At 58.4% G+C, this 57,671-nt stretch carries 44 protein-coding genes (2 of these 44 only partly in view); 17 read left to right on the top strand and 27 right to left on the bottom strand.

The genetic code is table 11. The features are described from left to right. A protein-coding gene (gene alkB / locus KW839_RS08700; RefSeq protein WP_060542857.1) for a DNA oxidative demethylase AlkB crosses the window boundary here: on the top strand, positions 1-253 show its 3' end. Its footprint begins 428 nt before the window's first position; 253 of the gene's 681 nt are visible here — the last part of the coding sequence; the start codon falls outside the window, past its left edge; its stop codon occupies positions 251-253. 87 nt (positions 254-340) lie between these two features. After that, complete coding sequence (gene ada, locus KW839_RS08695) at positions 341-1,405, top strand: bifunctional DNA-binding transcriptional regulator/O6-methylguanine-DNA methyltransferase Ada (RefSeq protein WP_060542856.1); 1,065 nt, start codon at positions 341-343, stop codon at positions 1,403-1,405. 54 nt (positions 1,406-1,459) lie between these two features. On the opposite strand, the gene KW839_RS08690 is transcribed toward ada, so the two are convergent. Then, positions 1,460-2,827: a lytic polysaccharide monooxygenase gene (locus tag KW839_RS08690; RefSeq protein WP_218424073.1), complete on the bottom strand. Its 1,368-nt coding sequence runs from the start codon at positions 2,825-2,827 to the stop codon at positions 1,460-1,462. A 409-nt stretch (positions 2,828-3,236) separates the two neighbouring features. Here KW839_RS08690 and KW839_RS08685 point away from each other — a divergent pair, with 409 nt between their 5' ends. Genes KW839_RS08685 through KW839_RS08675 form a run of 3 tightly spaced genes read left to right on the top strand, consistent with a single transcriptional unit; the run spans position 3,237 to position 8,712 of the window. Then, positions 3,237-4,481, top strand: coding sequence for an exonuclease SbcCD subunit D C-terminal domain-containing protein (locus KW839_RS08685; protein ID WP_218424072.1), 1,245 nt, complete (start codon positions 3,237-3,239; stop codon positions 4,479-4,481). Continuing rightward, positions 4,478-8,119, top strand: a complete 3,642-nt coding sequence (locus tag KW839_RS08680; protein ID WP_218424071.1) for an AAA family ATPase — start codon at positions 4,478-4,480, stop codon at positions 8,117-8,119. Before KW839_RS08685 ends, KW839_RS08680 begins: the two co-directional genes overlap by 4 nt. Next, positions 8,116-8,712 (top strand): glutathione S-transferase, encoded by a 597-nt coding sequence (locus KW839_RS08675; protein ID WP_218424070.1) that lies wholly within the window; start codon positions 8,116-8,118, stop codon positions 8,710-8,712. Before KW839_RS08680 ends, KW839_RS08675 begins: the two co-directional genes overlap by 4 nt. Positions 8,713-9,078: 366 nt before the next feature. Here the strand turns inward: KW839_RS08675 and KW839_RS08670 are convergent, their stop codons facing one another. The 6 genes from KW839_RS08670 to KW839_RS08645 all read right to left on the bottom strand — a co-directional run bounded on the left by KW839_RS08670 (position 9,079) and on the right by KW839_RS08645 (position 15,121). Next, a complete protein-coding gene (locus KW839_RS08670) occupies positions 9,079-9,258 on the bottom strand; it encodes a hypothetical protein (RefSeq protein ID WP_060542851.1) in 180 nt (59 codons plus the stop codon). Positions 9,259-9,414: 156 nt separating this feature from the next. Next, complete coding sequence (locus tag KW839_RS08665) at positions 9,415-10,584, bottom strand: lactonase family protein (protein WP_218424069.1); 1,170 nt, start codon at positions 10,582-10,584, stop codon at positions 9,415-9,417. Further along, positions 10,577-10,876, bottom strand: a complete 300-nt coding sequence (locus KW839_RS08660; protein ID WP_060542849.1) for a DUF5629 family protein — start codon at positions 10,874-10,876, stop codon at positions 10,577-10,579. Before KW839_RS08660 ends, KW839_RS08665 begins: the two co-directional genes overlap by 8 nt. 178 nt (positions 10,877-11,054) lie before the next feature. After that, positions 11,055-12,635, bottom strand: a complete 1,581-nt coding sequence (locus tag KW839_RS08655; protein WP_218424068.1) for an aldehyde dehydrogenase (NADP(+)) — start codon at positions 12,633-12,635, stop codon at positions 11,055-11,057. A 10-nt stretch (positions 12,636-12,645) separates the two neighbouring features. Continuing rightward, positions 12,646-13,638 (bottom strand): AraD1 family protein, encoded by a 993-nt coding sequence (gene araD1 / locus KW839_RS08650; RefSeq protein ID WP_060542847.1) that lies wholly within the window; start codon positions 13,636-13,638, stop codon positions 12,646-12,648. A gap of 160 nt (positions 13,639-13,798) precedes the next feature. Next, positions 13,799-15,121: an MFS transporter gene (locus KW839_RS08645; RefSeq protein WP_218424067.1), complete on the bottom strand. Its 1,323-nt coding sequence runs from the start codon at positions 15,119-15,121 to the stop codon at positions 13,799-13,801. A 193-nt stretch (positions 15,122-15,314) separates the two neighbouring features. On the opposite strand from KW839_RS08645, the gene KW839_RS08640 reads away from it, so the two are divergent. The 3 genes from KW839_RS08640 to KW839_RS08630 all read left to right on the top strand — a co-directional run bounded on the left by KW839_RS08640 (position 15,315) and on the right by KW839_RS08630 (position 23,016). Next, positions 15,315-17,051, top strand: coding sequence for an IlvD/Edd family dehydratase (locus tag KW839_RS08640; protein ID WP_060542845.1), 1,737 nt, complete (start codon positions 15,315-15,317; stop codon positions 17,049-17,051). Between the two features lie 270 nt (positions 17,052-17,321). Beyond that, on the top strand, positions 17,322-18,041 hold the full coding sequence (locus KW839_RS08635; protein WP_060542844.1) for a FadR/GntR family transcriptional regulator: 720 nt from the start codon (positions 17,322-17,324) through the stop codon (positions 18,039-18,041). A gap of 166 nt (positions 18,042-18,207) precedes the next feature. Continuing rightward, positions 18,208-23,016, top strand: coding sequence for a dermonecrotic toxin domain-containing protein (locus tag KW839_RS08630; RefSeq protein WP_218424066.1), 4,809 nt, complete (start codon positions 18,208-18,210; stop codon positions 23,014-23,016). A gap of 57 nt (positions 23,017-23,073) precedes the next feature. Here the strand turns inward: KW839_RS08630 and KW839_RS08625 are convergent, their stop codons facing one another. The 8 genes from KW839_RS08625 to KW839_RS08590 form a co-directional block, all read right to left on the bottom strand. Next, the gene (locus tag KW839_RS08625; RefSeq protein ID WP_060542842.1) at positions 23,074-25,458 is read right to left on the bottom strand and encodes an RND family transporter; all 2,385 of its coding nucleotides are present in this window, start codon (positions 25,456-25,458) and stop codon (positions 23,074-23,076) included. A gap of 28 nt (positions 25,459-25,486) precedes the next feature. Further along, complete coding sequence (locus KW839_RS08620; protein WP_218424065.1) at positions 25,487-26,539, bottom strand: YCF48-related protein; 1,053 nt, start codon at positions 26,537-26,539, stop codon at positions 25,487-25,489. Positions 26,540-27,888: 1,349 nt separating this feature from the next. Then, positions 27,889-30,546, bottom strand: coding sequence for an aminopeptidase N (pepN, locus tag KW839_RS08615; protein WP_218424064.1), 2,658 nt, complete (start codon positions 30,544-30,546; stop codon positions 27,889-27,891). A gap of 10 nt (positions 30,547-30,556) precedes the next feature. Continuing rightward, positions 30,557-31,387, bottom strand: coding sequence for a DUF2797 domain-containing protein (locus KW839_RS08610; RefSeq protein WP_060540508.1), 831 nt, complete (start codon positions 31,385-31,387; stop codon positions 30,557-30,559). Further along, entirely contained in the window at positions 31,384-31,644 is a 261-nt protein-coding gene (locus KW839_RS08605; RefSeq protein ID WP_060540507.1) for a YeaC family protein, read from the bottom strand. Before KW839_RS08605 ends, KW839_RS08610 begins: the two co-directional genes overlap by 4 nt. A gap of 33 nt (positions 31,645-31,677) precedes the next feature. Next, positions 31,678-32,547, bottom strand: coding sequence for a rhomboid family intramembrane serine protease (locus KW839_RS08600; protein WP_218424063.1), 870 nt, complete (start codon positions 32,545-32,547; stop codon positions 31,678-31,680). Further along, positions 32,544-33,515, bottom strand: coding sequence for a metallophosphoesterase (locus tag KW839_RS08595; protein WP_218424062.1), 972 nt, complete (start codon positions 33,513-33,515; stop codon positions 32,544-32,546). The genes KW839_RS08600 and KW839_RS08595 overlap by 4 nt, the downstream gene beginning before the upstream one ends. Continuing rightward, positions 33,515-34,405 carry an NAD(+) kinase gene (locus KW839_RS08590; protein ID WP_060540504.1) on the bottom strand — a complete coding sequence of 297 codons (891 nt, stop codon included), beginning with the start codon at positions 34,403-34,405 and terminating at the stop codon, positions 33,515-33,517. The genes KW839_RS08595 and KW839_RS08590 overlap by 1 nt, the downstream gene beginning before the upstream one ends. A 111-nt stretch (positions 34,406-34,516) precedes the next feature. Here KW839_RS08590 and KW839_RS08585 point away from each other — a divergent pair, with 111 nt between their 5' ends. Next, positions 34,517-35,467, top strand: coding sequence for a DUF1853 family protein (locus tag KW839_RS08585; protein WP_060540503.1), 951 nt, complete (start codon positions 34,517-34,519; stop codon positions 35,465-35,467). A gap of 176 nt (positions 35,468-35,643) precedes the next feature. Here KW839_RS08585 and KW839_RS08580 read toward each other — a convergent pair whose 3' ends face one another. Then, positions 35,644-36,204 carry an NADPH-dependent FMN reductase gene (locus KW839_RS08580; protein WP_060540502.1) on the bottom strand — a complete coding sequence of 187 codons (561 nt, stop codon included), beginning with the start codon at positions 36,202-36,204 and terminating at the stop codon, positions 35,644-35,646. 176 nt (positions 36,205-36,380) lie between these two features. On the opposite strand from KW839_RS08580, the gene KW839_RS08575 reads away from it, so the two are divergent. Beyond that, complete coding sequence (locus tag KW839_RS08575) at positions 36,381-36,608, top strand: hypothetical protein (RefSeq protein WP_060540501.1); 228 nt, start codon at positions 36,381-36,383, stop codon at positions 36,606-36,608. Positions 36,609-36,697: 89 nt separating this feature from the next. Then, entirely contained in the window at positions 36,698-37,591 is an 894-nt protein-coding gene (locus tag KW839_RS08570) for a LysR substrate-binding domain-containing protein (RefSeq protein WP_218424061.1), read from the top strand. Here the strand turns inward: KW839_RS08570 and KW839_RS08565 are convergent. The 3 genes from KW839_RS08565 to dnaQ form a co-directional block, all read right to left on the bottom strand. Then, positions 37,557-38,171 (bottom strand): GNAT family N-acetyltransferase, encoded by a 615-nt coding sequence (locus KW839_RS08565; RefSeq protein ID WP_060540499.1) that lies wholly within the window; start codon positions 38,169-38,171, stop codon positions 37,557-37,559. The genes KW839_RS08570 and KW839_RS08565 overlap by 35 nt on opposite strands. Before the next feature lie 14 nt (positions 38,172-38,185). Then, on the bottom strand, positions 38,186-40,441 hold the full coding sequence (locus tag KW839_RS08560) for an Orn/Lys/Arg decarboxylase N-terminal domain-containing protein (protein WP_218424060.1): 2,256 nt from the start codon (positions 40,439-40,441) through the stop codon (positions 38,186-38,188). Between the two features lie 413 nt (positions 40,442-40,854). Then, complete coding sequence (dnaQ, locus tag KW839_RS08555; protein ID WP_371318053.1) at positions 40,855-41,631, bottom strand: DNA polymerase III subunit epsilon; 777 nt, start codon at positions 41,629-41,631, stop codon at positions 40,855-40,857. An 843-nt stretch (positions 41,632-42,474) separates the two neighbouring features. Here dnaQ and KW839_RS08550 point away from each other — a divergent pair. After that, a complete protein-coding gene (locus KW839_RS08550) occupies positions 42,475-43,443 on the top strand; it encodes an IS5 family transposase (protein WP_218424108.1) in 969 nt (322 codons plus the stop codon). Between the two features lie 227 nt (positions 43,444-43,670). Here the strand turns inward: KW839_RS08550 and KW839_RS08545 are convergent, their stop codons facing one another. Next, complete coding sequence (locus KW839_RS08545) at positions 43,671-44,531, bottom strand: hypothetical protein (RefSeq protein WP_218424058.1); 861 nt, start codon at positions 44,529-44,531, stop codon at positions 43,671-43,673. A gap of 500 nt (positions 44,532-45,031) precedes the next feature. On the opposite strand from KW839_RS08545, the gene KW839_RS08540 reads away from it, so the two are divergent. The 4 genes from KW839_RS08540 to KW839_RS08525 are packed head-to-tail and all read left to right on the top strand — an operon-like array spanning position 45,032 to position 50,384. Next, positions 45,032-46,243: a site-specific integrase gene (locus tag KW839_RS08540; RefSeq protein WP_218424057.1), complete on the top strand. Its 1,212-nt coding sequence runs from the start codon at positions 45,032-45,034 to the stop codon at positions 46,241-46,243. Then, positions 46,240-47,904, top strand: a complete 1,665-nt coding sequence (locus KW839_RS08535) for a site-specific integrase (RefSeq protein ID WP_218424056.1) — start codon at positions 46,240-46,242, stop codon at positions 47,902-47,904. Before KW839_RS08540 ends, KW839_RS08535 begins: the two co-directional genes overlap by 4 nt. Continuing rightward, positions 47,897-49,960 (top strand): integrase, encoded by a 2,064-nt coding sequence (locus KW839_RS08530; protein WP_218424055.1) that lies wholly within the window; start codon positions 47,897-47,899, stop codon positions 49,958-49,960. Before KW839_RS08535 ends, KW839_RS08530 begins: the two co-directional genes overlap by 8 nt. Continuing rightward, positions 49,953-50,384, top strand: coding sequence for a hypothetical protein (locus tag KW839_RS08525; RefSeq protein ID WP_218424054.1), 432 nt, complete (start codon positions 49,953-49,955; stop codon positions 50,382-50,384). The genes KW839_RS08530 and KW839_RS08525 overlap by 8 nt, the downstream gene beginning before the upstream one ends. Positions 50,385-50,858: 474 nt before the next feature. Here KW839_RS08525 and KW839_RS08520 read toward each other — a convergent pair whose 3' ends face one another. Together KW839_RS08520 and KW839_RS08515 are read right to left on the bottom strand one after the other, a co-directional pair. Beyond that, positions 50,859-52,244 carry a DEAD/DEAH box helicase gene (locus KW839_RS08520; protein WP_218424053.1) on the bottom strand — a complete coding sequence of 462 codons (1,386 nt, stop codon included), beginning with the start codon at positions 52,242-52,244 and terminating at the stop codon, positions 50,859-50,861. After that, entirely contained in the window at positions 52,241-52,822 is a 582-nt protein-coding gene (locus KW839_RS08515) for a hypothetical protein (RefSeq protein WP_218424052.1), read from the bottom strand. Before KW839_RS08515 ends, KW839_RS08520 begins: the two co-directional genes overlap by 4 nt. Before the next feature lie 111 nt (positions 52,823-52,933). Between KW839_RS08515 and KW839_RS08510 the strand changes: the two genes are divergently transcribed. Continuing rightward, the gene (locus KW839_RS08510; protein ID WP_218424051.1) at positions 52,934-53,188 is read left to right on the top strand and encodes a helix-turn-helix domain-containing protein; all 255 of its coding nucleotides are present in this window, start codon (positions 52,934-52,936) and stop codon (positions 53,186-53,188) included. An 831-nt stretch (positions 53,189-54,019) separates the two neighbouring features. Here KW839_RS08510 and KW839_RS08505 read toward each other — a convergent pair. The 5 genes in view from KW839_RS08505 to KW839_RS08485 are tightly spaced (at most 6 nt apart) and all read right to left on the bottom strand, a layout consistent with a single transcriptional unit that may run on beyond the window. Beyond that, on the bottom strand, positions 54,020-55,573 hold the full coding sequence (locus KW839_RS08505; RefSeq protein ID WP_218424050.1) for an SAVED domain-containing protein: 1,554 nt from the start codon (positions 55,571-55,573) through the stop codon (positions 54,020-54,022). 6 nt (positions 55,574-55,579) lie between these two features. Then, a complete protein-coding gene (locus KW839_RS08500) occupies positions 55,580-56,479 on the bottom strand; it encodes a CBASS oligonucleotide cyclase (RefSeq protein WP_218424049.1) in 900 nt (299 codons plus the stop codon). After that, positions 56,479-56,979, bottom strand: coding sequence for an HORMA domain containing protein (locus KW839_RS08495; RefSeq protein ID WP_218424048.1), 501 nt, complete (start codon positions 56,977-56,979; stop codon positions 56,479-56,481). Before KW839_RS08495 ends, KW839_RS08500 begins: the two co-directional genes overlap by 1 nt. Continuing rightward, positions 56,976-57,455 (bottom strand): hypothetical protein, encoded by a 480-nt coding sequence (locus tag KW839_RS08490; RefSeq protein ID WP_218424047.1) that lies wholly within the window; start codon positions 57,453-57,455, stop codon positions 56,976-56,978. Before KW839_RS08490 ends, KW839_RS08495 begins: the two co-directional genes overlap by 4 nt. After that, positions 57,452-57,671, bottom strand: partial view of an AAA family ATPase gene (locus KW839_RS08485; RefSeq protein WP_256352574.1) — the 3' portion only. It continues 827 nt past the right edge of the window; 220 of the gene's 1,047 nt are visible here — the last part of the coding sequence; its start codon lies beyond the right edge, outside the window; it ends in the stop codon at positions 57,452-57,454. Before KW839_RS08485 ends, KW839_RS08490 begins: the two co-directional genes overlap by 4 nt.

Below are 57,671 nucleotides of genomic sequence, written 5' to 3'. Positions count from 1 at the left end.
GCATCAGGATAAAAACGAAACCTGCCTGGCGGCCCCTATTGTTTCGGTGTCATTGGGCCTGCCGGCAATGTTCCTGTTCGGCGGTTTTGAACGCAGCGACAAAAGCCAGCGAATCCCCTTGCTGCACGGCGACATCGTGGTCTGGGGTGGCGGGGATCGCCTGCGCTATCACGGCGTGTTGCCGATCAAGGACGGCCTGCACCCGCGACTGGGTGAACAACGTATCAATTTCACCTTCCGCACCGCAGGTTGAAGCCCTGGAGTTTGACCGCAAGCGCCGGAGTGTGAAGACACTCAAGCTTGGTTAACCTGCACAGAACCACCCACCGGACAGGCCGCCATGACGACGCAAATGACCACGATCAGCATAGAAAACGATCCGCGCTGGGCCGCCGTCGTTGCCCGGGACCCCAAGGCCGACGGGCAATTTGTCTACGCGGTGAAAACCACCGGTATCTATTGCAACCCCAGCAGCCTGGCGCGCCTGCCCAAGCCTGAGAATGTCGAGTTCTTCGACACCGCCGAGCAGGCCCGGACTGCGGGCTACCGGCCCAGCAAGCGCGCAAGCAAGGACCAGAGCGCCGTTGCGGCACAACATGCCGCGACCGTGGCCGCCGCCTGCCGCCGCATCGAAAGCACAGAGACACCGCCGGCATTGGCCGAACTGGCTGAAGCCGCGGGCCTTAGCAGCTTCCATTTCCATCGCGTGTTCAAAGCCGTCACCGGCCTGACCCCCAGGGGTTACGCCGCCGCCCATCGCTCGCGCAGGGTTCGCGAACGCCTGGCGGACGGCGGCACGGTGACAGACGCCCTGTACGAGGCCGGCTTCAATTCCAATAGCCGTTTCTATGAAGCGGCCGACCACCTGCTGGGGATGAAGCCCGGCGATTACCGCGCGGGCGGCCAGAACAATGATATTCGTTTCGCCATCGGCCAGTGCTCACTCGGCGCGATTCTGGTGGCGCAGAGTGAGCGCGGAGTGTGCGCGATTCTGCTGGGCGATGATCCACAGCAACTGGTCTGCGATCTGCAGGACAAGTTCCGGCGCGCCAATCTGATTGGCGCCGATCAGCAATTCGAGCAGTTGGTTGCCCGGGTGGTCGGTTTTATCGAAGCGCCGGCGATCGGCCTGGACCTGCCTCTGGATGTGCAAGGCACCGCGTTTCAGGAGCGGGTCTGGCAAGCCCTGCGGGAAATCCCGGTCGGCAGCACCGCCAGCTATGCCGAGATCGCCCAACGAATCGGCGCGCCCAAAGCCGTCCGGGCCGTGGCACAAGCCTGCGGCGCCAACCGTCTGGCGGTGGCGATCCCTTGCCATCGCGTGGTGCGCAGCGATGGCAATCTGTCGGGTTATCGTTGGGGGGTTGAACGTAAGCGGCAGTTGCTGGACCGCGAAACGCTTTAATGAACCGGGGACAGGACGCCACGCCCCAACCAGTGGCGAGGCGTCCTGCTGGACCTATTTGCGTGCTGGCGTATGCGCAGCCCAAAGTACCTCGCTGGTGTCCAGGCCTGGCGCCCAATCAGGTGCATACGAGGTGTGTCTTTGCAAGCAACGCCAAATGCCGCCGCCATGACTCACAAGAGCGCCGGTTTCATAGAAGGTATCGAGCTTCCATGCCGGGTGGCCGCCACCTTCAGCCTTGGTTTTCTGACGCAAAAGATTGCTCGGTGGGGACAGTTTCCCATCCAGGTCGAGCGCTTTGACTTCATAGCGATACTCGGTGTCAGGTGTCAGCCCCGTGTCTTCATACTCGGTCTGGGTGGCACTGAGCGTTTTGACTACAACGCCATCCCGGTAGACCAGGTAGTTCACGATGGGTGCCGTGCCGGTGGAAGCCCCCCACATCAGCGTGATGCTCTGGGTTGTCTGCCCCATTGAGTGAAGATTGATCGGAGCGCTGGGGCCGCCACCTTCGGGCAGTGTCTGCACTTGAAGCGGCCGACTCGGATCGGAAACTTCGCCCGCTTCGTCATGCGCCGTAATGACGTAGCTGTAGTGGGTCTGAGGCAGAACGCCTTTGTCAGTCCAGGTCAACGCCGGTGCAGGCACATCCACGGACATGGTCCCGTTGCGCTTGATACGATAAAACGCAATCGGGGCTGGACCATCCGATTCTTTCCAAGCGAGTTCCACTTGCTTGTCGGTGATGCTCACCGCTTTCAGCCCGGTCGGTACGGAGGGGCGTTCACCCCCGCCATCCGGTGGCACAAAATCCAGATCCACCACCTGATAGAACGCATTTGGGGTATCAGCAACTTCCCAGACGGCCAGCAACACATGGTATCCACTGCGCTCGGGCAGCGGCAGCCCGTGAACGGTCGGTGTCGGTGGCTTCATCTGCTCCGAATGTTCCCAGAACGGTTGCAGATTAATTTGCACCGTATAAAACGGCTCTGGTTCAAATTGGTCTCGCGACAGAACCTTGCCGGGATCCCAATCTTTCTTGGTCAGGAAATAGACCCAGCGCCGGGACACGTGATTGGCGGTGAAATACCAGGAAATCTCCAGCACTTCACCAGGGCACACTGGGTGTTTTTGCCAATGCGAGCCTGGCTCATCCAGCATGGCCCCGGTGGCCTGGTTTGCACTGGCAATTTTACCATCAGGCGGCGGCGCGAAACTGGTCTGGTCTTGCGGTGCATAGGGGTCATGCAGATCGCCGACGGTCGCAGGGAAAAACTTGCCCGATTCTCGCTGGTTCAGCGCACCATAATCGAGCTTGCCTGCCTCCCAGGCAAAATAGGCTCTGGACTTAGGGGAAAAGACGTGTCCATGGCGCGGGTTGGGGCTTTTGCTGATGACATTTACACGACGCTGTGACATGGGACTCTCCATTGTTTGCCGGTTGCAACAGTCGATGCCGTGCAAATCACAGCGCTGCCATCACGACCTCAGCGGCTGGGGCAACCGTACGTTTGCTTCACGAAAAAATGCACGCTTGGTCCTTCACGTCCGGCTGGACACCACGTACGGAACAAATTAAGCGCTTTGTCCGAGATCATGCCTACTGTAAAAACTGACAGTTCGACGCCACCGCTCGTCAGTTTTCTCCGGCAAGCCCCCTACCCTGAAAGGGCATTTCAGAGCCTCCGGTGTTCATTCTCGAACCGCCCCTGCGCCCCCCATTCTCTTTCAAGGGATCCAGCAGCCTCGGTCTTTTGCCAGTAAACTCTCCTCCTTTCGCCGCATCCATTTCCTCGCGGCAGTGACCTTTATTCCTACGGAGTTCGCCTTGCGTCTGTTTCACACCTCCGACTGGCACCTTGGGCAATACCTGCATGGCCAGGATCGCGATTTCGAACACGGCTGCTTTCTCGACTGGCTGCTGCGCCAGCTGAAGCTGGATCAGCCGGATGTGCTGCTGATCGCCGGCGACATTTTTGACACGGTCAACCCGCCGGTCAAAGCCCAGGAACGTCTCTACGATTTCATCGTCAGTGCCCACGAGCAGCAGCCGCTGCTGACCATCGTGATGATCGCCGGCAACCACGACTCCGGCTCCCGGATCGAACTGCCTGCGCCCTTGATGCGCCGCTTGCGCACCCATGCGCTGGGTCGCGTGCTGTGGCTCGACGACGGACAACTGGACGCCGAACGCCTGCTGTTGCCGCTGCCGGATGCCAGCGGCGCCATCGCCGCCTGGTGCCTGGCGCTGCCGTTCCTGCGCCCGGCGGAAGTCACCGGCGCACACCTGGCTGACAACTACTTGCGCGGCATCGGCCAGGTGCATGAATGGCTGATCGAGGCGGCCAACGCCAGGCGCCAACCCGGCCAAGCGCTGATCGCCATCAGCCACGCGCACATGGCCGGTGGTTCGGTGTCGGAAGATTCCGAGCGCAGCCTCATCATCGGCAATGCCGAAGCCCTGCCGGCGAGCCTGTTCGGGCCGAGCATCAGCTATGTGGCGCTCGGTCACCTGCACAAGCCGCAGAAGGTCAATGGCGAAGAACGCATCCGCTACAGCGGCTCGCCGATTCCGCTGTCGTTCTCCGAAATCGGCTACCAGCACCAGATTCTCGACATCACCCTCGATGGCGAAACCCTGGTCAGCGTCGAACCGAAACTGATACCCCGCGCGGTCAACCTGCAACGCATCGGTCCTGCGCCGATGGCGGACGTACTGCTGCTCCTGGCTGATCTACCGAACATCGATCTGCTGGCCGACATCCAGCGCCAGCCCTGGCTGGAAGTACGGGTACGCCTCGACGAGCCGCAGCCCGACCTGCGCCAGCAAGTGGAAACCGCCCTGCAAGGCAAGGCCGTGCGCCTGGTGCGCATCGCCGCCGAATACGCAGGCTCAGGCAGCCGTGAAGGCAACGACGAGGGTGGTGCGCTGATCGAACTGGATCAACTCACCCCACAGGAGCTTTTCAGCCGCGCCTGGCAGGACAACTTCGGCAGCGAGGTCGACGAGCAAACCCTCAAGGACTTTGCCGAGCTGTTGCAAGACGTGCAGATGGAGAGCGAACAACCATGAAGATTCTCGCCATCCGCCTGAAGAACCTCGCCTCCCTGGCCGGGCCGTTCGACATCGACTTCACCGCCGAACCCTTGGCCAGCGCGGGACTGTTCGCGATCACCGGGCCGACCGGGGCCGGCAAAAGCACCCTGCTCGACGCCTTGTGCCTGGCGTTGTTTGGCGCCGTGCCGCGGCTGAGCAACGCCCAGGTGTCGGCCAAGGCGCCGGACGCCGACGGCGAAATCAGCACGGGCGATCCGCGCACCCTGCTGCGTCGCGGCACCGGTGAAGGTTATGCCGAAGTGGATTTTGTCGGCATCGATGGCCGCCGCTACCGCGCCCGCTGGGAAGCCAATCGCGCCCGGGAGAAGGCCGGCGGCAAGCTGCAGGCCAGTCGCCAGAGCCTGCGCGACATCGATCTGGATCAACTGTTGGCCAGCCAGAAAGTCGACTTCAAGGTCCAGCTCGAAACCGTGCTGGGTCTGAACTTCGAGCAGTTCACCCGCGCGGTGTTGCTCGCCCAGAGCGAATTCAGCGCCTTCCTCAAGGCTAACGACAACGAACGCAGCGAGTTGCTGGAAAAACTCACCGATACTGCGCTCTATACCCGGCTCGGCCGGCGCGCCTTCGACAAGGCCAAAGAAGCCCGTGAAACCCACAAGCTGCTGCAGGATCAGGCCAGCGGTGTGACACCCCTGGCTCCCGAGGCCCGGGCGCAGCTTGATGAACGCTTCAATGGCGCACAACAACAGCTGAAATTGCAGCAGGCGCAGCTCAAGCAGCTCGAATTGCAGCACACCTGGCTCAAGGAATTGCGCCAGTTGCAGGACGCGCAACACAGCGCCACTGAGCAACTGCAATCGGCACAGTCCCATTGGCAAAGCCTGGACGGCGAGCGCCTGCAGCTGACCCGCCTGGAGCAACTCGGCCCCCAGCGGCATCAGTTCGCCCGCAAAACCGAAATCGATGCATTACGGACCCCCTTGGCGGCGCAGATTGCCCTGCACACTCAGCAACACGGCGTACTCGGCGAGCGCCAGACGCAGCTGGAGCAGGAGCTGGGCGCGGTGCGGATCGCCCTGGCCGAAGCGCAACAGCGGCAAACCGACAGCGCGCCGCTTTTGCGCCAGGCCTTCGACGAACAAAGCACCCTCGCCCGCCTGGCCAAAGACACCGCCATTGGCGCTGAAGCGAAGCTCGTCGCCGAACAGGCGTGCACTCAGGGCCAAAGTGCGATTCAAACCCTGCACGACCGGCAAACCCAGGTCGCCGCGCACTTGCAGCGCATCGCCGCCGAACTTGAGCAAAGCAGCCATCTGGCCCCCTTGAGCAACGCCTGGACTGCCTACCGCGATCGCCTGCAACAGTTGATGCTGATCGGCAACCGGCTGAACCAGGGGCAGGCGGAACTGGCCACCCTGGAGCAGAACGCCACGCACAGTGCGCAAGCGTTCACCGCGCAGAAGCAACAGCTGGAAGTGCTGTACAAGGAGGCCGGCGCCGAACCCGATGCCGTCGCCGAGCAGATCGGCATTCTCGGCAGCCTGCTGCAGGACAACCGCAAACAGCTGCGCGCGATCGAAGAGCTGACCCGCTTGTGGGCCAGCCAACAGGAACTGGACAAGCGCGGCGCCGAGCTGCAACAACGCCAGCTCAGTGCGCAACAGGAGCGTGAGCGCCTGACCCAGGACGGGGTCAAAACCAAGGCTGAGCTGAGTGTCGCCGAGCAGACCCTCAGCGTCACCCGCGAGCTGCTGGAGCGTCAGCGCCTGGCCCGCAGCGCCAGTGTCGAGGAGCTGCGTGCACAATTGCAGGATGACCAGCCCTGCCCGGTCTGCGGCAGCCAAGAGCACCCCTATCATCAGCCCGAAGCGCTGCTGCAGAGCCTCGGCCGCTTTGATGAAGGCGAACAGGCCAACGCCCAGAAAGCCGTCGATCTGCTCAAGGAAAAGCTCACCGACCTGCGCGCCGAAGTCGGCGGACTGATCGCCCAGCAAAAGGAACTGCTGCAACAGCAGGAGCAACTGGCGATCCGCCAGCAAACCGTGACGCCCAGCCTGCAAGCGCACCCGCTGGCCAGTCAGTTGCTGAATCAGGACAGCGAGAAACGCGATACCTGGCTCGCCCAGCAAAACAGCCAGTTGAATCAGAGCATCGGTCAGGACGAGCAGCGCCAGAGCGCCCTGCTCACCCTGCAACAGGATGCCGCGCGCCTGACCCAACAACTGCGCCAGGCCGAAACCGCGCACCAGCAAGCGGCACGCCATCTGGACAATCAACAACGGGAATTGGGCAACGACCAGCAGCGTCTGGACGAAGAACTCAAAGCATTCGCCAGCCTTTTGCCGGCCGAGACACTGCAAGCGCTGCGCGTCGAGCCGGCCGCGACCTTCCTGCAGCTCGACCGACAGATTGCCGAGCGCCTGGCGCAACTCGAGCAACAAAAGGAGGAGCTGGCCGAACAGCAACAGCGCCAACAACACCTTGAGAAGGAACAGGATCGGCAGCAAACCCGCCTGCAGCAATTGCAAGCCGCCGAGCAGCAGTTCAAAGCACTGGCCACACAACAACAGGCGAGCCAGCAGACCCTCGGGCAGTTGCTCGGCGAACACGGCAGCGCCGAGCAGTGGCAGCAACAACTGGAACGGGACGTTGAAACGTCACGCAGCGCCGAAACCGCGACGACCCAGGAACTGCAAAACGTAGTCACTCAGCAAGTGCGAATCGCCGCCGAACTCAAGGCACAACAGGAACGCTTGCAAGCACTTGAATGCGAAGAGCGTGAACTCGCCGGTAAAATCGCCGACTGGCGCGCCCGCCATCCGCAACTGGATGACGCCGGCCTTGAAGAATTACTGCTGGTCGATGACGCCTGCGTCAGCGAGTTGCGTCAACGCTTGCAGGACAGCGAAAAAGCCATCGAACAGGCCAAGGTTCTGGTGCAGGAGCGCGACAAGGTCTTGCTCCAGCATCAGGCGCAGCACAACGGCAACATCGACGCCGAACAACTCGACAGCGCCCTCGGCGATTTGCAGGGCCAGTACGCCGTCAGCGAACAGCTGTGCGCGGAACTGCGTGCCGAACAGGTCGAAGATCAGCGCCGGCAAAATGCCAACCAGGCCCTGGGCCAGCAGATTGCCGACGCCTACACCGAGTACCAGCGCTGGGCACGCCTCAATGCCTTGATCGGTTCGGCCACCGGCGACACTTTCCGCAAGATCGCCCAGGCCTACAACCTCGACCTGCTGGTCCACCACGCCAACGTGCAACTGCGACAACTGGTGCGGCGCTACCGCCTCAAGCGTGGCGGCAGCATGTTGGGCCTGTTGGTGATGGATACCGAAATGGGCGACGAACTGCGTTCGGTGCATTCGTTGTCCGGCGGCGAGACCTTCCTGGTGTCACTGGCGCTGGCGCTGGGACTGGCGTCCATGGCGTCGAGCACGCTGAAGATCGAATCGCTGTTCATCGACGAAGGTTTCGGCAGCCTCGATCCGGAGTCCCTGCAACTGGCCATGGATGCCCTCGACGGTTTGCAGGCACAGGGGCGCAAGGTCGCGGTGATTTCTCACGTACAGGAAATGCATGAACGGATACCGGTGCAGATCCAGGTCCAGCGCCAGGGCAACGGCTTGAGCACCCTGGAGGTGAAATGACCACCCTGTATTCCTTCCGCCGCTGCCCCTATGCCATGCGGGCGCGCCTGGCCCTGCGTTACTCGGGGGTTGCCGTGGACATCGTCGAGGTCAGCCTGAAAGCCAAACCGGCCGAGATGCTCGCGCTGTCCGCCAAGGGCACGGTGCCGGTGTTGAGTGTTGACGGCCGGGTGATCGACGAGAGCCTGGACATCATGCGCTGGGCCCTGGCACAGAATGATCCGCAGGACTGGTTGCTCAAGGATGATCCAGTCGGAACCGAGCAAATCGCCAGGCTGATCGAAGAGAACGACACGCGGTTCAAGGTGCATTTGAATCGCTACAAATACGCCGAGCGTTATCCCGAGCAGCCCATGGAGTTTTATCGCACCGAGGGTGAAGTGTTCCTGCGCAGGCTTGATGAGCTGCTGGAGCGTCGCGATTACTTGCTGGCCGATCATCCGACCTTGGCCGACATGGCGTTGATGCCATTTGTACGACAGTTCGCCCATGTCGACCGCGAGTGGTTCGCCCAGACGCCGTATCGGCGTTTGCAGACGTGGTTGCAGCGGTTGCTGGAGTCGGAGTTGTTCACGGCGGTGATGAAGAAGTAAGCCCCACACCTGTGGCGAGGGGGACTTGCCTGTGGCGAGGGGGGCTTGCCTGTGATGAGAGGCTTGCCTGTGGCGAGGCTTGCCTGTGATGAGAGGCTTGCCTGTGGCGAGGCTTGCCTGTGGCGAGAGGCTTGCCTGTGGCGAGGCTTGCCTGTGGCGAGGGGGCTTGCCCCCGTTGGGTTGCGCAGCAACCCCAGCGTTCCTTGAGGCAATCGAGCTATTCGAAGTTAAGACCGCCACATAGCCGAACTGGACGATGGGGGTCGCTGCGCGACCCAACGGGGGCAAGCCCCCTCGCCACAGGCAAGCCCCCTCACCACAGGCAAGCCCCCTCGCCACAGCCCCCCCGTCGCAAAAGCTGGACTTTCAGTGCTGGGTTTTATGATCCAGCGCAGCGTAGAAATTCGCGCTCTGTTGCAGGTATTTCTGGGTGTAGCTTTGGGTGTGGGCTTTTCTGTCGCTGATTTCAACGTTGGCACTGGCTGGCAGGGCAACGGTAGCGGAGATGGCGGAAGCGGCGATTACAGAGAAGAGGTTGAAGTTCATGGCGCTAATCCTCGGAGTCAGTTGGCTTGCTTGCCCGGTGGGGCCGTGAAGCAAACTTAACCTTCGAGGGGCGACGCCTTGAAATGTTTTGTAGCATTACCAATTATCAGCGTCATCGATAAAAGCAGGCAGGCCCCATCAGCCGGGGCCTGCGGCCTATTGACGCACCAGGAACTTGAGGTCGCTCGGCGCATCCATCGGCAGTTTCTGCACGGTTTTACCCAGGAGCCCGCTTTGCGCATCGCGCTCGACAACGACAATCTGGTTGCTCTTCTGATTGGCGATCAGCAGGAATTTGCCACTGGGGTCGAGGCTGAATTCCCTTGGGTGATCGCCCTCCACGGCCCGGCGTTGCAATTCCTTGAGGTGACCGCTCGCCTGATCGATGGCGAACACCAGCAACTGATTGGCCGTGCCACGGTTGCTGACATAGAGGAACTTGCCGTCGGCCGAAGCATGCAGTGCAGCGGCTGCCTTGTCTGAAACCGCCTGACCGGCCGCCAGATCGATCATCTGCGTCTGCTCAAGCCGGCCATCGTGGTAGTCGAACACGGCGACCTGCGCACTCATTTCCATGGTCAGCCAGGCGTGTTTGCCATCGGCACTGAACAGCAAGTGGCGCGGCCCGCTACCGGGTGGCAACTGCACGAAGGCCGGGGTCGCCGGGGCCAATGGCAACTCAGGGTTGGCCTTGGGATCGAAGCGATAGACAAAGACCTTGTCTGCCCCCAGGTCATTGGAGAACACATACTTGCCGTCCGGTGACGGGACTGTCGAATGCACATGCGCCGACATCTGCCGCTCGGGATTGACCCGGCTCGATGGGTGACTGCTCATCTGCACAACAGGTTTGAGCGTGGCATCGGAAGCCACAGGCAACACCGCCAGGGTACCGCCCGGATCTTCGGCTACGCAGTAGTTACTGACAAACAAGTGGCCGGCATCCGCGCTGAGGCTCAAATGGGTCGGCTCGTTACCCAGGCTCTGCACCTGACTGGTCAGACGCAGCTCACCGGTCTTGGGGTCGATCGAATAACTGCTGACGCGCCCGACCGGATCAGCCTGCCCCGGGCCGTTTTCGTTGACCACGAACAGGTGTCGCTGGTCTTTGGACAGGGTCAGCCACGACGGGTTTTGGCTGTTGATCACTTGCAGCGGCCTGGCGTTGATCTGCCCCGTGGCGCTGTCGAAGCTCAGACGATAAATGCCCTGACTTTGGCCAGCGGTGTACGAACCCACGAGCAATTGATAGTCGTTGGCAGATGCTGACTCAAACCCCATCGCGCCGATGCCGCTGGCGATCAACAGTGGCCAGAGATTAAACATCCCCGGACGCTTCTTCACCGTCATCGTTGTCACCGCGAAAAGCGGTCATGCACACCAGCCGGTGCTCACCGGAATCACCTTTGATCAGCCAGCTTTGCAGGGTTGCATCGAACGTCGCCGCCTGAATCTGCGCCGGGGTGAACTCCCAGTGCTTGGCCGCGCGGCCATCCATGCATTCGATGTGCAGGTTGTCCAACTCATCGAGGGAGAATTCGAAAGCGTGCAGGCCGTCGATTTCCACCATATCGCAGTGTTCGAGGACGTTGAGCAAGGTATCGGTTACGGCGGTCATGGCAGTCAATCTTTGCAGGGAAAAACGCAATGATAGCGCATGCACCTGATGACTGTTCTACACATCCCTCTTGTGGGAGCGGGCTTGCTCGCGAATGCAGTGGATCAGTCGACAGATGCGTTGACTGACCCACTGCATTCGCGAGCAAGCCCGCTCCCACAAGTATTGTGTTCGGACCTTACAATGCGTCGCGCGATGGGTTGCCATCCACCAGACGCTGAATGCGCAGCGGATTGCCGTTCTTCAGCGCGTCCGGCAGCAAGCTGTCGGGGTAGTTCTGGAAGCACACCGGGCGCAGGAAACGGTCGATGGAGAGCGTCCCGACTGAGGTGCCACGCGCATCAGAGGTTGCCGGGTAGGGGCCGCCGTGGACCATCGAATCACAAACCTCGACGCCGGTTGGATAACCATTGAGCAGGATCCTGCCGACCTTCTGCTCCAGTAACGGTGTCAATTCACGGAACTGTTCGAAGTCTGCCTGCTCGCCGATGACGGTGGCCGTCAACTGACCGTGCAAACCGTTCAACGCCGCACTGAGTTGCGCCTGATCCGCCACTTCCACTAACACCGTGGTCGGCCCGAACACTTCCTCCTGCAGCGCTTCATCGCCATCGATGAGCAAGCTGACATCCGCCTTGAACAGCTGCGGCTGCGCCTGATTGCCCTGTTGCGCATTGCCGGCCAGGTGCTCGATCCCCGGATGATCCAGGAGCTTTTGCAAGCCTTTACCGTAACTGCTCAAGGTGCCAGCGTTGAGCATGGTTTGGGCCGGCTGATCGCCGATCAACCCGGCCACCTGCTGCACAAAGGCGCTGAACTGAGGGGAGCGAATACCGATCACCAGGCCTGGATTGGTGCAGAACTGGCCACAACCTTGCACCACCGAAGCGGTCAGGTCGCGGGCGACCGTATCGGCGCGTACCTGCAACGCCTGGGGCAGCACAATCACCGGGTTGATACTCGACATCTCGGCGAACACCGGAATCGGTTGCGCACGCGCTGCCGCCATGTCGCACAAGGCGCGACCACCCTTGAGCGAACCAGTGAAGCCGACCGCGAGGATCGCCGGATGCTTGACCAGTGCTTCACCGACTCCGCCACCGTAGATCATGTTGAACACGCCGACCGGCATACCGGTTCTTTCAGCGGCACGAATGATTGCGTCTGCCACCAGTTCGGCCGTGGCCATGTGACCGCCATGGGCCTTGAACACCACCGGGCATCCGGCCGCGAGGGCCGACGCGGTATCGCCGCCCGCGGTGGAAAACGCCAGCGGAAAGTTACTGGCACCGAACACCGCCACCGGTCCCAGGCCGATGCGGTACTGGCGCAAGTCCGGACGCGGCAAGGGTTGCCGTTCAGGCAGTGCGCGGTCGATCCGCGCGCCGTAGAAATCGCCACGGCGCAGCACTTTGGCGAACAGGCGCATCTGGCCGCTGGTCCGTGCGCGCTCGCCTTGAATCCGCCCCGCTGGCAATGCGCTCTCGCGGCAGACCACGGCGACGAATTCATCATCGAGCGCATCGAGTTCGTCGGCAATGCCATCGAGAAACTGCGCCCGTCGCTCGGCACTCAGGCTACGGTAGGCAGGATAGGCCGTCGCCGCCGCTTGCGCTGCCGCATCGACTTCTTCAGGGCTGGCCTGAAAAAAATCGTGGGGCAAGGCTTCGCCCGTGAACGCATCAATGCTCTGCAGTTTGACGGTGCCGAGCGCGCTGCGCTGGCCACCGATGTAGTTGTGACCAAGAATCCGGATCATGCAAATCTCCTCAAAGTGTGCCGACGCTGCCGGGCTCGAATGCCGCTGCGACCGGGGCAATACCATTGATCAAAGGCGCGCCGAATTCGGCCTGGCTGATTTCGAACACGTCACCGGGTCGGGTGCGGATGCCGTCGGCGAAGGACAAGGTCGCGGTGCCGAAGAAGTGAATGTGCACATCCCCCGGACGCAGGAACTGGCTGTACTTGAAATGGTGGAATTCAAGGTTGGCCAAGCTGTGGCACATGTTCGCTTCGCCACTGAGAAACTCGTTCTGCCACAGCACTTCACCATCGCGCAGGATGCGGCTGCTGCCGGCCAGGTGCTGGGGCAACTCGCCGACCCGCAGTTCCGGGCCGTAGCTGCAACTGCGCAGTTTCGAATGCGCCAGGTACAGGTAGTTTTTACGCTCCATGACGTGATCGGAGAATTCGTTGCCCACGGCAAAACCGAGGCGATACGGCTTGCCATCGTGACCGATGACGTACAGGCCAGCGATTTCCGGCTCTTCACCGGCATCTTCGGCGAACGGCGGCAGGGGAAACGGCTGGCCCGGCCTGACGACGATACTGCCATCGCCTTTGTAGAACCATTCCGGTTGCACACCGGCCTCATCCGCCGCCGGCTTACCGCCCTCCACACCCCATTTGAATATGCGCATGGTGTCGGTCATCGCGGTTTCGTCGCCACTTTGCTGGTGCATTTTGTCCCGGGCCGAGGCGCTGCCCAGATGGGTCAGGCCCGTGCCGCTGACCAGCATGTGGGCAGGGTCCTGATGATCCAGCGGCGGCAGGATGCGTAGCTTCGCCAGCAGGTCGGCGTAGTCGTGACTGATGCCCAGGCCCAGGCTTTGCACCTGTTGCTCAAGGCTTGCGCCCGCCTCGATCGCCGCCAATGCCAGATCACGAACGGTGCGCGCGTCCTGTACCTCACGCACCAGACCGTTGTCGACCACGCCAACGCGGCGTTCGCCGTTACTCAACTCGAATTGAACCAGACGCATGAAATTCTCTCCTGTATGCAAAAACTCGAAAACGCTGCAGGACCCATGTGGGAGCGGGCTTGCTCGCGAAGAGGCCGTCAAATCCAACATCACAGGTGACTGACACTGCGCCTTCGCGAGCAAGCCCGCTCCCACATTTGGCCGGTGTTAACCTTCAGATTCAGGTACGGGTCGCACCGCGCGCGCTGGCGGCAAACTGGTCAGCGGGCAACACGTGCTTGCGCTCCAGCAAGCGATACACCACACCGGTCAGCACCAGCCCGAACACCATCACCCCGGACAGGAAATACAGCCCCGAAGCCAGGTTGCCCGTGTACTCCTTGAGCGCGCCAATCACGAACGGACCGATGTAACCGCCGAGGTTGCCTACCGAGTTGATCAAGGCGATGCCCGCCGCCGCACTGGCACCGGCGAAGAAACGCCCCGGCAAGGTCCAGAACACCGCCGTGCAGGAGAACAGCGCGAACGCCACCAGGCACAACGCCGCCAGTTGCAGCACCGGCACCGACAGCCAGGCGCTGAGGAACAGGCCGATGGCGCCCAGTACATACAACACCGCCAGGTGGCCATAACGATCATTCAAGCGGTCGGAGCTGCGCGGGATGATCAGCAAGCCGACGATGCCGAAAATGTACGGCACCGCCGAGACAAATCCGGTCACCAGATCACTGCCGCCGAACTGTTTGATCAGCGTCGGCAGCCACAAGCCGAGGCCATAAATGCTCAGGGTCACCGGCAGGTAAAACAGCGCCAGCAACAGGACTCGCTTGTCTTTCAAGGCGTGCAATGGATTGCCATGGCGGGTCTGGCCGTAGGCTTGCAGGTCTTTTTGCAGTTCGCCGGTCAGCCAGTCCTTTTCGGCCTGGTCCATCCATTTCACCTGTTGCGGACCATCAGGCAGGTAACGCAACACCGGCCAGGTCAGCAGGATTGCCGGCATGCCAATGACGATAAACAGCCACTGCCAGCCGTGCAGCCCGAGTACGCCGTCCATGCCCAGCAAACCGCCGGAGACCGGCCCGGTGATCATCATGGCGATGGGTTGGGAGAGGATGAACAGACCGAGGATCTTGCCGCGGTGGCGCACCGGGAACCACTGGGTGATGTAGTACAGCACGCCCGGGAAGAACCCGGCCTCGGCGGCACCGAGCAGGAAGCGCATCACATAGAAGCTGTTGGGTCCCTGGACAAAGGCCATGCCGATGGTGATGGCGCCCCAGGTGACCATGATCCGCGCGAACCAGCGTCGAGCACCGAAACGGTCAAGCATCAGGTTGCTGGGGATTTCCAGCAGGAAGTAGCCAATGAAGAACAGCCCGGCGCCCAAGCCGTAGGCGGCATCACCGAGGCCGATATCGGCACCCATGTGCAACTTGGCGAAGCCCACGGCGGAGCGATCCACATAGGCGATCAGGTACAGCAGGATCAGGAAAGGAATCAGTTTCAGCGTGATGCGACGGATAAGCCGCAGTTCCTGGCTCATGAGATCGGTCTCCGATTGTTGTTGTTATAGAACCTCGGGGGACGCCTCTGGCGAAATCTCGTCTGGGCCATCCCTCCGTTGCAGCCGACTATATAGTATTACTATTTACCCAACAACACTTCCAAACCGGCGATTTTGCGCTTAAGGTAAGCCAAAGCTCGAACAATATAGTCATACAATAAGAGAATCGATTATGTCTGATAAGAAACCCACCCTGCGCTCCGCCCAATGGTTTGGCACCGCCGACAAGAACGGCTTCATGTACCGCAGCTGGATGAAGAATCAGGGCATCGCCGACCACCAGTTCCATGGCAAGCCAATCATCGGCATCTGCAACACCTGGTCGGAACTGACCCCGTGCAACGCGCATTTCCGCCAGATTGCCGAGCACGTCAAACGCGGGGTGATCGAGGCCGGGGGCTTTCCAGTGGAATTCCCGGTGTTCTCCAATGGCGAATCGAACCTGCGCCCCACCGCCATGCTCACCCGCAACCTGGCGAGCATGGACGTGGAAGAAGCCATTCGCGGCAACCCGATCGATGGCGTGGTGCTGCTGACCGGCTGCGATAAAACCACCCCGGCCCTGCTGATGGGCGCCGCCAGTTGCGACGTACCGGCCATCGTGGTCACCGGCGGGCCGATGCTCAACGGCAAGCACAAAGGCAAGGACATCGGTTCCGGCACCGTGGTCTGGCAGCTCAGCGAGCAGGTCAAGGCCGGCACCATCAGCATCGACGACTTCCTCGCCGCCGAGGGCGGCATGTCCCGCTCGGCGGGTACCTGCAACACCATGGGCACCGCCTCGACCATGGCCTGCATGGCCGAAGCACTGGGCACTTCCCTGCCCCACAACGCGGCAATTCCAGCGGTGGATGCACGCCGCTATGTGCTGGCGCACATGTCCGGCATGCGCGCGGTGGAGATGGTCCGCGAAGACCTGAAACTGTCGAAGATCCTGACCAAGGAAGCCTTCGAGAATGCCATTCGCGTCAACGCCGCCATCGGTGGCTCGACCAACGCGGTGATCCACTTGAAAGCCATCGCCGGGCGCATCGGCGTGGAGCTCGACCTCGACGACTGGACGCGCATGGGACGCGGTATGCCGACCATCGTCGACCTGCAGCCATCCGGGCGCTTCCTGATGGAGGAGTTCTACTACGCCGGTGGCTTGCCGGCGGTGTTGCGTCGCTTGGGTGAAGCCAACCTGATCCCGAACCCGAACGCCCTGACCGTCAATGGCAAATCCATCGGCGAGAACACCAAGGACGCGCCGATCTATGGCGAAGACGAAGTGATCCGCACCCTCGACAACCCGATCCGCGCCGACGGCGGCATCTGCGTGTTGCGCGGTAACCTGGCGCCGCTGGGTGCGGTGCTAAAGCCGTCCGCTGCCTCGGCAGAACTGATGCAGCATCGCGGTCGTGCGGTGGTGTTCGAGAACTTCGATATGTACAAGGCGCGCATCAACGATCCTGAACTGGATGTCGATGCCAACTCGATTCTGGTGATGAAGAACTGCGGGCCGAAAGGTTATCCGGGCATGGCCGAAGTCGGCAACATGGGCCTGCCGGCCAAGCTGCTGGCCCAGGGCGTGACCGACATGGTGCGTATTTCCGATGCACGCATGAGTGGCACGGCGTACGGCACCGTGGTGTTACACGTGGCTCCTGAAGCGGCTGCCGGTGGCCCGCTGGCGGCAGTGAAGGAAGGCGACTGGATCGAACTCGACTGTGCCAGCGGCCGTCTGCACCTGGACATTCCCGATGCCGAACTGGCTGCGCGCATGGCCGATCTGCAACCGCCGCAGAACCTGATCGTCGGCGGCTATCGCCAGCTGTACATCGACCATGTGCTGCAAGCGGACCAGGGCTGCGACTTCGACTTTCTGGTCGGCTGCCGCGGCGCCGAAGTCCCGCGCCATTCCCACTGATCAGTACCATCTCCTGTGGCGAGGGGGTTTGCTGTGGGAAGGAGCCTTACTGTGGCGAGGGGGCTTGCCCCCGTTGGGCTGCGTAGCGGCCCTGAAAAACAGCGGGACTACTGCGTAGTCCAACGGGGGCAAGCCCCCTCGCCACAGCAAGCCCCCTCGCCACAACAAGCACCCGTCTGTACAAGGTGCTCGTAGCTTTCGACTGATGCATCTCATTGTGCCTGCTATCATGCGCGGCACCCCCTCTCGCACAGGAACGCGCCGCTCCCCATGGATTACCGCAAACCCTCCGACCGCAAAAGCATGCACTCGCGCATTGTCCAGGAACTGGGTATGCAGATCGTCTCGGGACGTTTCCTGCCCGACGACAAACTGCCTGCCGAAGCCCTGTTGTGCGAGGAATATGCAGTCAGCCGGCCGGTCCTGCGCGAGGCCACCCGGGTGCTGGTCGCCAAAGGCCTGGTGTATTCGCGCCCGCGGGTTGGCACCGTGGTCAAGCCGCGCAAGGACTGGCACATGCTCGACCCGGATGTGCTGCATTGGCTGATGCAAAGCAGTCCGCAGAATGAGTTTTTCGATTTGCTGACCAGCGTGCGCAGCATCATCGAACCGGCCGCCGCCGCACTGGCCGCGCAATTCGCCACCGATGCGGACATTGCCTCAATCGGCGAAGCCTACCAGCGCATGGAAGCCGCCCCGACTCCAGAAGCGTTATTGCAACCTGACCTGGACTTCCACAGCCGCATCGCCGATGCCACCCACAACGATTTACTGGCCAACCTGTGCAACATGCTTTCGGTGGCGATTGCCGAGGCGTTGAAACATTCCAACCAGCGGCCAAACCTGCATGAACTGGCGCTGCCACGGCACAAGGCGATTCTGACTGCGATCGAGAATCGCGATGCGCTGGGCGCCCGGCATGCCACGCTGGTGCAGCTCGACGATGCACGCAGTGCGTTGAATGTGGTGCTGGGCACAGAGCTACAGTAAGGGCACATGGCAATCGACTGCCACTAGCACAATTTCAGCGCTGGGCGGTGGTATCGCACTAACGCACTTCAATCTCTTTCGCGCAATACCTTGGCCCTACAGCTCGGCGTCGCCCATGCCTTGTGCAGGTGGCGCTGTATCAGCCCAACTGCCAAGGAATGCGCCCATGTCGATACCCGCCTCGACCTCCCCGTTGAACATTCTGGCCCTCGCTGTCAGAACACAATTTGCCAACCGCCCGACACTACGCTCGGTTTTGACGAAGATGCTCGAGCAGCAGATCGTCGAAAAAACCGCCCCGCTCAACACCGACATCAGCTCGATCTTCCTCGACTTCCCCGATGACACCGGGGGCTACTCCAGCCACTCATTGGTCGATGTCGTATTGGGCTATCTGGCCAGTGGCAATGCGCCTGTTTTTTCCACCGCAACGGCTGATCGTCCAGTCCGTCTGGTCGATGCACAGCGGCAAAAAGTCACCTTCCTCTCGATTGGCGACACCACTGAAAGCACCTGGCCCGGCCTGTCGATGCTCGAAGATGTCATTCGCGAGCTCCCTTCGATTCTGCACATCGGTTTCCAGCAAGCCTTGGCCGACTACTGGAGTGAACCAGGCAATGCTGATTGCAGTCGCTTGCAATGGCTGAGCGACCAACTGCGCGACTCTCTCAGAGCCGCAGCCGTGCGCCAGTCGGGCACCGACGGGACAATACTGCGGCAACTGGCCGATCATCCGTGCCTGCAAGACCGCCCTGCTGAACCTGCCATCCACGCCTATACCCTGCAAGCCACTGCATCAAAGGGCCTGCTGTCTGCCTCATTCCAATCCACCGACCTGCTGGTCACCCAGGGCGCGCGGGCACTGCTGTGCAGCCTGTCCGGCACCCTTGAACCCTATGCCTCCATTGATGAGTTCAGCCAGGCATGGGGACAGAGGGTGCAACAGCCACTGCAGCTCGATGCATTCACCTGGAAGCGCTACGAGCCCGACGGCAACATTTTCGACGTGCAGGCCGCCCTGCTGCTCAATCAGCAACTGGAAGACCTCGCCGCGATCAAGCTTCCCGCAAGCATCAGCGCAAGCGAACTGGAAAACCTTTACGCAAGGGTAACTGACCCGGTTTCGCTATTCGCCGACGCGCCACCGATGCAACGCCAATCCCTGCGCCTGTTGCAATCGACCTTGCCATCATGGCTCAAGGACGCAGCGATTGCCGATCAACTGGCTTACCGCAAGCACAGTCTGGAGCTCGCTGGCGCCCGGCAAACCGCCAAGGGCAAATCCTGGGCCGAAGGTATCGAGGACATCCGGGCATTCACTGCCCGAACGCTGCACGAGCAGATGGTGGCGGATCACTCCGACGCACCAGATGTATCGTCCGATGACCTGGAGTTGACCTTTCACGTTCCCGTCGGTGATCTGGGCAGCGGCTACCTGGAATCAGTGAAAATGTCCCTGACCGACCTGGCCCTGAAAAATCTGGCGGGAAAACCCAAGGGCAGCATGACCCTGCGCCACCTTGATGGAAAACCACTGGCGCAATGGATGACACCTGAGTACCTGCTTGGGCTGGTCAGCAAAGTCGATATCGGCAAGCACTTTCCCGAGAGGATCAAACAGCTCCTGTTAAGTGACGACGCTGACGCCCGAAACCGCGAAGTTCTTTTTGCCAATGAACTCAAGGTGACATTACCGCTGGACGCATTGGAGCTGGCGATCAAGGGTGAACGCGGGTTTACCCGCCGTGGCTACCAGTTGATTGCCGCGCTGGTACAGCCCGCCCGTTCCGATCAGTTCGTCGGCGAAGACGATATTGTCGTCCGGCCGCTGGCTTTGCTGCGCAAGCCGGGAGCCGACGCGGACGAGGTCACCAACATGTTTGTGATCGAACCCGCCGACATCGACCGCGGCCCGCATATCCTTTACCGCCCTGTCTACCAGCAGTCTTTGCACCAATACCCGACTCGTGCAGCACTGCTCGCCGCCATTGCCGAACCGGGCGAGATCCAGACCAGCGTGCTGACCTGGCTGTCGGACCGTGCCCGGCCAATTTATGACCTGGGTGGTTTCAAGGAACCGCACATCGTCCATTTTACACCACTGGACCCCTTCGGCCTGCCGGACAAACCCCGCCCCGCTACCTTGACCACCGCAGCGTCCGGCGAAGAACTGCTGGCGTCGCTGCACAACGGCAAACTGATGGAGTACCTGTTTGGCAGCAATGCCCGGGCGTTGGTCGACCTGGCCGACCGTGACTCCATTTCCAACACCGAGAGCCGATGGGCGATTTTACGCGAAGGCGGCTGGCTGCTCTTCAACACGGTACTGGCGTTGCCGCTCGGCACACCGCTGATGCTGGCCGGCTGGATGGTGTCGCTGACCAATAGCCTCATCGAGGATATTCCTGCACTCTCCAGCACTGACCCCAGCGTACGTGACCCGGCATGGATCGATTTTCTGCTGAACATTGCCATGGTGTTGCTGCACGCAGTGCAGTCCCCGGACTCAACGGACGCCCCCATTACGATTGAGAAAGACACAGGCTTGAGGGTGCTGCTGGAACCACTGCGCCGGCCGCCCGATCAACCCGCTCCACCGGCCCACGTCATCAAGCCAGGCACTGTCGGACTGCCCTCGGAACCACCGGGGGGCGGCACAACGCTGCTCGACTTCGACAAAACCCTGGCGCGCGATTCATCCGCGGCGCGACTGCTGGCAAAACTGCAGAGCGTACGTGTCGATTGGCCAAAAGAACCGGTCGAGCCGATTGCAATAGGCACACTCAAAGGACTTTTCAAGATCGACAACACCTGGCATGCGTCGGTCGCCGGGCTGTTCTTCCGAGTGAGCGTCGTTCCAGGTTCTGGCGAGGTTTTCATTATTCATCCACAAAAGCCTGGCCATCCTGGCATCAAACTTAAAACCGATGGCCTGGGTCACTGGACACTTGATCGCGGCCTCAAGCTGACAGGTGGCGGCCCCAAAAGCAGGATTCAAGCCAAGCGCGCAGAAGTCGCCGCCAGCGTTGCGCAACTGATGATCGATAAACAACAGATCAATGCTCGACTCGAAACGCTTGTCACCACGCAAAATCAAGCACTCACCAGCGTCCGCCAGGCCAGGTCCGATTTTGAGTTGCAGCGGGAAAAGCTGGTGACTGCCTTCGACAACCTGGAAGCGGCCGCGCCAACGGAGAAGGACCGGATCACACAGGAGCATCAAGTCGAGCAGGAAAAAACCCGGGCAGCCCAGATTGCATTAGAGGTCACCATGCGCTTATTGCGACGACGCATGGATGAATCCAAACCGGTACGCCGGGAACTGCTGGACATCCTCACCCGCATCCGTGCGCTGGACAACGCAGCCGTGCACGAGAGGGAGCAATTGCACGCGCTGTCCAACATCTCAACCGTACAAATTATCTACAGTGGCATGCTGCGCGACCTTGGTCGTGACCTGTTCATTACCTCGCGAGGTGAACGTGTGTCAGCGCTGCTGCGCCGGATGGATGAGCAGATGCGCCGTGGCGAAACGGACGCGTATGAGGAGTTTTTTGCGCTGCATAAAGTTGATCTGACCAGGGCAGACGCGCTGATCGAGTGCGCGATATGGCAGGAGCAAACCCTTGAGGAAATGGGCAAGGTCTCGGCGGCAGGGGCGGCTGCCCGCGATACACTTTTAAGGCAGGTCCAGCTGCCAGAGGTGTACTTTTCCGACAACCTGAAGCTGCAATCGCTCAATATCCATAAAGAACTGACGCTTGTCCGAACAGGCATGATCGATAACGAGACCGAGGCTTTCTTCATCAGCCAGATGGCCGGCAATCAATTTCAATCGGCGTATATCGCACACATTGAAACTCGCAGCAGGCGCGGCTACTCGCCGGATGAACGTATTTCGCTTTATGAAAGCGCAATCAAGCAGTACGCGCTCAGTGACCATGCAACCCGAGCGCTCGAGGAGCTGGGTTCGCGCCATGTGCGCGTGCAATACAAGGACGGTTTTATACGCCGCCTGGACGAAGCTCGCGTTCTCGCCGAGCAAGACCTGGCTGATGCCATCCTGGAGGTCGAGGAGGCTAAAGTATTGCCTTCCACGTCAAAGCCGCAAAGCCGCAAATCAGACAGCAAGCGCGTGTTCAAATCACGCAACAAAGGCACGCTCGTCGGAGACGTTCGCCCGTCGCAACCCGACGCGCAAGGAGAATTCATCGACATCCACGATTTTCAATCCGGCGCGATCATCGGCACCTTTCGTAAAAACCCGCAGGAAAATATCTACGTTGAAGTGGTACAGGCAGCACCTGTCCCGGCAAAACTGCCAGCACGGTCGGCGGCAACCATTATTGCGCAAGGGCGCAAGCTGCTGCTGGAGCGCGAAAAACGGGTCAAAATGATTAACCGCGAAATCAAACAACTCGATGACCCTGTATTGCGCGAAGAAAAGAGCCCTTGGGAATGGAACCGCCTGCTGGAGCAGCTCGCCGAAGAACTGGACTCAATCATCGACGAGCTGGGCCGCCTTGAAAATCCGCCCCAGGAGACGCTGACAGCCATCGAAGATTTTCGCGCCCAGGCAAAGGACTTGCGGGAAGCAGGTCGGCAATACCGCAATGCCGGATACAAAAGGCAAGCGCCGACACCGGACAAGGTGTTTGCGTTATGGAAAAGCGAAGAGCTGGATATTCACTTGGTGAAAACCCGCGAAGCCACCCACGCGAAGGACTATCTAACGGAGTTTGCCATCAGGGACAAACAGTCCAATGAAGTCCTGTGGTATGCCCATTTTCACTATGTCGGCAGCGCCGGCCCCGAGATGGACTATAGCGTCGGGCACTTGAAACGCGCGGACCAACGCAACATCGGGTTCAAGGCCCAACTCAGGCAAGCGCGGGACAACAAGGAAGTTGCGCGAATCTGGCGCAGCAAGGTACCGCCCGACATGGCCAGAAAGCTGTTCTTTTACACTTCTTGATAACGCACAAAGCACAACGCCGCGATCAAAGTCGCGGCGTTGTTCATTGGCACAGGATCAGTGGGCGAACAGCGAATTGCCCTTCTGCCCCGCCAGCTTCTCCGGCTTGATCAGGAACCGCGCCAGTGCCGGCAGCAGCCACAGCGCACCGAACATGTTCCACAGCAGCATGAAGGTCAGCATCAGGCCCATGTCGGCCTGGAACTTGATGGCCGAGAAGATCCAGGTGCACACGCCGATGGCCAGGCACAGGCCTGTGAACAGCACGGCTTTACCGGTGGACTTCAGGGTCTGGTAGTAAGCCTCTTGCAGCGGCAGGCCGGCGCGCAGGAAACTTTCCAGACGGCTGTAGATGTAGATGCCGTAGTCCACGCCAATACCCACGCCCAGCGCCACCACCGGCAGGGTCGCGACCTTCACGCCGATGCCCATGAAGGCCATCAGGGCGTTACCCAGCACCGAGGTCAACACCAGAGGCAGCACGATGCACAGGGTCGCCGCCCAGGAACGGAAGGTGATCATGCACATGGTCGCGACGCAGATGTACACCAGGATCAGGATGGTCAGCTCCGATTCCTTGATCACCTCGTTGGTGGCCGCTTCAATCCCGGCGTTACCGGCGGCGAGGATGAATTCCAGGCCGTCCTTGTTGTTTTCCTTGGCGAACTCCTGCACCGCATGTACCGCGCGATCCAGGGTTTCGGCCTTGTGATCGTTGAGGAACACCAGCACCGGCGCCAGCGAGCAACTGTTGTTGTACAGGCCATCGGCCCGGGCAATCGAGTTGTTCAGCACATCAGGGTTACGCGACAGGGTTTCCCATTTCAGGTTGCCCTCGTTCATGCCCTTGATCATCTGCTTGGACACGGTCACCAGGGAAATCGCCGACTGCACGCCCTCGGTGTTCTGCATCTTCCACATCAGTTCGTCGATCGGCCCCATGGCCTCGTAACGCGAGCAGCCTTCGGCCTTGGTCTTGACCATCACCACCAGCACGTCGGAACTGGTGGAGTAGTTGCTGATGATGAAGTTGTTGTCCTTGTTGTAGCGCGAGTCCGGACGCAACTCCGGCGCGCCCTGGTCGAGGTCGCCGATTTTCAGGTTCTGGCTGTACCAGAGGCCGCCACCAAAGGCGATCAACGCCAGCAGAATGGACACCGGAGCGACTTTCGCGCTGGCAAAGTTAGCCAGCAGGCGCCAGAACGGATGCTCGCGGTGGGCGTCCTTCTTGCTGCGCTCGACTGCACGCTTGCTGATGCCGACATAGGAAATCGCCACCGGCAGCAGGATCAGGTTGGTGAACACGATCACTGCCACGCCGATGGATGCACCGATGGCCAGCTCACGGATCACGCCGATATCGATGATCAGCAGCGTGATGAAACCCACCGCATCGGCCAGAATCGCGATCATCCCCGGCAGGAACAGCTGGCGGAAGGTTCGCCGTGCAGCGGTCAAGGCGTTGTCGGCCTCGCTCGATTGCAAGGCAATGCCGTTGATCTTCTGCACGCCGTGGGAAATACCGATGGCGAAGATCAGGAACGGCACCAGCATCGAATACGGATCAAGCCCGAAGCCGAAGAAGTGCATCAAGCCCAGCTGCCAGATCACCGCCACCAGCGTCGTACTCAACACAGCCACGGTACTGCGCATGCAGTTGGTGAACCAGTAGAGCAGGATCAGGGTAATGACGAAGGCAACGCCGAAGAACATCACCACCATCACCAGGCCATCGATCAGGTCGCCAACCTTCTTGGCGAAACCGACGATATGGATCTTGACGTTGGGGTTCTGCGCTTCGAACTTGTTGCGGATCTTGTCTTCAAGCTCGTGGGAGAACTTGCGGTAGTCCAGCGCCAGCAACTTGCCTTGGTCTTGCGGGTCCGGGTAGGACTCCAGCAACGGGATGTCGACGATGCTCGACTTGAAGTCGTTGGCCACCAGGCGCCCGACTTGCCCGGACTTGAGCACGTTGTTGCGCAGCAGGTCGAGGCTTTGCTGGGAGCCGTTGTAGCTTTGCGGGATCACTTCACCGCCGGCGAAGCCCTCCTCGGTCACTTCGGTCCAGCGTACGCTCGGACTCCACAGCGACTTGAGGCCGGAACGATCGACGCCGGAGATGTAGAACACCTCGTCGTTGATCTGGCGCAGGGTCTCCATGTATTCCTTGGAGAAGATGTCGCCATCGGTGGCTTCCACCGAAATCCGCACGGTATTGCCCAGGTTCGCCAGGTCATTGCGGTGCTCCATCATCTTTTGAATGAATGGATGCTCCAGCGGGATCATCTTTTCGAAACTGGTGGACGGCCGAATCAGCGTCGCCTGCCAGAACAGGAAAACGCTGACCATCAGGCAGATGAAGATCACTGCCGGGCGGTTGTTGAAAATCAGGCGCTCAAGGAGCGTCGCCTTTTCCTGATGAGGAGTGCTCAGGGAAGTCATAGCTGCACCTTCTTATTATTAACCCGGCTCATTTTCCCGCCTCGGTGCCGTTGGCCGAAGTGACGCGAACGCCGCCCTGCCCGGCCAAGATCAGATTACCATTGCCCGCCGCCGTGACCGCCGAGACGGAGATGCGATCCGGGCGATTGACCACGTTGAAGGTTTCGCCATTGTCACTGCTGCGAACCACCGAGCCGCCGTTGCCGACGATCACGATCGAACCATCCTCAAGCAGTGTGCCGCCGGACAGGGCGAACTCCAGATCGCCGCGTTGGGCCTTGAGTTCGATCTGCTGCCAGGTGCTGCCGAAATCACTGGAGCGGTAGAGGTTGCCGCGCAAACCATAGGCCAGCAAGGTCGAAGGTTGCGCTGTGCCGATCACCCCGAACAGCGAGCCTTCATACGGACCTTCGAGCTTTTCCCAGGTCTGGCCCCAGTCGGCGGAACGGAACATGCTGCCCTGCTCGCCGACGATGAACAGCCCGGCATCCTTGACCGCCGCGAGCCCGTTGAGGTGGAACTGGTCTTCGTTGTCCAGGCGATCGCTGACATCTTCCCAGTGCTTGCCACCGTCGGTGGTTTCCAGCAAGGCGCCATAGGCACCCACGGCAAAGCCGCTGTCGACGTCCTTGAACCAGACATCCAGCAGCGGCGATTCGCGCTTCAAATCTTCGAATTGCTTGGTCCAGGTGATACCACCGTCCTCGCTGGCGAGGATCTGTGCATCATGGCCGACGGCCCAGCCGTGCTTGTCATCGACGAAAAACACCGACGTCAGCAGTGCCCGGGTCGGGACCCTGGCTTGAGTCCAGGTCGTACCCTGGTCATCGGAATACAGAATGTGCCCGCGATCCCCGACCGCCACCAGACGCTTGCCTGCGTGGACGACATCGAGCATCAGGCTTTTCGCAGCCTTGGCCGATTCAATGGAATAAACAACGTCGGATGCCGGCGCAGCCGCAGCCAGCACAGGTGCCGACAGCATGGCAGAGCCCAGCAGCGAGAGCGCTGTAGCCAGCAACGCGATTTTGCGCAACGCCGGCGGGCGGCAGATACCCACACCCATGACAGGCTCACTCATAGACCTTCCCCCATTATTATTGTTAGGTCGTTCAACCTTTCAGGGCGCCGTAAGGGTGCGTGTCTGGATCAGTCTTTTCAGAGCATGGTTATGAAACCCGCAATCCAGAGCCCCTTCGGAAGCTGGCTTATCCTATCGGTGTTTTTGAAGGGCTGACAATCGACGACACGTTATGTTTTGTTAACCGGGGGGATGTTTGTTTTTGCTGAATGGTTGGGTATTAGATGGGGTGATTGCGGTCGTGGTGGTTGGTGGTTGGTGTACATATCCGTTGCTGCGGTAACGGCGGCTTATGGTTTCGCTCTTACAGCGACTCACTTTTCCAAACGCCGGAGTGCCGGCCCAGCGAAAAGCAAGCAAAAGGCTTTGCCCCGGCGTACGGCACCTCGCTGAGGCTCGATGTTCCCTCGCTACGGTGTCCATCAGGGGGCATCGCCTCCGGTCTGCTTCGCTACGACCTCCTCTCGATGTGTGCGGCTTCGCCGCACGGCGCTGCGCGACCACCCCCCTGATGAACACCTACGCTCGGCCTGCCGAAGAGGCAAAGTATCAAAAGCAAAAGCGAGGCGGCCTACCGGCCGGCCTGATGGACCGGATATACATGTCTCCCCTGGGGTTTGGACGGTTGGCAGGTCGCCATCGCCAGCAGGCTGGCTCCCACAGGGATTGGGTACAGCCGCAAGAGACATGGCGGCTGTCAGGCCGCCTTCGCTGGCAAGCCAGCTCCCACAGAGATTGGGGGCAGCCGCAAGAGACATGGCGGCTGTCAGGCCGCCTTTGCTGGCAAGCCAGCTTCCACAGGGATTGGGGGCAGCCGCAAAAGACAGGTCGGCTGGCAGGCCGCCATCGCCAGCAGGCTGGCTCCCACAGAGGACGGGGATATCCGTCAGAGTTTGGTCGGCTGGCAGGCCGCCTTCGCGAGCAAGCCCGCTCCCACAATGGATCGGCGTACACCCCTCGCTTTTCACCACTCAACAGGCCGAGCGTTAGCTCGCCTGCAGCTTTTGATCTTGATCCACCCGCCCCGTCGGGAGGCTGAGTGGAGGTGTTCATCCGGGGGGTAGGCGCGTAGCGCCGTTCGACGAAGTCGAACGCATCGAGAGGAGGTCGAAGCGAAGCCGACCGGAGGCGATGCCCCCGGATGGACACCGGAGCGAAGGAACGCCGAGCCTTAGCGAGGGGCCGGACGCTGGGGCGAGCGTTTTTTTGCTTACTTTTTTTTGGCGCTTGTAAAAAAAGTGAGTCGCCGTAAGGGCGAAACCATAAGCCGCCGTTACCAAAGAAACGGATATGTACTCAATCAACCAAGACCCTGGTCGGCCCGAAGGCCGCCAAGGTCAACGGCTAACTCAAGCCAGACTCTTGCTGACCACCTCAAACACATCACTGGACAACTGCCCCGAAGCACGAATCCGCTCCAGCTCCCCTTTCATCAAAGCCTGACGAGCATCGTCATACTTGCGCCAGCGCGTCAAAGGCGCCAACTGCCGCGAAGCAATCTGCGGATTGAAACCGTTCAACTCGATCACAAGATCCGCAAGAAAGCGATACCCGGAACCATCGGCAGCATGGAAGTTGATCAGGTTCTGCCCGGCAAACGCACCGACCAGCGCCCGCACCTTGTTCGGGTTCTTGATGTTGAACGCCGGGTGCTGCATCAACGCCTTGACCCTTTCCAGACCACCCGGCAGCACACTGCCAGACTGGACGCTGAACCATTGATCCATGACCAGCGGGTTGTCCTTGAAGTGCTCGGCAAAGCTGGCCAGCGCCTTGGCTTTCTCGGCTTCGAACGGCGAGTTCACCAACACGGCAAGTGCGGTCAGGCGCTCGGTCATGTTGTCGCAGGTTTCGAACTGCTCCAGAGTCGCCGCCAGAACTTCCGGCTTGCCGCTGAGCATCAGGTACGACAGCGCGATGTTCTGCAGGGCGCGACGGGCAAAATGCTCGGCTTCGGCCACATACGGAGTTTGCTTCGACAGATCGCGGTTGGCCTGGTAACGCAGCCACAGCCCTTCGAACAACGCATCCGCCAGTTGCTTGCGGGCAAACTCGCGGGCGCTGTGAATGGCTTCGACATCCGCCACTTCACTGATCTCGGTCAGATAGGCTTCGCTTGGCAACGAGAGCATTTCGGCGACCATGGCCTGGTCCAGCGACTCGTCGGACAGCACGCTGCGCAGCGCAGAAACCAGACGCTGATCGAGCACCAGCGTTTCGCCCTTCTGTTGCTGTGCGATCAGCTCCTGCAACACTAGCACCGACAACTGCTGGCCGGCATCCCAACGGTTGAAGCCGTCGCTGTCATGCTGCATCAGGAACATCAGTTGATCGCGGCTATACGGGAAGCTCAGTTTCACCGGCGCAGAGAAGCCACGCAGCAACGACGGCAGCGGCTGTTCGGCGATGTCGACGAAGGTGAAAGTTTGTTCGGCTTCGGTTACCGAGATCACCCGGGTTGTGCCTTGGGCGGCGGCTTCACCGGCCAGACGCAGGGCAATCTCGCCGCCCTTGCTGTCGAGCAGGCCGAGTTCGACCGGAATCACGAACGGCAGTTTTTCAACCTTGTCCGGGGTTTGCGGGCAGCTTTGGCGGAAGGTCAGGCTGTAGGTTTTCGCCGCGGCGTCGTAAGACTCGCTCACCACCAGACGTGGAGTACCCGCCTGGCTGTACCAGCGCTTGAACTGGGTCAGGTCGACGCCATTGGCATCTTCCATGGCCTTGATGAAGTCATCGCAGGTCACGGCCTGGCCGTCATGACGCTCGAAGTACAGGTCGCTGCCTTTGCGGAAGCCTTCGGCGCCGAGCAGGGTGTGGATCATACCGACCACTTCCGAGCCCTTTTCGTACACGGTCAGGGTGTAGAAGTTGGAAATCTCGATGAAGCTGTCCGGGCGCACTGCGTGGGCCATGGGGCCAGCGTCTTCGGCGAACTGGTGGGTACGCAGGTACGCTACGTCCTGGATGCGCTTGACCGTCGCCGAGTTCATGTCCGAGGAGAACCCGGCATCGCGGAACACGGTGAAGCCTTCCTTGAGCGACAGCTGGAACCAGTCCCGGCAGGTCACGCGGTTGCCCGACCAGTTGTGGAAATATTCGTGGGCGACGATCGCCTCGACCCGCTGGTGCGCGGCGTCGGTGGCAGTTTCAGCCCGGGCCAGCACGGCGCTAGAGTTGAAGATGTTGAGGCCCTTGTTTTCCATCGCGCCCATGTTGAAGTCATTCACGGCAACGATCATGAAGATGTCCAGATCGTATTCGCGACCGTAGACCTCTTCGTCCCAGCGCATGGATTTCTTCAGGCTGTTCATGGCGTGCTGGCACTTGTCGATGTTTTCCGGCTCGACATAAATACGCAGCGCCACGGAGCGCTCGGTCATGGTGGTGAAGGTGTCTTCGACGCACCACAGGTCCCCGGCCACCAGCGCAAACAGGTAGGCCGGCTTCTTGAACGGGTCTTCCCAGGTCGCCCAGTGCCGCCCGTCCTCGCCCGGTCCCGAGGCAATCGGGTTACCGTTGGACAGCAGCACCGGATAGCTGTGCTGCTCGGCGACGACCGTGGTGGTAAACGTGCTCATCACGTCCGGGCGGTCGAGGTAATAGGTGATCTTGCGGAAGCCTTCGGCTTCGCACTGGGTGCAGAACATCGTGCCGGATTTGTACAGGCCTTCCAGCGCGGTGTTGGTTTCCGGGTGGATCCTGACGCTGGTGTCGACCGTGAAGGTGGTGCTGGTCGGGTGCAGGGTCAGGTGACTCTCCGTCAACTGATAGTCGGCGTCGCTCAACTCGCGATCAGCCAGGGTGACCGACAGCAGCTCCAGCTGCTGGCCGTCCAGCACCAGCGGCGGCAGGCCCGGGCCGCGCTCGGGGTTGCGGCGCATCACCAGTTGCGCATGGACCAGGCTGTGGTCCTCGAACAACTCGAAGGTCAGGTGCGTCTCGTCGATCAGGTACTCGGGCGCCTGATAGTCCTTCAGGTAGATCATCTTCGGTTGTTCGGTGCGCATGCTGGAGTCCTTATTGATGCACGGCGAGCTGGTAAGCCGTGTATTTACGAATATTGATCACGCCGGTATCGAAAATCAGGTATTGGCCCTTGATCCCCAGCAGCGTGCCTTCGACAATCGGGTTCTTGTCCAGGTTGAAGCTGACAATCTTCGCCGGGTACTGCTCGACCGGAAAGCGGATTTCAAGGGGCTCGACGTCGGCAATGGTCTGGATCGCCTGCAAGCCGAATCGTTCCTGCAAAGCTTGCAGGCCCTCGGCGCAGCTGTCGAACAATTGGTCACGAATCTGCGGCAGATCCACTGACACTGCATCGCCCTTGAGCAAGGCACGCCAGTTGGTCTTGTCGGCCACCTGAGTGCGAAACAGGTCTTCAACGAAGCCCGATTGCTGGCGAGTGGAGACGCGCATGATCGGCAATGCCTGACTGGCGCCCTGGTCGATCCAGCGGGTCGGTACCTGGGTGGCACGAGTAATCCCGACCTTCACCCCGGAGGAATTCGACAGGTACACAATGTGATCGGTCATGCAGAACGTCTGGCCCCACTCCGGCTCACGGCAGGTGCCGGCCTCGAAGTGGCAACGCTCCGGGCTCATGATGCACACGTCGCACTGGGCCAGTTTGGTCATGCACGGGTAGCAGTAACCCTGGCTGAAACTGGTCTTGGTCTTGCGCCCGCAATGGGTGCAGTGGATCGCCCCCAGGTATTCCAGGCGCACCGTGCTGCCGATCAACGGATTGACCGGAACCTCGGTTTCGCCCAGACGAAAAGCGTATTGAACATTGGGCCCGTCCAGGCGCGCCGACATTTTGCTGATTGCACCGCGGCCAATCTCGATCAATGGATGGCATCCGACTTGAACAGGATATTGGGCACTTCAATCGACTTGGAGGCGCATTCCTGCGGGCCCATGTAACCGGTACGCTGGTCTTCGGGCAGGTTCTGGATCTCCCAGGCGATCATCGCCTGCAGCGACAGCTCCCGTTGCTCGGCGGTGAGTTTGCCACCGTCGGACCATTTACCGATTTCCACCGCCAGCTTCAGGCTCTCGTAGATATCGGGTGTGATGTTTTTGATCATTTCATTAAAAGAGGACATCAGGTCTCCGTGCTCTTTATTACATGTCTTGAATTAGACGGCCAGTTTACGGCGGTTGTACAAACCACCCAACAAACCGGTGAAGCATCCGATGAGTAACCCGCTGACGTGGGCCGCGTTGGCGATATCGCCGAAGCCGATCATCGAGACCAGCCCGGACAGGCACAGCACCAGCCACACCAGCATCATCACCAATACGCCGCGCGGCAGGCGATAGGCCGGGTTTGGCGCCAGCAGTTGAAAGATCCAGCAATGCCCCAGCAGGCCGTACAAGACGCCGGACAGGCCACCGAACAGGCTCGGACCGCTGAACAGATACTGGGTGAAATTGGACACCAGGCTGAACAGCAGGGTCAGGCCTATCAGGTTGATGCTGCCCTGGCGCGATTCGATACGCCGGCCCAGCTCCCAGTACCACATGCCGTTCATCGCCAGGTGCAGGATGCCGAAGTGGATCAGCATCGGCGTCACCAGGCGCCACCACTGCCCCGCCGCCAGACTGTCGGCCAGTGGCGTGAAGTGGATGTACTCGCCGACCACACGGAATTTGAGGAAGGTCAGCCAGCGCATGGTTTCCAGGTTGTCGCCCAGCAGCGTCACCGCGCCTACGATCAGGCTCAGCAAGAGCACCAGCGCGGTGGCCCTGGCATGTCGAACCTGCTCGGCGAAGCCTGGGCGGGCCCGGGTTTGCGCGACCGGTATGTCCAGTTGCTGATCGGGATCGCCCGCCGGAAAACGCTCGTACAGCGCACGAACGTCTTCGCTGATGTTGTCGGGCACCCACAACACCTGCTCACCGGCCTCTTCACTGACCCGGTGGGGCACCTGCATGCGTTGCAGCAATTTGACGAACCCGCTCAGGTCCACCGCCAGGGGCAGGCGCAAAACCGCTACGGTGCTCATCGCAGTACCTCCGGTCGCTCGACGTCGACCCAGACGAACTTGTTCGGATCAAGGCGGGTTTCCTGGTCCAGGCGATAGGCGACCAGTTTGCCGTAGAGCACCGCGCTGTAGTCCAGGCAGGCCAGGTTCGATCGGATGGGTGCCGGTTTGCCGCTGCGCCAGTAATGGCCGACGAACAACAGCGGCTCCTCGGCGCCATAACGCAGCAGGTTGTTCTTTTCGCTGGACGTCAGTGGCGTGCGGGCCACGGGTTCTGGCAAGGCGTCTGGCTGGAACACAATGTCTCCATAGGTTTTCGGGTCGTCTTCCCAGAATTTGGTGCGGAAGAACGAACGCACCAGGCCGTCACCGCTGGTCATGGTCAAGCCATGGGGCAAGCGCATGTCGGTGCCGCGCAGCAGGCGGTCGAACACGGTGCAGGCAAAGGTGCCCGACTCGGCCGATGTCTGCAGGAAGTGCTCATCGACACAACCGTTGGGGAACAATCTGCGCAGAGGCTCAATCATGCCGGTGTCCCAACAGGCGTGCACCACACGGAAGCGCCCGGCATCGAGGAACAGCGGCAGTTGGTAAAACCACTGCAGGAAGTCATGCCAGTCACCCGGATGGTCTTCGAACTGGGTCAGGGTTTCGTGCAGCAGGCGGGCATGGCGCGGGGTGTGTTCGCGCACGAACTGTTTGCCGCTACCGGGCAGCGCCGGCGTGCTCCAGCCCAGCGCGTTGAATTCATGGTTGCCCATGATGCACAGCGCCTGACCGGCCTCGACCATGTCATGGACGATGTGCAGCGCCTCGCGAATCCGCGGGCCGCGGTCGATGATGTCGCCGACGAACACCGCCATGCGCGAGGCATGGCGCCAGACGCCGCCCTGTTTGTGGTAACCGAGCCGGTCGAGCAAGTGCTCCAGGGTCAGAGCGCAACCGTGCACGTCACCGATCAGGTCGTAGCTACGCGCGGGATCGAGCATCAGTCGCCTCCACCCCCCAACTTGCTGCCCCAGCCGAGCTTGGTCCGGCAAACCTCATAGTAGTTGTGGTCGAGCGGATGAATCAGGCGCAGCTTCTGCGCTTTTTTGCTGATGGTAATGGTGTCACCGGGCGCACAGGTAAAGTGGTTCTGCCCGTCACACGAGACTTGCGGGTAAATCTGCATATCCTTGGACACGACGATTTTCAGCTCACTGTTGCCATCGACCACAATCGGCCTGCCCGACAAGGTATGGGGGTACATCGGCACAATCACAATAGCGTCGAGCTTGGGATGCATGATCGGCCCGCCGGCAGACATCGCATAGGCCGTGGAGCCGGTCGGCGTGGCGACGATCAGGCCGTCGGCCTTCTGGCTGCAGACGAACTGACCGTCGATGTACAGCTCGAACTCGATCATCCGCGTCGATTTGCCGGGGTGCAGCACCACGTCGTTCAACGCGTCGCCCTGGCCGATGGCCTCAGCGTGGCGGCGCACTTCGGCCTGCAGCAGGAAGCGGTTTTCCACCAGATAGTGGCCGTCGAGCACTTCGGCGACTTTGACTTCCAGCTCGTCGGGACGGATGTCGGTGAGGAAACCCAGGCTGCCGCGGTTGATGCCGAGCACCGGAATATTGTGCCTGGCCAGCGCCCGGGCGGCGCCGAGCAGGCTGCCGTCGCCGCCGACCACAATGACCATGTCGCAGACTTCGCCGAGCATCTTGCGCGACGAGGTTTGCAGGCCATGCCCCGGCAGGACTTCGGCGATGGTGTCTTCGAGGATCACGTGCAGGTGACGATCGAGCAGAAACCGTTTCAGTCGGCGGACGGTATCCAGCACCTGAGAACTGCCCAGGCGACCGATGATGCCGATATTGCGAAATTGCTCCATGGGGCTCCTGCGGGGGTCGCGGCGAAAAGCACGATTATGGGCGAAAGCCGGCCATAGACAAAATCCTTTCAGCTTCAAGGGTGTGCCCGGGTTTCGGGCTATGCTCGCAAGATGATCCTATTTCCAGACTTGCTTCGCCTGCCCCACCAGTTGCGCCACCCCGAAGTGCGTGACCTGGCGTGGGTCATCCTGGCGCCGCCAATGCTCGGCGATACCCCGTGGCCGCAGCGTCACCCCTTGGCGGGCAGTGACTGGGTGCAGGCACCGGAGCGCCTGGAGCACTGGTTGCTGCAACTTGATCGCGACAGTTATGGCTTGTTGCACTGGCTCGCCCAGGCCCGCACCCGACGCCTGGGCCTGTATTACGAACGGCTCTGGCAGTTCGCCGTGCAGCACGCTCCCGGCATCGAACTGATTGCCGCCAACATGCCGATCCGTCGCGAGGGCCATACCCTGGGCGAACTCGACATGTTGCTGCGTGACCGCGATGGCGTGCATCACCTGGAACTGGCGATCAAACTCTACCTTGGCCCGCAAACCGGCGACGGCCAGGATACTGCGCAGTGGCTTGGTCCCGGCTGCCATGACCGGCTGGATCGCAAGCTGGCGCACCTGAGCCAACATCAACTGCCGATCTCGGCACGCCCGGAGAGCCGCGAGGTGCTGGCGGCGCTGGATATCCGCCAGTTCAGCGCCCATTTGTGGCTCGGCGGCTATCTGCTTTACCCGTGGCCGGGGCAGTCCGTCTCACCGCTGGGTGCACACCCGCAACATTTGCGCGGGCGCTGGCTGCATCAGAAGGACTGGACAGCCTTTCTGGCCCAAAGCCCGCCCGGTCGCTGGCAACCCCTGCCCCGCCATGCCTGGCTGGCGCCGGCACATTATTCGGCGGAGCACACCTGGAGTCCGCAACAGATGGAGGCGTGGCTGGCCGAACTCGACCCACTGGCCCCGGCACAGTTGCTGGTGCGCCTGACGGAAAATGCCCATGGCGACTGGGAAGAAGCCGAGCGGCTGTTTCTGGTGGCGGATCTGTGGCCGAATGTGCCGGGCAATGCCTGAGTTATTGCGGCGTGTGGTCAGGCCCCATCGCTGGCAGGCCAGCTCCCACAAGAGTCTCGGTCGATCACAGAATAGGTATACATTGGCGATCCTGTGGGAGCTGGCCTGCCAGCGATGGGGTCAACGCAGGCTAACAGGACAACCACAAACCCGGCACCACGCCCCTCACGCCGATATCAAACCTTCTTATGCTGCTCCACCCACTGCCCATAAGCATTGATGAAGCTCTGCAGAAACGGCTTGACCTTTTCGGACAACTTTCCCGATTCATCGAACGCCGTACCGGCACCACCCAGATAAGCTTCGGGCGCCTGCATGCACGGCACATCCAGGAACACCATGGATTGGCGCAGGTGATGGTTGGCGCCAAATCCGCCAATCGCCCCCGGCGAAACACTGATGATCGCCCCGGGTTTACCACTCCAGGCGCTTTTGCCATAGGGGCGCGAACCGACGTCGATCGCATTTTTCAGCGGCGCCGGCACCGAGCGGTTGTATTCTGGAGTCACAAACAGCACCGCGTCGGATGAACTCACCCGTTGTCGGAAAGTGCTGTAGGCTGCCGGCGGTGAAGCGCCATCGATGTCTTCGTTGTAGAGCGGCAGATCACCGATCTCGACGATCTCGAGCTTGAGGCTGGCCGGTGCCAGGTCGGCCAGGGCCAGCGCGATCTTGCGGTTGATCGATTCCTTTCTCAAGCTGCCGACCACGACGGCGATCGTATAGACGTTGCTCATGGGAGATTCTCGACTGTCCGATGGAAAGAGCTTGTAGTTATAGATGACGATTTGAACAGTGGGCGATGAAAAAACACCCCCCCTGACTATTTTTTTCCCGCAGGAAAACTTACCTCGCCCAAGCACGGTCTACTGAGCCGCAAATTGAGTGATTAATCCCCAGAGGTTCTAAACAGATGGCAGCAGTACTCGTCGGTCAGTTTCATGCAAGAGATGCGCAAGGCCGTATCTACTCGGTGCACGAGTTTCAGGAATCCACCCCGGCAGCCGACGGCTCAGGGCCTGTCACCACGTATAAACTGGCCATCGGCGACCGCGTCAACAGAGTCGATGACAACGAGTTCATGCTGGTGCAAACCGGTGTAACTATCATCCGGGAACCGCAGACCGCTGTTGTTTCATAACCCGCCGTTATGAGCAGAAGTCATATGCGCACACTTGCGGTAGGATTCAGCCACTGACTCCTCCCACCTGCTGAACATGGACTTCACGCATGCGCTTACGCCATATCGAAGTGATCCAGGCGCTCCTGCAGACCGGTCACCTGGGCACCGCCGCCGAATGGCTGCAGTTGCCGGTGGCCGAAGTCGAGCATCTGTTGCGCGATGCCGAGGATCAGTTGGGTTTCATGCTGTTTGCCAGCGTGCGCGGGCGTTTGCAGGCCACCCGCGAAGCGCGGGAACTGCAACTCGAAATTGCCAGGGTGTACGATGCGCTCGAACCAGTGCAACGCCTGGCCAACAGCCTGAGGCAATACCTGGCGCCACCCCTGCGCGTCATCTGCACCCCGCCCCTGGCCCAACACCTGTTGCCGCAAAGCATCGCAACCCTGCGCCGACGCCTGCCCGATGCGCCCTGTACGCTGCTAAGCCAGCCCACCCGAGACATCGTCCGAAGCCTGCTGCTGCGCGAAAGCGACCTGGGGTTGAGCCTGCATGATCCCGATCACGCCGACATCCAGTGCCAGTTGATCGCCCAGGGAAAACTGCAACTGCTCGCCCCCCATGGCTGGCTGCAACCCAAGCAAAAGTACATCTCGCTGCAGGATCTGGCCGGCCAATCGATGATCGGTCTCGAAGGTCATGACCCCCTGAGCCCGGCGCTGGAGAACAAGCTGCACGCCCTGCGCCCGGCTCCGGTGATCCAGACCCGGGTCCAGACCCATCAGATGATGCGCAGCATGGTCGAGGCCGGTGAAGGCCTGGCCATCGTCGACCCCTTCACGGCCCTTGGCGCCAGGTCCTCGGGGCTGGATGCCTGCCCCCTCGCACCTGCGGTGCCAATCAGCCTTTATGCCTTGACCTTGAAGAACCACGAGCCTGCACAGGCGGTCCAGACCCTGCTGGCCATCATCACGGAACAAGCCGCGGCGATGCTGGCGAACTGAGCGCGGTTTCCAGCGGGTTTTCGAACAATCGGTACCAGAACAGCGCGACTTCGGCGGTGTTCGGATCGATGCCGCGATAACGCAGATGGTCGACCCCGCCAACCACATAGCCACAACGCTCATAGAGTCGGCAGGCGTCGAGGTTGTTGTTCTGGGTTTCAAGCATGATGCCTGGCAGCTTTTTCTTGCGACTCCAGAACTGCGCAACGTCCAGCAGCGCCCTGGCCACGCCATGCCGGCGTGCCGGCGCATGCACGGCCAACTCGTCGATATGGGCAAAGCCATTCCAGTTGGTGCTGACCACCAGATGTCCCACTGGCTGGTCATCGAGATAGGCCATGAAGATCGCACTGTCGGCCGCATCGCGAAAACTGCTGAACTCCTCAGGATCGATGCCGTAGCATTTACGATAAGGCGTGATCGGGGTCACCGGCCACTGCGCCACCGGTTTGCCAATTTGCGCCGCACCATAGGCCGCGACTTCAAAACTGAAGTCGCTGCCCCAGATGTAGGCGGCAAAACCGTCATCGGCAACCCGCACCGAGAGCCCTGGGTAATTCGGATTGATAACCGGCTGCATACTGGGAAAGGTCCTCACTCCTTGATGCAATCGACGGTGTATTGCCGTCCATTGCCCTCATCTTCATGTTGCAATCCGTGCACATCGGCCACGAACCCCGGAAAACTGCTATCGAACGTACGGGCAAATGCCAGGTAGTCGATGATCGAGCGAGTCGCTTCGGTAAAACGTTCGCCAGGCATGATCAAAGGGATTCCCGGCGGGTACGGCACCAGCATGACCGCGGCGATGCGCCCGTCCAGTGCATCGATCGACACGGCCTCGACCTCGCCACGCACCAGTTGATCATAGGCGTGCGCCGGCTTCATCGCGACCTCCGGCAACACCGTATACATGCGTTTTAGATGCCTGGCCGTGGCATTGCTGCGGTAGCAGGCATGCAACTGGTCGCACAGGTCGCGCAGGCCCATGCCCTGATAGCGCGCGATATTCGGTTGCGCCACGCACGGTAGGCAGCTCGCCAGGCTCACATTGGCGTCGTAGCTGCGCTTGAACTCCAGCAGTTCGGTGAGCAGCGTGCTCCATTTGCCCTTGGTGATGCCCATGGAGAACAACACCAGGAACGAGTACAGCCCGGTCTTCTCCACCACCAGCCCGCGCTCCCAGAGGAACTTGCTGACCACTGCTGCCGGAATCCCGCGCTCGCTGAGGGTACCTGCGGCGGTGAGGCCCGGCATTACCAGCGTGACCTTGATGGGATCGAGCAACACATAATCGTCGGTCACGCCGCCGAACCCGTGCCAGTCGGCGTCGGGTTGCAGCAGCCAGTCTTCGGTAGCGACCCGCTCGATGCCTTCGACCGAAGGTGGCTGCCAGATTGAGAACCACCAGTCATCAGCGGCAATGTGCTGACGCAGATTGGCCAGCGCACGACGAAAACTCAGGGCCTCGTCGAACATTTCCTGGAGCAGCGAACGCCCCGCCGGCCCCTCCATCATGGCCGAAGCCACATCCAGGGATGCGATGATGCCGTACTGCGGCGATGTCGAGATGTGCATCATGAACGCTTCGTTGAAGCGATCGCGGTCCAGTTGGCGCGCGCCGCCGTCCTGCACGTGGATCATCGATGCCTGGCTGAACGCCGCCAGCAGTTTGTGGGTGGAATGGGTGGTGAACACCAGCGGACTGTCTTCGCCGCGGGACGTACCCATGCCGTATCGCCCGGCGAAAAACTCATGGAACGCCGCGTAGGCGTACCAGGCTTCGTCGAAGTGCAATACCTCGACACTGTTGCCCAACTGCTGTTTGATCAGTTCGGCGTTGTAACACAAGCCGTCATAGGTCGAGTTGGTCACCACCGCGAGCTTGACCTTTGGCGCCCGGCCTTTGGTCAAGGGGCTGGCGTCGATCTTGGCCTGTATTGATTCGCGGCTGAATTCGCTTAGCGGAATCGGGCCGATGATCCCCAGTTCATTGCGCTCCGGGCACAGGTACAGCGGGATCGCGCCGGTCATGATGATCGAGTGCAGGACCGATTTATGGCAATTGCGGTCCACCAGCACCAGGTCGTCGCGGCCAACCATCGAATGCCAGACGATCTTGTTCGCCGTGGAGGTGCCATTGATCACGAAGAAGGTGTGGTCGGCGCCAAAATTGCGCGCCGCGCGGGCTTCCGCTTCGGCAAGGGGGCCGGTGTGGTCGAGCAGCGAACCGAGTTCCGGCACCGACACCGACAAATCCGAGCGCAAGGTGTTTTCACCGAAAAACTGATGGAACGCCTGCCCTACCGGGCTTTTGTGATACGCCACGCCACCACCGTGGCCGGGGGTGTGCCAGGAATAGTTGGAATCGGCGGTGTGTTGCACCAGTGCCTTGAAAAACGGTGGCAGCAAGCCATCGAGGTATTTGCGCGCAGCCCGTGCCACCTGGCGGGCGAGAAAGGGCACGGTGTCTTCGAATAGATAAAGAATCCCGCGCAACTGATTGAGCTCGGCCATGGCATCGGCCGGGGCGTTTTCCAGGGTGACTTTTTCGCCCAGGGCGAAGATTGGCAGATCGGGTGCACGAACCCGGGCCAGGCCGATCAATTCGGCCATGTTCTGCAACAGATGCGAGTGGGTGCTGGCGTCTTCCGAGGCAATCAGCATGCAGGACAAACCGTGGTAGGTCGACGCAACCAGTCGCCCTTCGGTGTAATCCACTGCCGAGACGATGCTGAACCCTTCCTGCTCCAGTTCCCGGGCAATGCCGCGCACGCGATCACCGGCCACGGTATCGGCCTTGATGTCGCGATGAACGATCAGGACCGGGAATTTCAAATCTTTATACATGAGGCTCAGTGTCCTGAGGCGGCAGACCTTGGCCTGCCAATCACCTCAGGGTAGAGGGTTGCAGCGGAAGTGGCGAGTGGGACGCCCCAATATGGGTCGGTCAATGTGATCAGAGGACTCAAGTGCAATCTGTGCATTTGTGGCTTGGGGGCTGTGGCAAGTGGGGCTTCCTGTGGCAGGTGGGGGTCTCCTGTGGCAGGCGGGGTCTCCTGTGGCAGGTGGGGCCTCCTGTGGCAGGCGGGGTCTCCTGTGGCAGGTGGGACTCCTGTGGCGAGGGGGCTTGCCCCCGCTCGGCTGCGAAGCAGTCGTAAAACCATTACATGCGGTGTATCTGTTGCACCTCAGTGACGGGTTTTGGGGCCGCTTCGCGACTCAGCGGGGCGGTGCGGCGGTCCGACAAGCCCTCGCCACAATCAGGCCTGGCCTTGCGCCTCGGCCAACTGCACCCACAGCGCCGGAGCACCGGCGGATTTGCCGATGATCTCCAGGCGAGCCGCATGCCGGGCCAGGTCGTCTTCACTGGCGCGAATGATGCGCGTCAGCTGACGGTCGGCAGGCAAGCGGCGAATTTCCGTGGCCGAGTTGTCCGCTCCGTCACCGGAACCGTTGCCGTCGGAAGCATTCCCCGCCAGGGACAAGCTGGTCTGCCCGCCGGTCATGGTCAGGTAGACGTCAGCAAGAATCTCGGAGTCGAGCAAAGCGCCGTGCAGTTCACGACCGGAGTTGTCGACACCATAGCGCTTGCACAAGGCATCGAGGCTGTTGCGCTGCCCCGGGTGACGTTCCCGGGCCATCATCAGGGTATCGAGGATCGAGCAGTGTTGCGTGATGTCCGCGCGATCGTGCTGCCCCATCAGGGCAAATTCGTTGTTGATGAAGCCAACGTCGAACGCCGCGTTATGGATGATCAGCTGCGCGCCCTTGATGAACTCGAAGAACTCGTCGGCCACTTCATTGAAGCGCGGTTTGCCGACCAGGAATTCGTTGGTGATGCCGTGGACGCCGATCGCGCCCTCGTCACTCTCACGATCCGGCTGCAGGTATACGTGGAAATGCCGGCCAGTCAGGCGCCGCCCCATCAGCTCGACACAACCGATTTCGATAATCCGGTGGCCGTCGGTCACCGGCATGCCGGTGGTTTCGGTATCGAGTACTACCATCCTGTTAGCTATAGTTTTGTAAACCGTCATCGCGTACCCGCCTCTAAACACACGCCAGATCTTACCACATCGCTCGAAAGCAATCTTAATGACCAATGATCAGGTGTAAACAGCCATGTACCTTCCACTCAAGTGCGCCAATGTGTAAGTGCACCATTGGTGGCGGAGCACTGCAAGCAGATAGCCACTTTCGGCGCCAGAGATGATCTTTGAGCTTCATTAGAAGCTGAATTCGATTCATTAAAAGTTGAAACACCCTCTTGACCGCCGACCTCGTGCGGAATTGCTCCGCCTGGTCGGTAACGGAACGCTTTTGAAACCGGTTTTGCCTACACGTCTGCAAACGCAGCGTTCCTCGCGGTCACGAGTGTGGGTATGGGTATGGGTATGGGTATGGGTATGGGTGTACTTGATTCTCCCCGGCGAGGCCGACAGATCTCAAGAGATCGAACAAAATTGAAATCAGATTGCTGTCGCAGGAGAGTGAACTAACGCATAGATGTTTACGCCCATTATTTTCCGGCGACATTGCTCTGTTCAGGATCCGGAATATTCAAGAATTTGTTTGATACCCGTATTGATCGGGAAGGGTTCTTTTATTACCAGAGCCAAAGTTCACCATTGATGCGCGCATGTTTTAGCCGTGCCAATCAAGCATCGCTTGTTTAGCTATGAACGCCAGAGCCTTTCGTCTAGCTCCACCTCTCGCTTGCATAGACATTCCATGTATGACGGTCACATAGAGGTCTGTCCTTCGGAATCCGTATCGGCAAGTTCGTCCACCTTCCACCTAAGGAAACTCTGAAAAAGACTTCCAAGTCTGCTGAAATACGCCTGCCCCACGAACTAAACGGTTGAGCCCCGAGGAAGCAAATATCCTTCGCCGATGCCGAATACGCTGGCAAACGCAAGCAAACCCGCCGCGAGCGCTTCCTGATTGAGATGGATCAGGTCGTGCCCTGGAAAGGTCTGGTTGCGTTGATCGAACCGTATTATCCGAAGGGTGAAGGCGGTCGTCCGGCGTATCCGTTGATGGCCAATCTGCGGGTTCATCTGATGCAGAACTGGTTTGGCTACAGCGACCCGGCGATGGAAGAATCCCTCTACGAAACCACGATTCTGCGCCAGTTTGCCGGGCTACATCTGGATCGGATTCCGGATGAAACCACGATCCTCAACTTCCGCCGCCTGCTGGAAAAACATGAGTTGGCTGCCGGGACTTTGCAGGTCATCAATGGCTATCTGGGCGACCGTGGTTTGCTGCTACGCCAGGGGACGGTGGTCGATGCAACGATCATTCATGCGCCGAGTTCGACCAAGAACAAGGACGGTAAACGTGATCCAGAAATGCACCAGACGAAAAAAGGTAATCAATATTTCTTCGAAATGAAAGCGCATATCGGTGTCGATGCCGAATCCGGTTTGGTGCACAGCCTAGTGGGCAAGGCGGCGAATGTCGCGGACGTGACACAGGTCGAACAGTTACTGCATGGAGAGGAAACTTATGTCTCTGGCGATGCCGGTTACACCTGCGTGGACAAGCGTCCGGAACATCAAGATCGCCAGATGATCTGGTCAATTGCCGCACAGCCCAGCACGTATAAGAAGCACGGCAAGCAGAGTTTGATCGCTCAGGTGCGTCGCAAAATCGAATACGCAAAGGCCCAGATGCGAGCCAAGGCCGAACATCCGTTCCGGATGATCAAGTGCCAGTTTGGCTATACGAAAGTGCGCTATCGCGGGCTGATAAAAAATACCGCGCAACAGACCACACTGTTTGCCCTGTCAAACCTGTGGATGATGCGAAAACGGCTGTTGGTTGCGGGAGAGGTGCGTCTGTGATGCGCGAAATGCGCGGAGAAAAGGCACTGTTCAAGGAAAAACAATGAATTAAGAAGAGCCTAAGTCTGATTTTTGGGAGGCCGTCGTTTTTTTGAACTCCAAATGGTTGGAGCATCAAAAAATCGCGGGGGTACTTCAGACCTTCCCTAAACGGCCAAACGGCGGGCAAGTCAACCGTCGCCTAACCGGTTGGCAATGAGCGCAATACTGTCGAATTTGAACCGGCGTCAGTCAATCAGCTTGATTACCGTCTCACTGTGGTTTTTGAGGGTCGTTTTAACCCTATGTACCAAGTCTCGTGGACATTCGTATTGACCTTGGGCAAATCGCGAGGCTACTAATCGAAGATCTGCTGCTACGTGCCAGAGCATCGTCACACCAAAGGCTGCGTCCCATTCCTTGATCCAGTTCTTTTCATCCAGCGTATTCCAAAATGACTTCTGACGCTGCAATGCTTCATGAAAGGCTTGCAGGTCCATCGGCCAGTGGTCAACTTCCCCTAACTGACCGTGAAGATAGAGCGCATGCAAATGCCGGTAGAGTTCTGAGTAACAGGCGCGGTACGGCGTCGTCAGACACACGAGTTTTACATAACAAGAAAAGTTCTTGCGCAGCCATAGCCGGTGGACCAGATATCGCAGATCGCGCGTGCGCAGCAGCGCAACCAGGTAAGCCAGTCGAGTCCAATCGGGGCAACCGCACAGAGCCTCCATCATCTTTTCGCTGAAAGGAAAAAGCGGCGCGCCGTTCATGCGCACGCGTTGAATGAACACGTCTGCCGCATCGGATGGGATGTCCTCCCAAACAAGTACCGTCCAAAGTGGATTGTCTAGTAAGTCCTTCAATACCGGGAAGTCGCTTACTAATTCAGCGAACCAAGGCTCGCGTGGCCATGCCCCCGCCAATAGTTTAAACCATTTGGAATTAGGCTTCTGGCGGTCCGGTAGGGAGGGACGCCGCGACTGCCACCAACGATCACACCAACGGGCAAAATCCGTCGGCGATTCGTATCCAGCTATGCAGAATAGGGTGTAGCCAAAAGCTATCGCCTGGAATTTGTGAATGGTTTGAACAGACGAATCGCTCATCGCGCACCTCCGACGCCCCCAAGAAGAACTTAAACCGGCTACGCATGGGTGTCTTCAAATGACCGCTTCCCGGCTTACCTAAAAAGGACCCTAACAGAAATGCACAAACTATTTCAATCGCCGAATTCGAATCTAGAGCCAACTTAAGAATAATTTATGGCCTACAAGCAAAGCCCACATCGTCCGTAAAAAAGCTCAATATATATCGGACTCACCACCGACCTTTTTAGGTAATAACTACATTTCTGCTGTGTATAGCGATGAACCACATGCAGCATGACTGATTAGTCCAGTTACTGGAGATACAAAAAGCCCAGGGGTGGAGTCTTGAGCTTTTGCGGGGTAGTAAGTTTTAGCAACGTCTGACAGCCGCATTCTGCGCCCCCTCGGTTGACGAGTCGGCCGTATGCCCATTCATCCTAGAGGTGCATTCATCGTGACAGGCGAGGCCTACCTGTACCTGGCGCTTGGGAGCACCATGAATATTCGGACGTAACAACATGAACTATACCCTCAAAACCTTCATTGCGAACAACGGCGAACGATTCTCTCAGCTCTACGAGGCTAGCGAACCAGGCTTTCCTCTGTTCTACCCAACTGCCTACATCGCACGATCGATCAGACCATCCACTACCCACGAAACGCAGAAGGTCTACCTCGCAACAATCAAGCGAATCTGTGAGTGGGAATTCAGCAGGAACATCGACTTAGCTACATATTTTCACAGCCGGAAATTTCTCAGCGCGATTCAGATTGATGACCTTGCGGACTTTCTGCGCGCTAGCAAGCTGGGTAGCAAGGGAAGCGTCATCAGCAGCCCCAAGTACAACACCTATGTTGCGTACGCAGCAGGGTATATTCGCTGGCTCGCGCAAGAGGTCATAACTGATTCCAACACTCGCAACGTCAGGGATGCCGTAGAGGAACAAAACAACATGCTGCTGAAAAAGAAAAGGCGCAAAGCCGGTTCTAAATCCGCACGCGATCGACGAGTTGTGACTACGAAGCTGCCCTCGCAATCTCGTACCACGCTGCGGGACCTGTTCGACCACCCTTTTGAGAATTTACGGAAACCGCAGGACAGTGGATCCAGACTCCGCAATGTTGTGATGCTCCGTGTTCTTTACGAAACGGGTATGCGATCCGGCGAACTACTGAGCCTGAAACTCAAGCATTTCATAGAAGCAGGGGGCGACGACAGCGCCTATCTGGATATTGATCGCAACCACCATGATGCGGTTGACACCAGGCTACATCAACCGGTTGCAAAAACATTGGGACGCAGAGTTCCGATATCACGAAGCCTCGAGGAGCAACTAACAGATTATCGAAACAACTGGCGAGCAGAAATACCTAGGGTCGGATTCTCGGATGAGGATTTCATTTTCGTCGTCCACCGTGGCGGACACAGCCAGGGTAAAGCACTTCCGAAAACAGCATTTAGTTCAGGACTAGCAAACCTCAAGCAAATCTTTAACTCCCTCATGCCAATTCACCCCCACTTATTGCGACACGACTGGAACTACCGTTTTTCAACACAGGCAGATAACGACAACATGCCTTTTGAAGAAGAGCGGACCTTGAGGGAACAGCTAATGGGCTGGGCACCAGACTCGGATATGTCTAGGCTGTACAACCGCCGCCACATTGAGAAAAAGTCGCATGAAATTGGTCTGAGAATCGCCTCCGACACCGCGAGGTTCAACGAATGAAAAAAAAAGTTATTTTGCCAAGCACATTCAAGTTGCTTGAGGTTGATCTCAACCGAACAGAACGCGCTGCCCATCAACTTGATTCTTTTTATTGGGACGGTGACGTTCTTCGCCATTCAGGTAAAACAAGCTTTTTCATGGCTAAAGCCCTGTCTCAACTAAGTCCAATTCTAAGGCTGTCATTCAAACAGCACGTCATCTCCTTCACAAAGCAGGGCTACTATGCACCAAATACCTACGAGAGTTTTTTCTCTATGCTGCTGACGGCTCTCAACTTAAATCCCACAAGCGCATTTGATTCAAACTGGATAGCACAAGCACTGACCAGTCCAGCGTTCCGGCGTCATAAGAAAGTAACCACTCGCTTCCTCCTCCACTGGCAGGAGCGAGATAGTGCTGCCGTCAGCCCAGATGCCTTGCGATTATTAAATGATAGTGTCCCGTACCGCAATGGCCCCCGTAATGTGCTCTCCGACGACCCGGAGAAAAGCTGGCTAACCGATGAGGAATATGATGGCCTCTTAAACGTTGCATGGAACAATTACGACGACGGCGCCAGCTCTACCCAAGTCACGCTCGTCAAGTTGCTATCGATGCAATATGCTCGAAGACCTATACAAATTGCTTACCTCAAAGTCGGCGATGTTCGCGAAAACCATTCGGACAACAAAGACTTTCCAGGACGAATCATAGACTTCCCCGGAGTAAAAGACTTGGTCGCCGAGACTGCTTTTCGCGACAGCAAGTTCGAAACTCACCCGCTATCTGACCACTTATGGGATTTATGCTGCATTCAACGCCAGGAAGTAAGGGCGCTTTACGAGCATGTCTTGGGCTCAGCATTAACGGTAGATCAATTGAACAAACTGCCGCTATTTTGCAGTAAAACGTGTATTAAGAAAGCTCGGCAACTCATCGAGACTCACTACCGACTCAACTTGCTAGAGCATTTAGACAGCGAACTTTTTCATTTGCGGAAGGGATATATAGGCACCATTATCAGTTGGCATTCCAATTCCCCGAACTGCACATATGGCAAAAAGCGGTTAAAGATACCAAAAACGCCAATTAGTCCGCGGACAGGCAAGACAATCGTCGTCAGTGCATTACGAATGCGTCATACCCGAGCACGCCAGCTCGCACGCAAGGGGGTTCCCAAGCATATACTTTCTGATTGGATGGGCCATACATCCGAAATCTCGATACATGCCTATTACAGCGACCCAGCCGAGGCGGCACGGAAAATCAATGAGGCAATGGCTCCCATGCTTGCACCACTGGCAATGGCTTTTGCAGGAACATTGATCGACTCGGAGGAACAAGCCAAAAGAGCCAGCGACCCGACAAGTAAGCTTGAGTTCGCCCACGAAGGTGAGCTTAAGAGTGTCGGGCGCTGTGGAAAACACAGTTTCTGTGCGACGACTTCGGTGCCGATCCCCTGCTATCGCTGCATGCATTTTGAGCCGTTAGTCGATGCGCCTCATCATGAAGTACTAGAGGCGCTGCAGCAGCGTATGGCAGCCGAGGAGCAAGTGCTAAAGATTGGCAGCCCCCGAAATCTGCTCATTCCCATTGACCTCTCGGCCGACATTCGAGCCGTCAAGAACTGCATTGCGCGCTGCAACTTTCACAAAGCCGAGCGGAGATCAAGTCATGAGTAAGATTATTCGGTTCATACCTAAACACGAGTTTTCTGCCCAGCAAAATCTCAACGAGTTCATTATTCTCGCTCGGGACCAACTGACGCTCTGGTCCGACTTGGAGGGTTTTTCTTGGGATGCGAACAGATGGTGTACGCCGTTTAGAACCGTACGCTTCATCAACTTTGAACACGCCAGCCTTCACTCCCGCAAAAAGCCCGAACTACATCAACTGATGCATCCCTTTTTTGCCGAGTTTGCTAAGGCCTACCTGCGCTATAAGAATACGCTGTGTCCGCGCAAGACGCTTAGCAATCAAATGCAGGCGCTTCGAGTGATCGAGTTTGCGTTGAGCCAAGACTTCGAAATACCGGATATTACTAAGTTCGAACAGCGACATTGGGACAGAGCCATCACCGCGCTCGAAACTTTTGCCGCCCGCGAAAATATTTGTACTCTCATAAAAAGCATCCTGAAGATGCTGGCAGACCTCTTTATCGTTAACGTCGATCCGACGTTTTGGAATCATCCCTATCAAGGCTTGCACAGCTACAACGTTATCAACGGAAGTAGGGCGCCGGATGAAATTAAGGCGAAGAAAATACCAAATCAGGACGCTCTACTGACCATAGCTGAGGTATTCTCACGAGGAGAAAGTGAAACGTATTCGGCTGAGGACGTGTTAGTTACCTCCATCACCGGACTTTTACTTAGCGCACCCATGCGTATTAGCGAGACCCTACGATTTCGCACTGATTGCCTGCATAATGGAACGGATAAGAACGGAGAAATGCAACACTATCTCGCATATTGGGTACCGAAGACCCGGCAATTCGCTCGCAAACCAATTCCTAGTATTATGGTAGATGTCACTACAGAGGCGATCAAGAGGCTAAGTGTGATAACCGAGGAAGGTCGTCGCCTCGCGAGTTACATGGAGACAAATCCAGCAAAATTTTACCGTCACTCGAACTGCCCGGATGTTCCTGACGACCAGGAGTTAACGCCCGACCAAGCGGTGGAGGCGCTAGGCTTTGCCAGTCAGAATAGCTGCCGCGATTTCATTAGGAGACATACCGGAAACGGTACGCTATTAGGTTTTACACTGGACGCCTTGTGGCAATTGGTGCTGATCGAACACCGCGCGTTCAACCCGCATTTCCCCTACCAGGAAGCCCCGGATAGCTCGGCACAGTTACCCCTGAAAATGTCGGAGTCCCTAATGTGTTTTCGTCGATCTGAACTGACAACTAGGGTCAGCACAAGCCCAGTACTGCTTAAGCCGTTCCATGAAGGTTATTATTCCGGACGCTTGAACATCGGAAGCAGAAACAGAGAGCACATGAACTTTTTCGCTCGAAACGGCTATCCCCCCCTCAAGCTTAATTCTCACAGCCTCCGCCACCTGCTCAACAGACTGGGACGCGCCAGCGGCCTTTCCGTCGAGATGCTCACTGAATGGAGCAGTCGCGCTTCTACCCGGCAAACCCGTACATACCTGAATGATGACCCGATCAAGACTGCCGCCAAAGGAGCTATGGTGCTCGGGACCATCCAAGAGCAGGAGCCGCTGAATCCAGTCACCAATGGAGAAACGGAGCTTTATGGCAATGGGCCTTTCCATCGCAGCCGCTATGGCATTTGCCGGCGTAGCTGGAGAGCCGGTCCTTGCAACAAGTTCGCAGACTGCCTCAATTGCTCGGAACTGCTCATGTGCAAAGGCGACAAGATCGCCGCTGAAATCATCAAACTGGATCGTGACAATCTCGTGCGGACTTACACGGCCGCCCAACGTGCGATAGCGGAAGGCGAGCGGGCTGCATCGCGCTGGACGGAAAAGGCAGGACCGCAGATCGAAAGACTCGATCAACTGCTTGTCATCCTTCACAACCCTGAAATACCTGACGGCAGCCCTATCGAAATTGCCGGAGAGGACTTCAGCCATGAGAAGGTGATTTTGTCCGAGAAAGCCAAAACAACAGGTGTGAAGTTGCTAGACAGGAATGAACTACGCATCACATATGGCGATGATCTACTGGCCTGCCTGGAGTTACTTCGGAGTTCCGATAATGCCTAAAACGATCACAGAGCAACATGTAAGAAAAATCGCTCAGATGATTCGTAACTGGTCGATCGAGCATGCACTGGACTGGAACGCAGTCTGCATTGGTGCACAAGGGATTTTGGGGTGGGACAACCCGCCAACACGTCAGGCGCTCGACAAGAAAATAGCGATAAAAGTCTCGTATAAGACGAAGAAAGGACATCTAAAGCTTGAAAAACAGAGGCTTGTGGACATGCCGAGGCCACGGAGTACGCTGGATGCCATGAAAAAAATCACCCGGCTTCAGGCAGAAAACGACGAGCTGAAAGCAGAACTTGCCAGAATGGCCGAGATGGCGAACCGGCTGATATACAACGCAACGCTTGCGGGCCTTACACGAGAGCGGCTAATGGCCCCGCTTCCGACTATCCGTGAGCCACAGTCCCGCAAAGCTTGAGTTCCTCAGTGAGAGCTTAACGCAATTTTTGTATTTTCTGTCGTCTAAGTATTGACGCCATACGGATTGGAAGGACGGGTAGCTTATGCGTCATCTAAGACCTAACTCCAGTCTTGGTGAGGTCGAACGGGCATGGTCAAGCGAGGTGCAATTACCCACCCGACAATGCCCTATATAGCACTTGGAGAGGTATTTCTCAGAGCCTGGCACGTTCGACCTTTGGCACCAACTCAGTCTTTCGCTGCCCTACCCCCCCTTATTTCTTCTCTGTTCTTCTCAGGTTGATACTAGAATTCTCTGCACTGCTTCAACTTTCGAGTCTGCCTAGGGAGGAGGAGCAGCGCTGGCAAGTCTGGACTTTGCGAATGGGGCTTGCTGGAGTCGCCAGCGAGCCTGCCGGCCACCAGATTTCAACAGAAGTCGATCCTATCAATTGGCCATACCGCAACGGCCTGGTAATGGATAAACAACACATCAGAAAACGGCCAGCAGTTGCTGGCGATAATTTTTCGAAAAACTTATTTGATAAGTCGATACAAAGCTCAAATCTCCCGGCGGAAAAAACTTCTGCGCTATAGAGGTGGGGGCTGAACTGAATGGTTCTTCCGGTATGCCTTGCATCGAGCTGCCCAACTCACATTCTGTCGAGCAATCGTCAGACTTAGTCGCACCTACAACACATACGACGGCCAAATCATCCGGCAAATCATCGGCGATACGTTGAGAAAATCGCTTCAATGTCGGTTCTGCTAACACGAACAACCAAGCTTGATTGTCAGTCTCGCCCATACGTCGAAGGACCCTTCCCAGGACTTGGCGGTAATGCAGCTCAGTGCGAATTCGACTGAGGTAGCAGCAAATCTGTAGCCGAGGAATATCAGTCCCCTCGCTGATCATTCCCACCGCAACAATCCATCGGCAGTCGCTATCTTTAAATCCGTTGATTACCTGCTGTGCGTCTGGGGTTCTGGTGGTCACGACTTGAAAGCTTTCGCCCTTGCCCTTTAGCGCTGCAGCAACCTGGTGAGCATGTTCGATGTTTGTAGCAACAACCAATCCCGCGGCATTCGGCTTGAGTATTCGCACTTCATCGAGTTTCTTGCTTCCCAGATCAAGTAACTGGTTGAGCGCGTCCTCATGCCAAATTAGGTCCTCATATGAAACCGGAGATCCGCGCAAAAGCTTAGCGATGCTGGGAAATAGTTTAACGGTAGTGTCGTTTAGAAAATTTTCTTTGAGTCTAAGCATCTGGTTATCTAAGAGAACGATGCGAGGCGTCCGGCAAACCCCGTCGGAAATGGCTTCTTTGAGGCCATAGCGATAGTCGCAAATCAATCGACCCTCCGGGTTGGAGTAACGAGCCAAAGCAATGCCTCTGTCATCTGAGCGCCATGGCGTACCCGATAGAGCCAAGGTAAAAGCAGCGCGGGCTTGCATTTTCAAAAGAATTTGCTGCCCCCAAGCATTGCTCAACAGCGGATCGTTTCCTGAGCAGTGATGGATCTCGTCGAATACTGCAAACACGCGGTAGTCATCAAAGAGCCTCCAGAAGGCTTCATCCTGGTGTTCCATCGCTTGATAGGTACTCGCGGCTCCTACGGCACCGATAAGCCCATCAAGACGCTTCCCAAGTACAGCGGAGAATGTCGAGCGGAAGCCTTCGACAACTTGGCATGACGGAGCAAAACACAGCACGAGATCAATCTTGCCTTGCTCCAACAGTTGTCGAGCCAGCTCTGCGGCCATTCGTGTCTTCCCGGCCCCTGGCGTGGCTTGGCAGAAAAAGTGCGGCGTTGTGGTGTAGTGCTCCAGCGCTATTTCAATGCATTGGCTCTGCCATTTTCTCGGCGATGCTTTCATCGTGCGATCATGACTGTCTTGAGCGTCTTTTCGACCGCTCGGAGATGTCCTAGAAGACGAGAGCTTCGGTCTCGAGCTTCGAGATAATCACCTTCGACTTGCTCTTTCAGATGCGGCATTTCGTCAAGCAGTTGCTTATAGCGCTCCGCCTCTCCCATGGAGGAAAGGAAGTCGAGCCGAATCTCTTTGAGTATGGATTCCAGGTGTTCGACAACATCTGGCCCAGGCTGCTCTGAGTCGATGCTTTGTGCGGGTTGTTGCAGTGGTTTAATCACCGACTTGACACTGTTCTCGTACCCATTATCGATGAGCTCCACCTGTAGACTCGCTGGAATACCCTGCCAGTGATAGATCTGACCCCGCTTTTGTCGTTTTTCATCCTGAATAACCCATCCTGTTCGCAGCATCCGTCTGATCTGCTCATAGACATATCTGCGCAGGTCGCTGCTGTTGAACGTAATACCCGCCAGGTGAGTGGCGTAAGCGTTACGTAAGTCGTTGGTCGTAAATTGGCATAGGTGCCCCTGCTGAAACAGGTCGTAGAGACGCCTGTCGAAGATGAATGAATCGGGTTTCATGCAGGCACCTGGAAGGGAAATTCGCGGAATGGTCAAAATGCGGATTATAGTCCGTGGCCGATTCATCCGCAAACGCAAGATAGTGCCGCCTCAGTGGAGACCGAGGCGGATATGCATCAGCTTGCAAAGGCATTGGGCGAAAGAATACGGACACAACGGAAAGCCAAAGGGTTTTCCCAAGATGCGTTGGCGCACTCCTGCACTGTCGATCGAAGCTATATGGGGCGTATTGAGCGCGGCGAAGTGAATATCACCGTAGAAAAGCTATATCGCATAGCCAACATTCTGGAATGCGAGCCTCAGTATCTCTTGCCTGAATCGCTTTCTCTCCAGGAGTTGGCTTCTGATCTGACGGCAAGCGACTGAACCCAAATTAGCGAGCACTAATTAACCAAAATTGACAAATTACTGATTCAAATGCTCAGCGTCCCTTGTCAAGGTGTCAACACCGGTTGAAAACTGACCCACCGGGGGTCATGAGTTTTCACTACGATTGGAATTCTTTTCATTAAGATTGGAACCAGCCAACCATGGCCAACCGTGTCGCGAAAACCTTAAACGCCAACATGGTCGCCGTTTGTGAAAGGTTTTATGTCATGAAGTCGGGCCGTTGCTAGAAGAATTTCCGTGGTACGGCGCTGTACAGCCGCACTCCGAAGCACACCTCTTGCGTGGCAATACTCTTGGCTCCCCAGCTAGTATCGCTCAAACATCGAGCGACCTCGGCGCGGCTGCCGATTCCGGCGCTGCGCACAACGCATTCGATACTCCTGAAGGTTTCCATAGGCGCCACTATAAACTTGTGGTTTACACGGCCTATTGCATTTACTGCCAACCTTCCCTTCAGTGGTCATTAAAAAATAAAATGAAGTCATTAGTTTTTAAAACGAGAAAGCATGCCCGCCCTATTCGAGACCGGCAGAAATCGACCCGATATTGACCTTCGATCAAGGCAGGTAATGTCGGCAGTTGAACTACAGGCCGAAGGACGGGTCATTCAATCGCTGTCCACCGAAGCTACGACCCAACGAATAAAGACCAAGCAACAGTTGTTCAAACAACGTCAGAGCCAACGCACCCTATGCGACCTTCGCAAGCAAATGCAGCAGGTGAACCAAGTGCCGCCCCCACCCACCGCCCGCTAGCGGACAGCCTTCTCATCACTACCGATCAGCCTCGATGAACTCGCTGAGTCGATTATACCTCCGGAGGCACGGTGGCGACTTCCGGGTAAGCGAGTGACGGCTCGTAGGAGTTGTCTACCTGATACCCAAAATCGAATTCGTAGAGTGACAACGGTTTGAGCATCGCCACCTGGCGCCCCAAGTAAAAGGTGAAGGCGTTTGGGGCTGCGATGAATAGATGATAACGCTCCAGCCGCGAGCACGGGCGAGCATCTCGGTCAGCACGAACTCTTTTCGCCAACTGCTCGGCCAATGCATTCGCATGGGCGCCGGAGGCTACTGACTGCGCCGACACGCCGGCACTGGGTCTAGCGACCAGTAACCGACGCAACTTCAGCCCGCTCTGCCCGAGGTAGTGACGCACGGCGCCTTCAGTATCCCGAGTGACACTTACCGCACAAGCAGTGCCCTGCCCCTCAGAATCCAATTCGTGCTCCTCAAAAACCCATGTCGAATGCAAAGACGACAGAGGCTCATCATCGGCCGCCCAGATCTTCAAAACCGGCGACCTTTGCTCAAGCTCGACCAGGCGCCCGGACTTGGTATCCAGCACGACGCCCACGGCAAACGCCAGCGTCACATGCGCTTCGATCGCCAACCGAATACGCCCCTCACGTGTCGGCAGCCTAAGCAGGAACTCCCGCACCCTAGGCAGCAGCGAGTCGCGCCAAGCATCGGTGTTGCGAATGCTTCGTTCATCAAACTCTGGCACCAGGTCCAGCACTTCGACACAGCGGTTGTCCAGGCGGTCCAAGGCGTGCTCGAAGGTTTTTACGCCGAAGGTATAGACAGGGTTCACTGGTTTGCTTGCCAGCAGTCCTTCCTGGGCGCACTGATCCCTGAACGATTCACGCGTGTACTCGGTCCGCTGATGACCTACCCATTCGAAAATATTGGCGTCATAGGGGGTTGTACTCGCGTTGGAGGCAGGGCGAATCAAGCCATTGGCCCGACAGGCCTGATCAAGCAACTCACGGAGCCCGTCAAGCGAATCGCGAGTCAGGTGGAATCCGAGCCGGCCACACAGCTGTTTAAGTTCATCTTCGTCGATGCCCAGATGCTCGGCCCACAGCTTTCTCAGTTTCCCCCTGGCACTGCGCGGCGTACTGCCATCGAACAACTGATTCACGTCCAAGTTCAGCGAGCGCTGCCGAATATGCCGCTTGAGTATGTCCTCCGCCGCGACGCCGTGATTGGTCACCAGAATCAGCTTTGAGACCTGATCGTTCGCCCCATCGTGACGGTGGGCGTCCAGCGCACGCTTTAAAAGCGAGGTAGTTGTGGCGTTGATGTACTCGGGGCTCGTCAGGTCGACGTGAGTGAATGAGCCAGGCAACGCGTGCCATTTGCATTGCATCCGCTCAAACCGCAGCGCCTGTCCAACATGGTCCGGCGGCGCCTTGTCTGGATCGTATTCAATCCATATGTCATCAAAACCTTTTAACCCTGACTCAAAGCCGACCCGTAATACATTGCTCTCAGGATCCAGCAAGCGCGCGGCGTGTAGCCAGAACATCCGGGCTTGAAAAACATCGCCATCACGGCGCGTGATAACTGCTTGTGCCATGGCGATTCAACTCAGTGGGAACATGGGACCGAGCAACGCGCGCCAGGCCTTCAGGGCTTCGCCGTTCTTGCCTTGGCGCACCAGATGGATTGCCTGTCCCGCCTCTTCGGCTGCTTGACGCAGCGCCCGCTGCGCACTGGCCACCCTTTGCGGGTCCATTGAGTTGCTGATGGGCGGTCCAAGCTCGGCCGGATCCGGCCAGATTTCGCCGATCCGATCAGCCAAGGTGGCGAAGAAGCTCTGCAGCTCGCGGTCAAACTGTCCGCCCCACCCTCCATACAAACACTGCAGCGCCATCACCTCAATCATGAACGAGGGTTTGACCGGTTTCTCGCCGTGCTTTGGGTTGTTATTCCAGTATTTGACCATCCGCACCAGACCTTTCCACTCATTGCCATAAGCCTGATGGGCGTTCGTGGCTTTCTCAGCGTGCTTTTTGGGGTTGGTCTTGATCCACTTACCCGTATCATCGTCTGGAATCTCGTAGTCCTCACCGCAAGCGAACACTGGCACCACGTCGATACTGAGAATTTTATAATCGGTCTTGTCGTCTTCTTTGACCTCGACCCCGAAGTCGACATTAATCGAGCGACTCTGGCGCCGGACTGCAGCCCTCCCATATTTGTCGATCAACGCCTTTTCATAATCGTCGAGAACCACGCCAGCGGACTTGCTCCGGTAATGCTTTTCAGACTCCTTCATCACAAAGAAGATATCGATATCTTTTAGTGGTTTGGTCTTGGTGTAGCGGGCGTAGGAGCCAGTCAGAAAATCGTTGTCGATGGAAAACTTCGAACGGACGAATTCACGAATTTCAGAATGACGCTCGCTTGCGTTCTTCTGTTCCTTGTCGTTGAGCTCCAACCGACTCTTGAACTTGCGGAACGCCTCATCGATTGTCAGCATCAGGTACTTCTCCAGTAGGTGGTATTCGCGCCCAGACCGTTGTGTTCAATAGTGGTACCCAAGCTCTGACGTACAAAACCCTCGGTTGATCTCAAGCTGCAGGTGCTCCACCCTGAGACCTCCGGTCGACCATTGGCAGTGGTGACCACCACACGGTAAGAAGCATCGGATGGCATCACGCCAGCCTTCTTGATCGCATACTTCAGTTGCTCGGTATCGGTCCAGAAGCTACCGGCGGAACTGTCCCAGGTATACGACACGGCGATATCCCACCGGGTAATCAGAGCGTCAGTCTTCGGGTGGTGGATCTCGAGAATCACTAGTTCGAGATGTTTGGAATCGATCCACGCCTTGATTCCCCGATGTAGGACATCCCAATCCCCCACTAGCCCCGCCGGATCCAGGCCGCTGACCCGGAGGATGTCTTTCAGGCTCTTGAGAATGTTATCGGTCACGTAGGTGACGGATTGGGTATAGGAATATACCGAGACGGTCGTCATGATTTTAAGAACCTGTCGACGTCAACGGTGAAGGCGCTATCAGCCGCCGCTTGGGTCCCGGAGGACTCGTCTCCTAGGCTTTGAGTCATGTCACGGGCGGTAATGTGAGAACTTTTGGCTTTCAGCGCCCGTTGGACCCAGGCCAGATCGTCTTCCGGACACGGTAATGAAACCGTCCAATCCCCCTTAAGGGCATCGTGCCCAAGCCGATCTTCTTTCTCGTCCCCGACAGCAAGCGCATCATCGTCATACAGGCAGTAAATCCGTGTGCGTGGTCCGTCACAGGTGATCACGATTGCGGCATCCTTCGCTGCCTGCTCCGCAATAATCGAACTGGCAACGCCTGACACGGAAAGTAGTTCGTCACGTTTCTCGCCCTGCTCGCCTTTGGTCAGCAGATCGACGATAAAGCTCCATGTATCGGCCGTGCTGCGATGAGGCGAACTTCTAATGACGCGGCTGACTACCGAACTCATGCGGACTTCCTCATCAAGCGAACTGCCTTGGAAGCTTTGGCCGCCTGCAACAGATCTGCCACCTTCAGCTCGTCGGGATTGAGTGCGACCTCCTTACGAAGCGTCATCGCACTGGCAACAAGCTTACGAATGGCTCGGCCATCCAGGCCAAAAACCTCTTGCAGGACTTCAGCGAAGCCCGAGGCCTGAGGCAGTTTGGCAACTGCGGGAAAAAAC

The sequence above is a fragment of the Pseudomonas sp. PDM31 genome (assembly GCF_019218965.1).
GTDB lineage: Bacteria > Pseudomonadota > Gammaproteobacteria > Pseudomonadales > Pseudomonadaceae > Aquipseudomonas.
The sequence above is the reverse complement of the archived record's forward strand: the minus strand, read 5'-3'. Positions and strand labels throughout refer to the sequence as shown.

What these genes read in the sequence shown, in the direction of transcription:
- ada (WP_060542856.1), top strand. Translation starts at nt 341, where the DNA reads ATGACGACGCAAATGACCACGATCAGCATAGAAAACGATCCGCGCTGG.
- KW839_RS08690 (WP_218424073.1), bottom strand. Translation starts at nt 2,827, where the DNA reads ATGTCACAGCGTCGTGTAAATGTCATCAGCAAAAGCCCCAACCCGCGC.
- KW839_RS08680 (WP_218424071.1), top strand. Translation starts at nt 4,478, where the DNA reads ATGAAGATTCTCGCCATCCGCCTGAAGAACCTCGCCTCCCTGGCCGGG.
- KW839_RS08675 (WP_218424070.1), top strand. Translation starts at nt 8,116, where the DNA reads ATGACCACCCTGTATTCCTTCCGCCGCTGCCCCTATGCCATGCGGGCG.
- KW839_RS08670 (WP_060542851.1), bottom strand. Translation starts at nt 9,258, where the DNA reads ATGAACTTCAACCTCTTCTCTGTAATCGCCGCTTCCGCCATCTCCGCT.
- KW839_RS08665 (WP_218424069.1), bottom strand. Translation starts at nt 10,584, where the DNA reads ATGTTTAATCTCTGGCCACTGTTGATCGCCAGCGGCATCGGCGCGATG.
- KW839_RS08660 (WP_060542849.1), bottom strand. Translation starts at nt 10,876, where the DNA reads ATGACCGCCGTAACCGATACCTTGCTCAACGTCCTCGAACACTGCGAT.
- KW839_RS08655 (WP_218424068.1), bottom strand. Translation starts at nt 12,635, where the DNA reads ATGATCCGGATTCTTGGTCACAACTACATCGGTGGCCAGCGCAGCGCG.
- araD1 (WP_060542847.1), bottom strand. Translation starts at nt 13,638, where the DNA reads ATGCGTCTGGTTCAATTCGAGTTGAGTAACGGCGAACGCCGCGTTGGC.
- KW839_RS08645 (WP_218424067.1), bottom strand. Translation starts at nt 15,121, where the DNA reads ATGAGCCAGGAACTGCGGCTTATCCGTCGCATCACGCTGAAACTGATT.
- KW839_RS08640 (WP_060542845.1), top strand. Translation starts at nt 15,315, where the DNA reads ATGTCTGATAAGAAACCCACCCTGCGCTCCGCCCAATGGTTTGGCACC.
- KW839_RS08635 (WP_060542844.1), top strand. Translation starts at nt 17,322, where the DNA reads ATGGATTACCGCAAACCCTCCGACCGCAAAAGCATGCACTCGCGCATT.
- KW839_RS08630 (WP_218424066.1), top strand. Translation starts at nt 18,208, where the DNA reads ATGTCGATACCCGCCTCGACCTCCCCGTTGAACATTCTGGCCCTCGCT.
- KW839_RS08625 (WP_060542842.1), bottom strand. Translation starts at nt 25,458, where the DNA reads ATGACTTCCCTGAGCACTCCTCATCAGGAAAAGGCGACGCTCCTTGAG.
- KW839_RS08620 (WP_218424065.1), bottom strand. Translation starts at nt 26,539, where the DNA reads ATGAGTGAGCCTGTCATGGGTGTGGGTATCTGCCGCCCGCCGGCGTTG.
- pepN (WP_218424064.1), bottom strand. Translation starts at nt 30,546, where the DNA reads ATGCGCACCGAACAACCGAAGATGATCTACCTGAAGGACTATCAGGCG.
- KW839_RS08605 (WP_060540507.1), bottom strand. Translation starts at nt 31,644, where the DNA reads ATGTCCTCTTTTAATGAAATGATCAAAAACATCACACCCGATATCTAC.
- KW839_RS08600 (WP_218424063.1), bottom strand. Translation starts at nt 32,547, where the DNA reads ATGAGCACCGTAGCGGTTTTGCGCCTGCCCCTGGCGGTGGACCTGAGC.
- KW839_RS08595 (WP_218424062.1), bottom strand. Translation starts at nt 33,515, where the DNA reads ATGCTCGATCCCGCGCGTAGCTACGACCTGATCGGTGACGTGCACGGT.
- KW839_RS08590 (WP_060540504.1), bottom strand. Translation starts at nt 34,405, where the DNA reads ATGGAGCAATTTCGCAATATCGGCATCATCGGTCGCCTGGGCAGTTCT.
- KW839_RS08585 (WP_060540503.1), top strand. Translation starts at nt 34,517, where the DNA reads ATGATCCTATTTCCAGACTTGCTTCGCCTGCCCCACCAGTTGCGCCAC.
- KW839_RS08580 (WP_060540502.1), bottom strand. Translation starts at nt 36,204, where the DNA reads ATGAGCAACGTCTATACGATCGCCGTCGTGGTCGGCAGCTTGAGAAAG.
- KW839_RS08575 (WP_060540501.1), top strand. Translation starts at nt 36,381, where the DNA reads ATGGCAGCAGTACTCGTCGGTCAGTTTCATGCAAGAGATGCGCAAGGC.
- KW839_RS08570 (WP_218424061.1), top strand. Translation starts at nt 36,698, where the DNA reads ATGCGCTTACGCCATATCGAAGTGATCCAGGCGCTCCTGCAGACCGGT.
- KW839_RS08565 (WP_060540499.1), bottom strand. Translation starts at nt 38,171, where the DNA reads ATGCAGCCGGTTATCAATCCGAATTACCCAGGGCTCTCGGTGCGGGTT.
- KW839_RS08560 (WP_218424060.1), bottom strand. Translation starts at nt 40,441, where the DNA reads ATGTATAAAGATTTGAAATTCCCGGTCCTGATCGTTCATCGCGACATC.
- dnaQ (WP_371318053.1), bottom strand. Translation starts at nt 41,631, where the DNA reads ATGACGGTTTACAAAACTATAGCTAACAGGATGGTAGTACTCGATACC.
- KW839_RS08545 (WP_218424058.1), bottom strand. Translation starts at nt 44,531, where the DNA reads ATGAGCGATTCGTCTGTTCAAACCATTCACAAATTCCAGGCGATAGCT.
- KW839_RS08540 (WP_218424057.1), top strand. Translation starts at nt 45,032, where the DNA reads ATGAACTATACCCTCAAAACCTTCATTGCGAACAACGGCGAACGATTC.
- KW839_RS08535 (WP_218424056.1), top strand. Translation starts at nt 46,240, where the DNA reads ATGAAAAAAAAAGTTATTTTGCCAAGCACATTCAAGTTGCTTGAGGTT.
- KW839_RS08530 (WP_218424055.1), top strand. Translation starts at nt 47,897, where the DNA reads ATGAGTAAGATTATTCGGTTCATACCTAAACACGAGTTTTCTGCCCAG.
- KW839_RS08525 (WP_218424054.1), top strand. Translation starts at nt 49,953, where the DNA reads ATGCCTAAAACGATCACAGAGCAACATGTAAGAAAAATCGCTCAGATG.
- KW839_RS08520 (WP_218424053.1), bottom strand. Translation starts at nt 52,244, where the DNA reads ATGAAAGCATCGCCGAGAAAATGGCAGAGCCAATGCATTGAAATAGCG.
- KW839_RS08515 (WP_218424052.1), bottom strand. Translation starts at nt 52,822, where the DNA reads ATGAAACCCGATTCATTCATCTTCGACAGGCGTCTCTACGACCTGTTT.
- KW839_RS08510 (WP_218424051.1), top strand. Translation starts at nt 52,934, where the DNA reads ATGCATCAGCTTGCAAAGGCATTGGGCGAAAGAATACGGACACAACGG.
- KW839_RS08505 (WP_218424050.1), bottom strand. Translation starts at nt 55,573, where the DNA reads ATGGCACAAGCAGTTATCACGCGCCGTGATGGCGATGTTTTTCAAGCC.
- KW839_RS08500 (WP_218424049.1), bottom strand. Translation starts at nt 56,479, where the DNA reads ATGCTGACAATCGATGAGGCGTTCCGCAAGTTCAAGAGTCGGTTGGAG.
- KW839_RS08495 (WP_218424048.1), bottom strand. Translation starts at nt 56,979, where the DNA reads ATGACGACCGTCTCGGTATATTCCTATACCCAATCCGTCACCTACGTG.
- KW839_RS08490 (WP_218424047.1), bottom strand. Translation starts at nt 57,455, where the DNA reads ATGAGTTCGGTAGTCAGCCGCGTCATTAGAAGTTCGCCTCATCGCAGC.